Below are 57671 nucleotides of genomic sequence, written 5' to 3'. Positions count from 1 at the left end.
ACAAGGCGGCCCGCAGCGATTTCCTCGCGCGCGTACTCCTGAGGTACTAAAGCCAGCCCCTGGCCGGCCTCTGCGGCGCGAATCAGCAGGAAATCATCTTCAAAGGCGGTACCCCGTTCGGCGCGCGGGTCTTTTGCGACGCCGTGTGCGGTGAGCCACAAGGACCAGTCTGCGCGATCGGAATCGTGCAGCAATGGGAAGTTCAGGCAATCCTCGGGCTCCATGAGTTCGGGGCTTGCGGCCACAAAGGCGGAACTTGCGACCGGCACCAGTATGGGCGCCATCAAGCGTGTGACATCCAGGCCAGGGTAGCTTCCCAACCCATGCCGCAGTGCCACATCGACCCGGTCCCGACGCATATCCACCACGGCGGAAGTCGCCTCGACGCGTACCTCAATGTGCGGATGCCGCAGGTTGAAACGGCCCAGCCGCGGCACCAGCCATGAGGCTGCGAACGTCGCGACTGTACTAACGGTCAGGGTTTGCCGGGATTTGATCTCCTCCAGGGACTGCAAGGCCACTTGCATTTGCTCGAAAGCCTGGAACAGCGCGGGATGAACGCTGGCCCCTGCTTCCGTAAGGCGCAAACCGCTCCTCTCTCGCGTAAAAAGCGCCATTCCGATTCGATCTTCCAGCAGTCGAATCTGTTGGCTGACCGCGCCTGACGTGACGCTCAAGGCTTCAGCGGCAGCTTTCATACTTCCTCGTTGGCCAACCTCAACGAAGGTTCTTAGTGCAAGAAGAGGCAGTGACGTTGCCATCGGCTTTAGTTTTCCTAAATGTGGTACGCAAAAATGATCGTTTCCGCTTACGAAGCGCCAACGCGATGATACATCGTGTTTAGAGGTACTAAGTTAATTTAGCAAAACTAAATCAAATGGGATGCACAATGAATAACCCTCGCTGGCGCCTTTGCCTGATATTGCTATGCACGACTCAATTCGTCGCACTGCTCGACTTTTCCATCACTATGATTCCGCTGCCGCAAATTCAGGAAAGCCTGGGCTTCACGCCTGGCGCCTTGCAGTGGGTGATCAACGCGTATGGTGTCGCCATTGCAGGTTTCCTTCTGCTGGGCGGGCGTGCTGCCGACATGTTTGGCCGTCGCCGTGTGTTCCTGATTGGCCTGGTGATTTTCACCCTCGGTTCGTTGCTCGGTGGTTTCTCGCAAACTCCCGCCATGCTGATCGCCACCCGAGCCATGCAAGGCTTTGGCGCCGCTCTGTTTTCACCGGCAGCGTTTTCACTGCTGCTGGCACTGTTTCCCGACCAGGCATCGCGTAATCGAGCGCTGGGTGCCTGGACCGCGGTGGCGGCGAGTGGCTTTGTCGCGGGCCTGATTCTCGGGGGGGGGCATTACCGATGTCCTGGGCTGGCGCTGGGTCCTTTGGATTAATGTACCGGTCGGTGTGCTGGTGATCGCATTGTCAGGTTACCTGCCGACGGGCGAGCGTGACGTCGCCATGGCGGGCAGGCGCCTGGATATCGGCGGTGCCGTGTTGGTTGCCGGGGGCGCCGCGACGCTGGTGTTTGCGTTCGCCAACAGCGAGCACGTCGGGCTTGCGTCTCCAATCACCTTTGGGCTGGTTGCCCTGGCTTTGGGTTTGCTCGCCTTGTTCGTCTGGGTCGAAAGCAAGGTGGAATACCCGTTGATGCCTATCCCGATTTTCTGGCGACGCATGACGGGGGGCGCGAACCTGGTGTCGCTGCTCGCGAACACGGCACTGGGCCCGACGTTTGTCGTCGTGGCGTTGTACATGCAGGAAGTCCTCGGTTTTACCGCGACCCAGACGGGGTTGGGGCTGCTGCCGATGGCGATTGCCTTCACCCTCTCCAGTGCCTGGGTAGGCCCGAGCCTGATCGCCAAGGTTGATACCAAGCCGGTCATTCTGGGGGGCATGGCGTTGTTCGTCTGTGGTCTGGCCCTGCTCGGCCTGTGCCTGGCTGCAGATACCTCCTGGGCCGGCTCTATCCTTCCCGGCACGTTGCTGGCGGGCATTGGGTATGGCATCGCGTTTCCTGCCTGGACAGTGGCGGGTATTGAAGGCGTGGATGCCGTCGACCATGGCTTGGCGGGAGGCATGCTGACCACGACCCAGGAGGTGGGTTCGGCAGTTGGCTTGGCCGTGGGGGTGGCGGTGAGCATCGCTGTTTTGGCGGGCGGCGGCACTGAAGTACAAGGCTTCAGCTACGCCATCCTGGTTTCCGCCTGCATGGTGGTGGTCGGCGCTGTATGTGCCGCACTCATCTTGCCCGGCAAGGTCCAAAGCGTGGCTGTCGCAACGTAAGCTCACCCGTCAACCGCTGACCTGGCTCGCCCTCGTCTTCTGAACTGACGAGGGCGAGCTGCGGTAACGCGCCACAGCGACTGCCCAATCAGGCCGCCGGACCTTCCAGTTGTACTTTCCACGGCGGCACGAAGGCCAGATCGTCACGCGAAAACTCGGCTTCAAGCGCCAACAACCCTCGCTTCTTGTCCAGACCACCGCTGTAGCCGGTCAGGTGACCCGTGGCGGCGATTACGCGATGGCAGGGCACGATGATCGATATCGGATTGACCGCGTTGGCCATGCCGATAGCACGAGCGGAGGAGGGCTTGCCCATTGCCTTTGCCAACTCGCCATACGTGGTAGTGGTTCCGTAGGGGATCTCCCTGAGCAACGCCCAAGCTTCTTTGAGAAACGCACTGCCAGCGGGGGCGAGCGGTATGTCGAATGTTTGGCGGGTACCGCAGAGGTATTCACGCAATTGCAGGCAAACCGCAGCGGCAGCCTGCTGATCCAGGATGGCGTCTCGGTATTCAGGCCTTTCGCTGAAATCGAGCCTTATCAGTGCACCATTTTGGTCAAGCAGCATGTGGATCATGCCCAGGCGGCTATCGAGATAGCCTTGGAACAGGCGCGTTTGGGCAATAGACATGTTAGCGGTCTCCGGTTACGAGGCTGAGCAGGGGAGTGCCCGCCGGGCACTCCAGGTATCGAGCGCTTACCAGTGCTGAGGGAAGGGCAAAGGACCGCTACGTGAGGGGAACAGGGGCAGTACTTCTTCTGCCAGTTCCTGAAGAATCTCTTTTGCCGGGCGTTCCGCCATCTGGATGCCCAGTGCGGCGTGGTTAACGCCGGCATCGCGCCATTCGCCAAGCAGCTCGATCAGCCCGTTACGCCCGGTCTTGAGTACATACCCGCCCCGTAGCGGCGTGCGCGGGAAGTCCGGGTCCACCGCCAAATCGATCCATTCATTGGTCATGTGCGGACGGAAACCACCGCTCGGGATGTTGGCGCGCCAGGTGCGGATTTTTTCCGCCAGGCGGCGCGGCCCCATGATGTTCTGGGTGGAATCGGGAAAGGTCAGCCAACCATCGGCGTGTTCGCCCAGCCATTGCATGGATTGCCGAGAAGAGCCGGTAACGATCAGCGGAATACGGCCTGTAACGGGCTTTGGCAGCAGTTGTGCTTCGCTCAGGTGGCCAAGCGGCGAATGGATCATCGGCGCTTTTACTTGCAGCAATTGCCGAAAGTAATCCACCGAATGGGCAAAGCGTTCACCGCGCTCGCTATGCTCGAGCCCATAGGCGGGGAACTCCACTGGGCGATCGCCTGATGCGATGCCCATCACCAGCCTTCCTCCCGACAGTTGGTCTATGGTCGCAGCGGCTTTGGCCAAGTCTATGGGGTGGCGTAGCGAGAAAATCGCGCTACCGGTCACAAGGCTGACCTGCTTGGTGCGTGCGGCAAGATAGGCAAGGTAAGTGAACGGATCAAACAACTGCCCCGCATCACCAAATGAAGGGTCGTACAGGGGGACATCGCGGACCCAGGTGGCGGCAAAGCCCAGCCGATCGATTTCACTGACTAAATCCGCCTGGCCGGTGAGTACCGACATATCACCTTCGTAAAACCGCAGCGGCAAGAAGATCCCCAGCGTCAGTTGGTGTTGCTCGAACATGCGGCGGTAGCCAGGGTGCCCGGCGAAAGTCGCGGCATCCGCTCCCCGGATCGATGAAGGCGCAATGTGCGTTACGTTTTCGCTCATACCAGTTCCTTGGTGGGTGGGGTTATGGGCCAGTCGCCGGGTGCGGCAGCGAAATGCCACGTTGCACGGCTGGACGCAGGGCGACGCGCTCATACCAGCCCGTCAGATGGCGATGCTGGCTGAAGTCGAAATGGATGATGCGGGCGATGTGCATCCAGCCGAAGGTGGCTATATCGGCGATCGAATATTCGTCGCCCGCCAGCCATGTGTGCTCTGCCAAGCGCTGATCGAGTGTGCTGAATGTCGATTCAGTCAATTCCCGATAGCGCGCGATGGTTGCCGGGTTTGTTGAGCTTTCGAATAACTCGAAATGCACGCGTTGGCCCAACAAGGGTCCCATGCTTGAGGTATGGAACATCAGCCAGGTGATGGCCGACCAGTGTGCCTGCGGTTCCTCGGGCAACAGGCGAGCTGTTTTCTGCGCCAGGTAAAGCAGGATGGCGGCGGACTCGAACAGGGTTATGCCTGTCGCAGTGTCCATCAGTACGGGGATTCGTCCATGCGGGTTGAGTTGGAGAAAGTCAGGTTGACGGTTCTCTCCCTGCTCAATATGGACGTGCTTCAAGGTGTAGGGGAGCCCCAATTCCTCCAGGGCAATGGTGATTTTGAAACCGTTGGGTGAGCTGTCGGTATAGAGAATGAGGTCAGGCGTTTTCGTCATTGTTTTAACCTTGAGGAACCACGGACTAGTCGAGTTGCTAATAGTCATGGTAGTCAAGAAAAAACGGGTTTAGAAACGATGATTTTTATTTCGTGGCATTAGTATTTCTAAATCATGATCGGGTTTTCACATTCGTATAGAAAATAGTGCCTTTGGAAAACTGCAACGCACTAGAAACAAACAGTTACTATTTATTAGTGGCGTTGCCATGTGCGGCAGCAGCGTGCTGAAAAAAACAAATAGTCAATTTCCGTTAAGTCCCCATTCGCGGGAAAGAGTCTACAAGTAAGAAGATGCCGTTAGTACCAGCATGGTGTGGGTGATATTCGAGCTTGCGCGTAGTGTAGTCGCCGTATGTTGGTGGGGCTTAAGTTGAGGTTAGAAAAACTAAATCATGGAGTTAGGTAAAATGATTATACATTTATAAACGCCAATGATAATTTTTTGAAGTTGCCGAAACTGGCCTGAATCAGTGAAGTGCTTTGGCGGTTTGAAGTCGAGACAAATAATAGTAAGGCGTATGTATCGTGATGAGCTGGGTAATGGCGGTCGCGTAAAATGACGTCGTCTGCTGATCATCTTTTGAAAGGAGTCGGAATGAGTATGCATGCACATTATGAGGTGATTGGCGTGGGCTTTGGCCCTTCCAATATCGCCATGGCAATTGCGCTTGAAGAGGAGTCGCCCAGCACGCGATGTCTGTTTCTCGAGAAGGCTGCATCCAGCCAGTGGCAAACAGGGTTGTTGTTGGCAAATTCGGATATTCAGAACCACCCGTTGCGTGACCTTGCAACGCCGCGTAATCCCAAAAGCCATTATTCGTTCACCAACTATTTGTTTGAACAAGGGCGTTTGTTCGAGCACCTGAATATGGGCTTGTATTATCCCTATCGCTATGAATACCGCGATTACATCAAATGGGCGGCGGAACACTTCAATGCGAGTGTCGAGTATTCAACCGCCGTTACCGAAGTCATCCTGCTCCCCGCCGGTGACGGGCCTGCGCGTTTTAAGGTGACTACCGATTCCGGAAAGGTCTTCACCTGCAACAATCTTGTTATGGCAACTGGGCGAACTTCCTACTTTCCGTCGGTGCTCAATGCGATCGCGCCGACCAGCCTGGTACATGGCGCGCATTTCAACTCGATCATTGACCGTATCGTGTCTGGCGAGATTCGCAGCGTGGCGGTAGTTGGCGGCAGCCAATCGGCAATTGAGATCATGCTCTACCTGTCCAGTACATTCCCGCAGGTTAGCGTGCATGGGGTTTCGCGCAAATTCGGCTACCGCATGAAAGACAGTTCGCCTTTCACCGGCCAAGTGTACTTTCCAAGTTTTGTAGACCTCTTCTACAACAGTTCGGCCGCGCACAAACAACGCCTTAAGGATGATCTTCATCTGACTAACTATGCGGCATCGGACGCCGATGTGCTGGACGAGTTGTACCGCGCTGTTTATCGAGATAAACACTTTGGGAACAACAAACTGACGATCCACAACTCAGTGGAAGTCGCCAGCGCCGTCATGATTGATTCGAAAGTTTCACTGGAGTTGGTCACCGCACACAGCGATGAAGAGATTAAGTCGGTGGAAGTCGACCTGGTTGTGTCGGCAACCGGTTTTCGCGATTTCGGCCCCCTCGAACATCAGGAACTTCACCCCTCCTTGCTGAGTGCGCTCTACCCGCATATCGCCAAGCACGAACATAGGAATGGCTGCCAGTGCGTGACGCGATGCTCGAATCTAGAGCCGTCGGCGTAGCGCCAGTCGATGCCGTTCCAGTAGAGGAATCGGGATCCTTTCGCGAATATCTGCGCAGCCTTGGCAGGCGTGTAGGCGATGACGTGGTGCTTTCCGCCACGCTTTGGCAGATCGGGCAGCCGGTCGCTGCACTTGATCCAATCGCTCATGGCGACCTCCAGTGCTTGGGGTTAGGCGTTAACGACTGAAGCCAAATGCGCCCGGGATGCCCGAACACGATCAGCAGCTGTTTGAAGTTCGGCGCCGAGAGCCTTAAGCGCGCCGAGGTGAATCATTTCCCGCCCGCGAATCAGCGTTCCTTGATAGGTGCGGCTGTCGCAAGTGGAGACCGCCACGGTCACGCCGTTGACGGAGACCGAGTAGCCAGACTGGCCGCTATGTCCGCGAACAGTTGCGAGGCGTTCCGAAGCGATCTGGTAAGACTTTTCGGCTGACTCCAGAGCCTTTACCGCCTCCGTGACAGCCTCCGTGTAACTGCTCATGACTTGCTCCATCTGGTTGATCCAACAAAACTCGGCTGCACTCATCCGTTCCGCTGGTTGCCGTTGGGCGCGGAGGGGAGTGCATGCGGGTGGTGTCGGGGAAGAGGACGCTGCTGTTGGCGGATGAAGTGCAGCAATCTGCTAGCATTCAGCCCGCTGGGCGGAAGAAAGGCTGATCGCTTGTGCCCGCTTTGAATGACTACTTAGGGAAAAGATATGTCGGTCTACTCAGTTACCATCCCCTGTTTCGCACAGATGCTGCGATCCCTATCGTCTCTTTTGTCTAAGGGCGAGACTTGCGCTCGTGAACGCGGCTATGACTCGCAAATTCTGCTTGAAGCTCGGCTTGCACCGGATATGCACAATCTAGCCCGACAAGTTCAGTATGCTTGTACTCAGGCGCAGGAGGCGGTCCAGCGGCTTACACAACAGCCGTTGCAATCGCTCGCTCCCCCCGAAAACTTGGCTGCAGCGAAGGCACTGATCGAGCGTACTCTGGCGGTTCTTGGTTCGGTGGACCGTGCCCAGGTGGATGAAGGTGCAGAGCGACAAATCGCTATCGCGCTACCAAATGGCATAACTTTCGATATGACCGGCAGTGAATACGCGGTGAATTGGGTCACGCCACAGTTCTATTTTCATCTAGTCACGGCGTACAACATCCTTCGTCATAACGGTGTACCTCTCGGGAAAGCTGATTACGTACAGCACATATTCGCCTACCAGCGGCAGTATTAGGCCCTCGGCCGCGCCCCTAATAAGGGCGTCCGCTTTCATTGATGGTCGACACGGTGTTTTTTCCGTTCGAATATCAGTACAGCTGCAACCTTTGATCTGCTTGGATTTGTCCGTATCGGGGTGTGATCTAACCGCCACTGTGAAGCGATGCCGCGACTATGGCCGGGCAAAATGGGTCTGGGTTAGATCACACCCCGATGCGCTCTCATAGAGAGGATCGGGCAGTTAACGACAGGGGATCTGATCGAGAACTTCACGACTGAAGGCCTGGATATTCATGTGCGCCTTGACCGTCATCTGCTGGCGCTTTTTGATGTGGTCGCGAAGCGCGATGTCGGCGAGATCCGCCGGATCAGCTTCAAGCGATGCGATTGCTTCCTCGACGCCGCCGAACCACTTTGCGAGCCGCCGAGCGCAAGAGGCCGCCGCCTCGTTCACTACCTCTTCACTTGCTTCGAATACTGAATTGCTCATAGTTGTTTCTCCCACTGGCTTTCGAATGCCTCCCGGGGTGTGAGAGGCATTTGTAAAGCCAGATGGCCAGTGTTCGCGCGTAGTTGCGTCGGCGCAATGCAGTGCACTTTCTTCCGCTTATTTTTCCAGAGAATGACTCTGTGCAAAAAGAATTGCGGTCGAGATATCGAGCGATATGGAAGCAAACGACTTCATCAGCAAGGATTGCGGCAGTGCCCAATCCCACTTTTCGCGCAGCATGTTTTCCACCTCCGAAAGTATCGAGTCTAGATCAGCAGCATCCAGGCTTCCGACTTCCTTCAGTGCCATTTGGGTTCGACCGATGTCGGCGTCAACCTCAATGGTAAGGCCTGCGTTATCACAAGAAAGGCCGACATGATTGAGTAACAAGCGCAGTGCATCGTTGGCATGATCACCTAGCCAGCTCATCAGATAACACTTACCGCCCGACTCAACTATGTAGCGCTTACCAAGTCCCAGCGAAACAAATGTCTTTCGAGCCTCGTCGAGAAGCTCTTGAGCCCCTTGATCAATAAAGGGGCAGGGGATTGTGTCTGCCAAGACGGCTCGCATTTCTTGGCGTACGTTGTCATGCACCATCGCACCCAGACCATCGAACTGAGGAGGGGCACCACCGCGTGCTGCTGAAACGATGATGACTTTGGCCTGGAGATCAACATCACGAACCTGCCACCTCCGGCCTCCGAAAATAATGCGCTGATCCTTGGTCAGTGGACGGCTTACCGGCACAGATCCCAGTGCCCTACCATCGCATACAAGGCGAAATTCTTCGTCGCTGGTGAATGCGCTGTAGAACTCATAGTGGTTGATCAATCGCTCTCCAACTGTCCCAGGAAGAAGCAACCCTGAGCTGTCCTGAACAATGAGCTCGTGCTCGCCGAGCGCCTTGAGCAACTTCACAAAGTCTGGTTTCTCAACTTTTGGAAATGCTCCCTCAGCAATCAAACTTTTCCAGAGATCTGCAGCAGATGCACCGCCGCACTGGGCAATCACTGAAAGACATTGTTGAACGAGGGTGGACGCGTGAATGCCTTGAGCCCTGGGAGGTTCAAACCACCCCTTGGCCAGCAGTCGAACCATGGCAATGGTTTGAACCAAGCCTTGGCGCAGTTGATCCGAGAGGCTCGATCCATCTTTGAGTGGCGATTCCTTGCAGTAAACGCGCAGCGTTGCTTTTTCTCCTGGGCGCCTTCCCGATCGCCCTAGACGTTGTCGCAGACTCGCCACCGATGGTGGGGCACCAATCTGCACGACTGTTTTGATGCTGCCGATGTCTATGCCGAGCTCAAGCGTCGTGGTGCAAATCGCGGATGCTGCATGAGTCCCTGCCTTGAGAGCATGTTCTGCTTGCTCACGTAAGTCCTTCGAAAGGCTACCGTGATGAGGCCAGAATTCGTTAGGCACGCCGTCTTTCTCGCAGCGCCGTCGCAGTTGATCTGCGTACCATTCAACCTGAGACCGGCTGTTTGGGAAAATCAGGTTGTTACTGCCGCGTAACACCTTGTAAAGATGATCAGCGATCGCGAAGTCTGGGCTTGCCTCGTTCTCTGTCTCGTCTTCATTTTCCGCCTGGTCAGAGAGCTTTACGGGCTTCTTCTTGAGCTCGCTCATGGGTGGCTGAATGTAACCACGAACTTGCACCTGGAGAGTCTGGTTGGAGCTTTTTGATTCAATGACGGTAACGCCATCGGCATTTCCCGGGCGCAAAAACTCCGACGCCATCTTCATATCGCCGAGGGTGGCTGAGAGCCCGACTCTAGGGAGACGGTGGCCGGCAACAAGTTCTACCCGATGCATTAGCGACTGAAGTTGCTTGCCTCGTTCGCTACCGATGAACGCATGCAGCTCATCCACGACGATATAACGCAGGTGCTGGAACACCCCGCCAAGACTTGAACCGCGGTTGACGAACAGGGCTTCAAGGGATTCAGGAGTGATCAGAAGCACCCCCTCAGGGGACTTCAAAAAGCGATGTTTTTTGCTTGAGGAGATGTCCCCGTGCCAAGCCACTACGGGAATCTCAAGCTGCTCACAAAGACGGCTTAACCTGTCCCACTGGTCGTTGATCAGGGCCTTGAGCGGGCTGATATACAGCACCGAACCGGGTGGATCATCACGATTCAGCAAATTGGTGAGTATGGGAAGAAAAGCAGCCTCGGTTTTGCCTGCCGCTGTTGCTGCGGCGATGATGACATCCTGATCGGCATCCACCAGAACAGGTACCGCCCATTCCTGGGCGTCGCGCAAGGAAGTCCAGCCTTCCGCCCAAACCCATCTCTGGATTCGGGACTCAAGTTGATCGAAACCCGATGACTCAGAGTGTGAAGGTGGCAAGTTCATCGTCCGCATCGACTTTGGTATCGTCTTCGCCGCCTGAGTCCCTGGCGACCTCGACGGCTCCAAGCAGCATTCGCCAATCGGCGCCCGGGTTTTGCTCCAAGATGGCGAGCAGGTTGATGAACGCTGTGATCGTGGTACGTGGCGTGCGGAAGTAAGCTTCTCCCAGGCGCTGATTACAATGCGCCATAAACAGCGGGAGCGCCTCGTCAGGCAGTAAGTACTTTTCAGCATCTCCGCCAGCGTATACGTGACGAAGTTTCTGAAGCAGTACGTAGAAGTCTTCCGGGGTCAGGCTGGTCAGGCGAATGACCGGCCCCGACAGATCCACCAATCCTGATTTTGCAAACGAGTTCTCGGCCAATCGAGATTGCAGGGCAGGGTAGCTGAATAGCCCCCGACGAGTGTCCATCAAAAACTCAGGAGTGCCACCTAAAACGAAACCAAGCCCTTCGGACGATCCCTGCAGAGAGTCGTTGAGAATACGGAGGATCTGTTCGTAATTGGCATTACGAGCTTGGGTATTGGCCAGTTTGTAGAGGTTGACCAGTTCGTCGAGGCAGATCATCAGACCGCCAAAACCTGCAAGTCTGACGAATCTCGACAGGAGCTTGAGCTGATCGTAGACGGAGGCATCATCAATGATGGTTCGTACACCCAAGGCTGCTCGGGCATCAGTCTTAGTGGTGAACTCTCCACGCAACCAACGGATGGCGTCGGCCTTGAGCTGCTCGTTGCCTTCTTCGAAACCTCGGCAATAGGCGGCAATCACCTCCGCAAAATCATACCCGTTGACCATCTCGGTCAGCTCGGCCAAGTGAGCCCGAATAACAGTCTCGCTGTCCGTACCCGCCGCCTTGGCTTCGGTTTTGGCCTGAGAGATGAATTTCTCAACAATGCCTTGCATAGCCCCTCCGTCGGGCTTCGTACGAGTCGACATGTTTTTAGCCAACTCGGAGTAAAGCGAACGTGCTTGTCCACCCGTGGCATGTAATCTGCGATCTGGGTTCAAGTCGGCATGCATGGTGACAAGCTTGCGCTCCATGGCAATGGCTCGTACCAGGTTCAGAAAGAACGTCTTGCCCGCACCGTACTCGCCAATGACGACTCGAAATGCCGATCCACTTTCAACCAGGCGATTGACGTCCTTAATCAGTGCATCTAGTTCGCCTACCCGGCCAACCTGAATCAGGTGTTGGCCCACGCGAGGAACGACGCCTGCGCGTAGCGACTGGATGACCGCATCGCGATCCTTGGCTCTGATAGTGCTCATAGGGCTAACTCTTCCAGAATGTCTGTATTGATCTCGACAGGGTCATCACCCTCAGTGACGGGCATGTCGAAACGTTCAAAAGCCATGTCGTTAATTTGTTCCAGGGCACCATCGAGCATCAGCTCCATGTCGCTGGCGGCAGCTTCAAGTTCGGAGCGGCTCCACTCAGGGCGTGAGATCAGCAACCGAAGGAATGCAGAGTGTTCCAAATCGAGACCATCAATGTCTGCACTCGATTCTTGTACTGATTCTGCCACATCGACCAACTGTTCCGGTTCGTCAACCTGGTCATCAGTGAAGACTTTGGCAAGGAGGGCGGAGACCTCTGCGGTTTCTCGTTGCAGTTCTGCAATGCGCTCGTGATCAAGCACGAACCCTTGATTCGCAGTGGCGGTGATCGGGGTACCAGGCTCGGAACGAGGAATGCCGGCTTTTGGTTTTACGGAGGCAATACTTGCTCCAGATACAGCACCGTGGAGATCGCTGTACAGCAACTGACTGTCCAGCTGCAGGGCCTTGTAAACGCGCTCAAGAAGTTTCACTTCCAATGGGCTGACGATGCCATCAGCTTGCGCCAGATGGGCCAGGAAGCTGGCAATCGTGCGTTTGGCTTCGACCGTTAGTGGGTCGAGTTTTTTCTTCAGGCTGGCCAGCGTTGGTGGTTGCTGGATCTGGATTCGCAGGTGTGCTTTAAGGCGTTTTCGATGGGCCACACTCAGGTGATTCCAGGAGTCGATGTGTTGAGCAAGCAGCGTAACTTCCTCAGTGGAGGTATCACCATCGGCAGAAGCCACAGCACTAGCAAGGTCGAGCGTCACCGAAGCAGCATTGTAGGCTGCAGAAGCTCGCAGTGACCCGTCTTCTGGTTGAGTCACGAACAGCGCGATTTGATCCTCTGCCTTCGGTGTCTTACTGCCAGCCAGTACGTCGGGTTCAATACCGATGTGAAGCGATTCCAGTGCGCGGGCAAGTGCAAGTACTTTGTCGCGGGACAGGGCGCCGGCGCTCTTGAACCGGCCTGCGAGTTCGCCAAAGCTCATGACAATCAGGTCGTCGCCAATTCTGAATTGAAGCTCGTCCAATTCTGTACGGGCGGCCGTCGGCCAGAGAGCGACGGGAAGCTGCAAAAGACCTTCGAGAGCTTCTGCGCTATCAGGGTTGCGGCCCAAATATCGGCTGTAGGGTTCAAGCTCGGTAGTGCATAGCTCAACCAGCAACTGCAGGCTTTTTCGTGTGCCTGACGTGGCCAGGATATCAGGAAGGTCACCCAAGCTAAGCGTGGGCGCCATTAAGACCGCGGAGGCCGGCCGATAGCTGGTTTTAAGCTTGGTCTTGTTCTGCGCCAGGATAAGACCCTTAGGATGGGCGCTTGTGTACTTAAGCTTGAACAGTCTCGAAAAGACATCCTTACAGCGGGTCACGGGCGTGCGTTTGCTGATGTTGGGGTCAGCTAGCGCCCAGGCTAATGCCCAATCGGCATCAAGGGGGCGCTTGTTGGAGGCGAATTGCCCCAGACCTACGCGCAGTGGCAGTGGCATCTCGTAGCTATAAGCGACAACGTTGGGAGGTGGGCCAAGGTAAAGGTCTGGATCGATCTTGGTGTTGCTCAGGTAATCTAGAAAACCTTCCGCATATCCCCTGAACGACCTATTTTCCCCGTAGATACTCAATAGGCGCTGGACTTCTTCGACGATCAAAGGAAGCTCAGCCTTGACGCCTGGGTCACTCACTGCGTCAACGAGTGCTCGACGTTCTAGACCATAGAAATACAAAAAGACGTAGCCGGTGTCTGCCAGAGGGTAACGACGACCACCCTCCAGCCATTGAAGATATCCACGGCGAGCCTCTGACGTGATGGAGTGAAAACTGGGCCAATAGGACATCAGCCGTTCTTCTAGATCGACGTGTGTCTTTGCGATACGGAGCTTGGGGTTTATCAGTGAGGGTTCTTCGGCATCGTGCCGGCCACCTAGCACGGTGCCCATATAGAACATGCCACCGGGAATTGAAAAACCGGAAACGGTGACAGATTCACCTGCTGGCACCCAGCGAACATCAGGTTTTTGCGTGCTCGCATTTGGAATTTTGAAGGACTTTGAAGATGCTGATCCGAGTTGGACAGTGTAAAAATCAGAGGCTTCCTCAGTGCCCATATGGCTCCCTGAAACCTCACGCATAGAGAAAGCGAGGCCTGATCGTTGATGCTCTCGCAGATGTTCCGTCTCCGAAATGGCCACTGACAATTGCTCGGCATGTCGCCTTGAGCGACGAACCAGCAGCCAAAAAACCGCGGCAATGCAAGCAATAACACCAATGGCGATCCAAGCATTTTTCGGGATCGATGCGACTGCGCCGAAGGCCAGAGCGAAAATGATCAGGATGCCGTTACTTGTGGAGTTTTTTGCCTTCTTCCTTGCCATGAGTCGTTTCAACCTTGAAAGATGGGTGCTGGCGCAATGGCAGTATCCGATAATTGCCCTACGAGAACCATGGGCTGAGGAACGCTATTGATCGGAAAATTTTGCTTGCGCACGGATAGCTACAATCATCAAAGTAGCTTTTCAGCAGAAGCGCGCAGATCATCCCCCTCCATTGCTGATAGCTGCGATTCATTGTGGGCAGCTATCGGCCAGAAGTGGAAGCTCACTAGTCGATGATGCTAGCCCCGTTCGCAGAAGCTAGGATTGTTGCGTTGGCCATCTCTTCTCGACTAGCCGTGGCTTGCGCCTATGCCTTGGCGGTTTTCTTGTGCTCGTTGGGATTGATCTGCTCATCGGTGAGCGCTCGGGCTTGGTTGCGTGCCTTGCGGATGTCCGTCAGGGATTTGCGCGGCCAAGACCCGCAGGCGTACTCTTTGTTCTGCTCGCCCCACCGATAGCGATAGAAAAAGCTGACCAACACGCCGTCCTTGTGCACTGAAATTCGACCGGCTAGATTGCCATCCTCCCGGAGGATTCGGCCGGCATCGTTGGCAGTCAGTGCCTCGAGTTCTTTGATGGTAATTTTGGCCATGAAATGGATTCCCCCTACTTTTACCCCCACAAAAACGTCGGCTCTTGATGGACGTTCCTGGACTCTCGTAGAGCAGAACACGGCTTTAGCTCAAGTAAATACTCGCTTAGAAAATCCAGAGTAAAATTTTGGAGTCTTCCAAGAAGTATGAAAAAGGAGATGGGGTGCTAGGGGTCGAGTGTTCGAATCACTCCGTCCCGACCATATAATTCAATGACCTAGGCCAATGTTCACAGCATTGGCCTTTTTCATGGGCGTGACATTTGCGTGACTTGTCGATTTCTCACGCCTGTCTCCTCAAAATTTTCAGGACCGGTCCACGCGAATCGGTTGCGGATACCTTGTTCGCAGCTTCAATCAGATGCCCGAGCTCAGCGCCCGAGTTCAGGACGGCCCTTGGGAAGGCCAGGACGTCGATAGCCGGATAGTGCGACGTACGGAATCAACACCAGCGGCCTGCTCGCACACCTACCATTTTGCAGAAAGCCAGTACCTGGCGAGCTTCACTTGGTTTCTAAGGCCTATCTGACCTTTGATGCATAAATCCTCTAGTTCCTCGGCTGACCTCGGAGGATCCTTTTTCGGGCTAGGTTTTAGGCCGTCTTGATAGGTTGGGCCAAACTCCGGAGTGGCCTCCGAAAGGAGTCGGATCGCTTTCGCGTAGTCATCCTCAAGGTCTTGGGGTAGGGTGCCGCACGCTGCTTTTGCGTGCTGATAGACCTGCCCCCACATGAAGCCCGATTTGTCGGGGGTGTTTAGATCCGAATAGGTATCGGCTGCTGCAGATGCGTAGTAAAAAGTCAGCGACATTGCAGCTATTAAAAGTTGCTTATGCATCGTTAGTTGACCCTTCCATGGCTATGAAGGCCGTTTTATACATTGCGCGCTGCCGTTGCGCATCTTTTTCAAGGCCTCGTTTCTGCGGGGCTTTGTTTTCGGCCCTACTGCACCTCAGCAGTTTGACTGCTCACACGGGCCTCTTTTCCTCCAGCATGCACAATCGGAGGCGTTAGTGCAGGTCCTGCCTGCCGATGGAAAAGAAGTTAAAGTGCCCATCTACTGTCTAGAAGGGAATGACGCGTGGATAAGAACTCTGTTGAAGAGAAGAAAAACTTTCTAATAAATGGTTTTTCCGCAAGCTCCATCTCCATATTTATCGCAACAATTACCGCTGTAGGTGCATTGCTTGGTGCAGCAATAGGCGCGTACGCAACGGTATCGTCAGCTCAAAAAACCAGGGAGGAGAGCTGTATAAAACGGGTTGACGAGAGAGAAATGCTGACTCGAAAAAAAGCAGAGGTGCTCTTGGGCAGCATGGGAGGTTTTCTAGGCTCCATTGGCACGTCCAAGGAAATACCTACCGAGCCAGGAAGGGTCGTCATGCAGTCTGCTTTCAAGTTAACCGCGTACGCCCCGCTGGAGCTGAATGTTGTTGCGCTCAAGATAAGTGCAGCGATTTATTTAGGGCTCACCGCTCGTACCCCTGAGCAGCAGGAGAATGCAGTCCTCGCTGCGAGCGAATCATTTAAAGGATGGAACGAGAATTACATCAAGCTCATGAAGTCATTCGACGCTGAACGCAAGCAGTGCGCACAAAGGTGACGTCGTTCATGACTTGCTTCAGCTGGTTGATCCAACAAAACTCGGCTGCGCTTATCCGTTCCGCTGGTTGTCGTTGAGCGCGGAGGTAAGGGCATGCGGGTGGTGTCGGTGGGAAAGGGGAGTCGCTTAAGCGCTCGGCCTCAGTGCGTCCTGCTGACTGCTGCCCAGGAACTGCTGGGCTCGGAGGGGCTGCCAGGACGCTGTACGTTCGAATCGTGTCCATCCCCGCGCCCATTGCAGAGCCCGGCCATCGCGCCGAGTTTTATTTTGTTCAATCTTGATGTATAGCTGACTCTCCATAAGATGGCATGGAGCCAGGAAATGTCGGATGAAAGCAACGTATCAACCGTACAAGAGTTGTTGAACCAGCTTAGCGATCCGGTCGTTGAGCGAACTGAATGGTCTGGAAGGCAGACAGATTGGCTTCTACAATGGTTGGTGCAATTTGTTGCCAAGTCGAAAATTGAAATGGGGATCACTCTTTCAGTCGGCGGCAGTATGATTTCCGGCGACCTCGTTGGTCCTCAAGCGTATTTCGAACAGTTGGCTGAAGATCTTTCGGCACCCTTCAGCGCGTTCGAAGATCAGACCGCAGAGAAGATTAAAGAAGTCATCCTTGGCTTTAAACCTGCAGATCCTGAAAACGACGATCCTGCATTCCAGTTCCTTCATTTGAAGGACTGCAAAACCTACTCTGACATGAATGGCTCAATCGTTTCAGGCGGCGTCTTATGGAGAGGAAAGATTGCCTCCGTTGACGGATTTACGTTGGGCAGCGTGCGAAAGAATTAAATGCCCTCTAAACAGCCTCGGTTTTCCGGGGCTTTTTTATGCTCCCTGTCTTTTTTTGAGTGTCTAAGGCGGTTCTCTTGCTTATTGAGAGTTACGGGCAGGTCAACCATCAGCTTACATGTTTCAGGTCGCTCGGGTCTTCCTGCACACCCGGTAGTTAGGCTTGGGCGGTATTGGGGTCGCATAGCAGTTGGGGGACTAGACTGCCGTAGCCCATCATGAACAATCTGGCTTCGAAGGCGTGGCAGCGGTCTACCAGGCGTCTCGCTTGGCGAACAGCTCGGACCCTTCGAATACCGCGCGCATGATCCATCCCAATTGGAGTTGGCGCCTCGCCCAAAGGTGGTGGCTGGTGATAGAGAGTTGTGGGGATGCCGTTGTAGCCCAGCTTCAGGTGCTTTGGGGCTCGGATTTGGTCGCCGACGACGATGCCCGGCCCCCAAGCAAAGTCTAGTGTCATTGGCGCTGTGGTTCCGGTGTCTTGGCGGTACAGACGATATAGCAACGCGATGGCGGCACCTACCCGGCCGTCATAGATGGGGAGCCCGTGGTGTCGAGCAGGACATGGATCTTGGTCATGCTCGAGTCGAATCATAGGATGTTCTGCTTGGTAAGGTGGTTGAGCTACTGGTTACGGTCCAGCGCGAGCCGCGCCTGGCACTGCTTTAGGTAGTTCACTAAGCACGCCACATGCGTGGCGAACTCATTGCGTGCGCGAACCGCCAGGCGCAAGCGAATGCGCAGCCGGCGCAACTCCACTTTAACCGTCTCCCAATCCCCGCCCCACTGGTATTCCGCCTGAACCGCTTCGATACCTTGCAACTTGTTGTCGATCGCTTTGTGCACAAACCTGCTACGTGCGACGTTCAGATGCACTGGCAGAGTGGGGGTTTTCGATTAGCCACTCGATGAAGCCGAGCACGTCCGGTTGACCAGTATCTGGTGGGAAGGGGTCATAAGTGATTTCCAGTCAGGCGTCGCCCTCCGTGAGCGGATGCGACGTAGGTGTGGTGGCAATTTGATTTGGTATGAGGTATTTAATTGTCCTTTGTCGCACTGACTTAGCGATTTTGGTGATTGCGCGTCTCAGAACCGAATACGAGGAAGTTGAATTTGGCTATGCAAGGATTAGACGAAATATCGGTAGAGCTCCGGTATTCAGCACCAATGTTGGATTCGTATAATAAAAAAGAAGGTGTCTTGCAGCAGATTTTAACACCTGAGCCCATTCAGGTTAAATTAGATTCGGGAACTGACCCTTGGGTGGTGGCGATAGGGATTGGCAGTATGCTTTCATCTATGGTTATTGCTGTTTTTACTTATAAGGTTCAGCGAAATCAAACCAAGGCAAGTATGAGTGCTCTGCGTCACCATTGGATGAATGAAGTGAGAGAGGCTTCATCAGAATTTATACAGATTGTGGCCGGTCTAATTAATGAAATATCTCAAGTTACGGGTTTTAAAAATTCACCGAGCTATAATGATCAGAAAGCTAAAGCGTTGAGGCTTCAGATAAAGCTCAATCTGCTACTGAGCAAAGATTCGCCATTGGCGAGAGGCATAGTGGACAGTAGTGATAAGCTGCTAGTTGATTTGAAAAAAATGAAGCATGGCGAAAGAGTTTATCCGTATTTTCAGCAGGTCTCTAAGCTGGAAGATATGGTTAAAGATCAGTTGGAAAATGCTTGGAGAGACATACAAAGAGACTATGGTATGACTTCGAGAAGAAAATGGTGGTGTTTTTAATTTTCTCTTACAGGCGCATTAAAGTCTGGGCTATCTGGGTGGAGGATGGAGGATGGGTTATCGAACTAATCCTTGATATGGGGTGAGTTTGATTGAAACGTGTTCTGCCATTTCGTCGCCAGGGTCTCTTTGTAATTTTCGAAGGCTTTCATTCCAAAATGCCCGCACCACGTTCGTCCAGCGGTAGGAAAAATCGAAAAGAGCCTTGGCAATGGTCATGCTCTGAATCTGTCCACCGCTCGCCATGAGTGGGGAGCGGTCGAATGCCAAAAGCTGATCCCATACTTTTCGACATGGTCATTGTTTTAGCTTCAGCGGTTGCCAGGCTAACCTCCTAGGTCTTTAATCCGCGCCGAATTTGGCTCAATCCCAGTCCTTGGGCTTGGGAAAAGCTCACTACTGGTTGTTGAGAAAGAGCCCAGCCAACCGCTGGGCTTTTTCGTTCTTACTGCCAGCGAGGGCACAGTCAGGGTCCTAATTCACGGAGAAGTCTTTCGAGTCGCAGCTATTGTCGAGCTGACATTTATTGACTGGAACCAAGGGGCCGCCTGGCTCTATGGCGTCCAGTCGATACATAGTCAGGACGCCAGCGTGATAGCTACCAGGCACGCCTGGAAAACCGGCTTTTTCACCGTCCTCGAAGCGCCCATCATAGATCTGCACAATCTCACCGCTCTGCGGCGCGAGGCCTACAGAGACTCGTCCAGATGGACTGCAATGAATCATCATCACTGCATTGGTGCGGTGTGCGTCTGGCGACTCGTTAAATACCCGAACAATGTCGTGACCGTCGGGCTTGCGGCAGCTCTCCCCAGGGATTGATGCTGATACTCCTTCGGCCCAAGGCTGATCGGGAGAGGCAGTTGGAATGTAGAACATCAGATTGATACCGATGAGGGCATCAGATGGAAGCGGAGAGATCCAGTCTTCGAAGGTGTTCCTGGTGCCAACTAATGCAGATTCGAAGTTCTTTTTGATAAGGTCGGTTGTCGCTTCCAAGCAGGCTCCGCCAACAGTGGCGGCGATCACTATCACGCCTTTAGAGAGTTGCTTCTTGAATCTAATCATCGTTCGCAATCCTTGCGGGTATATTCAGAAACCCGGCGGACCGGGTTGAAGGGCTTTTTCTTTACTGGGATTCGTACGGGAAAGGGCGTGTCTGCGAGAGCAGATTAACCTGAAATGAGACGTACCATTTCGCACGTCTGCGCTGGGTTGGTTGACTGATGCGGTCAGGAACTAGGAGGCCTCATGAGCTGGTCAAGTAATCTTGGACACCCGTTAAGGTTTACGCGGCCAGTCGTATCCGCAGGGCTTCGCAGGTCAGCGTGGTATCGGAGATCATCGAAAACGACCCACCCACGATCCGGCGGGCGTACAAATCCAGAACCGCTGTGAAATAAGCCACCGTTTGCCGACCCTCAGACCGAGTGCATGCCCAAGAGCCACTGCGAACACGCCGAATGGACGACGAAGCGGCTGATTCGCTGGGCAGAACAGGCCGGGCCGAACACGGCTGGCGTCATCGCTCACATCCTTGAATGCCGAATCCATCTTCAGCACGGTTTGTGCGCCTGGCTGGAAGGGGGGCTGGATCAACAGCCAGAGCAGAGCTGCTGCATCCTCTCGGGAAATGCGTGAAGAACCAAATTTTTCGGGCCCACGTTCGTCCTCTCTGATAACGCCCGATATTTTTTCATGGGCGGCTCAATTCCGAGGACCCGTTCATGAACACCAGCATGACCGCGCACGCACCCTTCGTGCAGCTTGAAGAAGGCCTGCCCATGCGGGTATCGCCGACGCAACCCGGTGCTTCGCTGGCCAGTTGCGCCCACCCGTTGCGCGAGGTGGTCCAGACGTTCCTGGAGCGCAATGGCGGCATTCTCTTCAGTGGTTTCGACCCGTGCGGGGTTGAGGGTTTCCAGCAGTTCGCCAGCTCCTTCGGCCACCCCTTGCTCAGTTACGAATTCGGCTCCACGCCGCGCAGCCAGGTGGCCGGCGGGGTGTACACCTCCACCGAGTACCCGGCGCACCGTTCGATCCCGCTGCACAACGAGCAGGCCTACACCACCGAGTGGCCAATGCGCATCTGGTTCTATTGCGCCCAGGCGGCCGAGACCGGTGGCCAGACCCCGATCGCTGACAGTCGCGAGATTTACCAGCGCATCGACCCGGCCCTGCGTGAGCGCTTCGCCCGCAAGCGCCTGACGTATGTGCGCAACTACGGCAATGGCCTGGATGTGGCCTGGCAACAGGTGTTCAACACCCAAGACCCGGCCCAGGTGCAGGCCTACTGCCGCCAGCGCGGCATTGAGTGGGAATGGAAGAGTGACGGCGAACTGCGCACCCGCCAGCAATGCCAGGGTGTGGCCCAGCACCCGCGCACTGGCGACTGGGTGTGGTTCAACCAGGCGCACCTGTTCCACCTGAGCGCGCTGGACCCAGACATGCAGGAAGTGTTGCTCGACACCGTCGGCGAGGAAGACTTGCCACGCAATGTCTACTACGGCGACGGCAGCCCGCTGGAAAGTTCGGCGCTGGATGAGGTGCGCGGTGTGCTGGCCGATTGCGAGATTGTCTTCCCCTGGGCCAGTGGCGATGTGCTGATGCTCGACAACATGCTCACCGCGCATTCCCGTGCACCCTTTACCGGCCCCCGAAAAGTCGTGGTGGCGATGACCGAAGGCTACGGCGACAACCGCCCGCGCCCCGTCCCCGACGTCTGAACTCCGGGGCGCGACCATGCCCCGCGATTTCCCCCGTTTCAAGCCTTGCCCCTGAAGCGGATGACTAATTATCTGCAGTTGCGATCCGTTATATCTGACAAACCCGCACATCTTTTTCTACAGGAGAAACGTTCATGGCATTTGATCGCGAAGACGCTCAATACAAGGTGTTGGTCAACGAAGAAGAACAGTATTCGTTGTGGCCACACTGGAAGGATGTACCGGCCGGCTGGCGTGATACCGGCCAAGCCGGGCTCAAGCAGGAATGCCTGGACTACGTCGAGCGCGTATGGGTGGACATGCGTCCGTTGAGCCTGCGCCAGGCCATGCAAGCCCAGGCTGGCGAGTAATCGCGATGCGCCTGTACTGCCTGCCGTATTCGGGCGCCAGCGCCATGGTCTACGCCAAGTGGCAACGCCTGTTGCCCGCCTGGCTGCAACTGTGCCCGCTGGAGCTGCCGGGGCGCGGTCAGCGCTATGCCGACCCGCTGTACACCGACATTCGTCTGTTAGGCCAGCGCCTGGCGGGCGAGTTGGCCGTCCAGGCCGGCGACGACGTACCGTATGCGCTGTACGGCCACAGCCTGGGGGCGTTGCTGAGCTGGCACGTGGCCCAGGCGCTGGTCGAGCGGGGCTGCCGCTTGCCGTCGGCGTTGATTGTCTCCGGCACGGCCGCGCCCTCACTGCGTGATGACAGCGAACTGGCCCAGCCGCTGAGCGACGAGCGCCTGGTGGCGCGCTTGCAAGAGCTGGGCGGTACCCCCGCCTCGGTGTTTGACAACCCGCAATTGCTGGAGCTGGTGCTGCCGGTGCTGCGCGCCGATTTCCAGCTGTGCGGCAGCCACTGCTACACCGCTCATGCGCCCCTCGACCTGCCACTGCTGGTGATGGCTGGTCAGGACGACACTGCGACCCCCGAGCAACTACAGGCCTGGCGCCAGGAAACCCGCGGGCCCTTTGCCGTGCAGATGTTCGAAGGCGCTCATTTCTTTATTGGCAGCGCGCAGGACGCCGTGCTCACTGCCCTGCAGCAGTTTCTCGAGCCCCTGCGCGCGGCCTTGCCCGACAGCCCGCGCGCCCGCGCCGAGAAACACTCCTTTGTGCCGGTCAACCCGGCCTGAACCCCAGTCGGCCTGCTGGCTGAGCCGGCGCCGTTATCCGCAGACAGGTGAGTCATGAACCCTTCCTATGCAATGGGCCGCAATCTGGTCGAAATCCTCCGCGAGCACGCGCAGCGCCAACCCGAGCGGATTGCCTTGCGTTTCATCGACAAGCAGACCGAAACCGTCCTCACCTATCAACAGCTCGATGGCCGCGTGCGTGTACTGGCCGCGCGCCTGAGTGCCAGTACGGGCAAGGGGCAGCGGGTACTGCTGCTCTATCCGAGCGGTGTCGAGTACGTGGTGGGTTTCCTGGCCTGCCTGTACGCCGGGGTGATCGCCGTGCCGGCCTACCCGCCGCAGACCGTGCGCCCCCAGCACCTGCAACGGCTGTTGGGCATCCTGGCCGATGCCGAACCGTGCCTGGCGCTGTGCGAGGCGGCGCTGTGCCAGCCGCTGAGCGAGGCACTGCGTGGCGCCGGGGCCCAGGTGCCGCCGATCGAGGCACAGGCAGCCGGGCCGGCAGGGGAGAGCGACTGGTACCCGAGCGTGCCGGGTGCCGAGCAGATCGCCTTCTTGCAGTACACCTCCGGTTCTACCTCTGCGCCCAAGGGGGTAGAGGTCAGCCACGGCAACCTGGCGGCCAACGAACTGGCCATCCAGCAGGGCTTCGGTATCGGCCCGGACGATGTGATGGTCAGCTGGTTGCCGCTTTACCATGACATGGGCCTGATCGGCGGCCTCCTGCAAGCGCTGTACACCGGCATCCCCTGCGTGTTGATGGCCCCGGACTATTTCCTTGAGCGCCCGCGTCGTTGGCTGGAAGCCATTGCGCAGTACCGCGGCACCGTCAGTGGCGGCCCCGATTTCGCCTATCGTCTGTGCCTGGAGCGCATCCGCGACAGCAGCCTGCAAGGCCTCGACCTGAGTAGTTGGCGCGTGGCATTTACCGGTGCCGAACCCATCCGAATCGACACCCTGGAGGGCTTCGCCCAGCGCTTTGCCGCTCATGGCTTTGACCCGCGAGCCTTGATGGCCAGCTATGGCCTGGCCGAGGCAACCCTGTTTGTCGCCGGCAGCGTACGTGGTGGCGGCATCGGCCGGGTGCAGGTGGATGCCCAGGCATTGCGTGAAGGCCGTGGCGAACCGGGCACCGACCATGCAGCTGTCAGTTGCGGTCGAGTGGCCCCGGGGCATGCAATGCGCGTGGCGCACGTGCACAGCGGTGCAGAGCTTGCGCCTGGGTTGGTGGGGGAAATTCTGTTCAGCGGGCCAAGCGTGGCCCGTGGTTACTGGCGTAACCCCGAAGCCACCGCCAACAGCCGCCGCGTCCTGGACGGGCAGACCTGGCTGCGTACAGGTGACCTGGGTTTCGTCAAGGACGGCGAACTGATCGTGACCGGTCGCCTGAAAGACCTGATTATCCTGCGCGGGCAAAATCATTATCCGCAGGACATCGAGTACGCCGTGGAAGCCGCCGTCGATGCCGTGCGCGGAGGACGGGTCGCGGTGTTTGCCGTGGACACCGAGGATGGCTTGGAAGGCATTGGCCTGGCGGCGGAAATCGGCCGCTCCAGCGAGCACCGCGCGGACCTCGCCGGCCTGGTGCGCCAGATCCAGCGAGCGGTGAGCGCGGCCTGTGGTGAAGCGCCCTATCAGGTCACCCTGCTCGAACCTGGTTCCCTGCCCAAGACCTCCAGCGGCAAGGTGCAGCGCAATGCCTGCCGGGCTGCCGTCGGGGCCGGCACGATCGAGGCTTTCCACCAGCACACCGGCCCCATGATCGGCGACGCCGGCGCGCTGCCCGCCACCGCGCTGCAACAACAGGTCGCGCTGATCTGGCAGCAGCTGCTTGGCGGCGATCTGCCGGGGGTGGACGAGCATTTCTTCGACCGCGGCGGGGATTCACTCACGGCCGTGCAAATTATCGGCCGGGTGCGCGAACAACTGGGCCTGCAGGCCACCCTGGCGGACTTCTTTGAGGCGCCACAGTTGGGCGCCTTCGTGGATCTGGTGAGCACCCGGCCTGCCGACGCCAGCGCCTGGGCGCCGATCAGCCGCTGTGACACCGAACCTGCACTCTCGCCGGTCCAGCGGCGTTTGTGGTTCCTCTGGAAACTCGATCCGGCAAGCCCGGCCTACAACATCACTGGCCGCCTGCGCCTGCAGGGCATGCTCGATGAACCGGCGCTGCAAAGCGCCTTCGACAGCTTGCTGGCACGCCACGCGACATTGCGCACGCAGTTCGTCGAACAGGCTGGCACGGCGCGCGTGCTGATCCACGACCAGCGCGTGCTGCAGATTGCCCGCGAAGACTTGCGCGCCCAGCCGGACCAGGCCATGGCCCGCGCCGATGCCGAAGCCAACACCCCGTTCGACCTGGAGCGCGACCCATTGCTGCGGGTCCGCCTGCTGGCGCTGGGCGAGGCCGACCATTACCTGTTGGTCACCCTGCATCACATCGTCGGCGATGGCTGGTCGATGAATTGCCTGATCGATGAATTCTCCCGACTCTACGAGGCCGCCGTGCTTGGCCGCGTGGCGCAACTGCCGGTACTGACGGTGCAGTATCAGGATTTCGCCGCCGCGCAACATCAGTGGCTGGCCAGTGGCGAAGGCGAGCGGCAACTGGCGTACTGGAAGCAACACCTGGCCGACGAACCGCCGGCCCTGACGTTGCCGTTCGACCATCCACGGCCGGTGCGCTCCGCTGGCGCCGGGGGCAATGTCAGCGTGACCTTGCCCTCGGACCTGCTCAAGGCCTTGCGCCTGCTCGCACGTGATCACCAGGCCAGCCTGCCGATGGTGCTGCTGGGCGCATTCCAGACCTTGCTGATGCGCTATAGCGGCCAGCAACGGTTGCGCGTGGGCTCCACGGTAGCCGGGCGCGATCGCCTGGAAACCGAAGCGCTGATCGGGTTTTTCGTCAACATGCTGGTGCTGGAAGCCGACTTTTCCGACGACCCGAGTTTCAGCGACTTTCTGCGCCAGGTCCGTGACCATGCGCTGCAAGCCCAGGCCCACCAGCACGTGCCGTTCGAGCGACTGGTGGAAGCCTTGCACCCCGAGCGACACCTGAGCGGCAACCCGTTGTTCCAGGTGGCCTTCGACCACCAGTGGCAGCGCCTGGCCCCCTTGCAGCGCCTGCCAGGCCTGCAGGTGCTGGAACTGGCCCACGATCAGCGGCACACCCAGTTCGACCTGATCCTGCATTGCCTGGAGCGTGACGGCAGCCTGGCCGCGACCCTGACCTACAGCAGCGAACTGTTTGAACCTGCCACTGTGCAGCGCATGCTCGGGCACTGGGTTAACCTGTTGCACGCCATCGTCGCGGCGCCTGATCTGCCGGTCAGCCGTCTGAACATGCTCGATACTGGCGAGCAGTCGCAATTGCTCGGCCAGTGGAACGCCAGCGCCGCGCCGGCAGCGGCCTGCGCCGCCAGCCTGCACCAGGCATTCGAGACCCAGGCCGTGTGCCGGCCGTCGGCCATCGCCGTCAGCTACGCCGGCCAGACCCTCACCTATGCCGCGCTCAACGAACAGGCCAACCGCCTGGCCCATGCCTTGCGCGAGCAAGGGGTGCGGGCGGATGTGCGCGTGGGCCTGTCCCTGCAGCGTTCGCCGCAGCTGTTGGTCGGCCTGCTAGCGATTCTCAAGGCCGGCGGGGCCTATGTGCCACTGGACCCGGCCTACCCGGCAGAGCGCCTGGCGATGATGCTGCAAGACAGCGGCATTCAGCTGCTGGTCAGCCACTCGGAACTGGCCGAACGCCTGCCCCAGGGCGCTGTGCGCCCGGTGTTCCTCGACCAATACCCGGCGGCGCAGTACAGCGCCGCCAACCTCGACTTGCCGGTGAACCCGCAGCAACTGGCCTACGTGATCTACACCTCCGGGTCCAGCGGGCGCCCCAAGGGCGTGATGATCGGCCACCAGCAGGTGTTGCGTCTGTTCGCCGTCAGCCAGCCGTGGTTGCAGGCCAGCGAGGCGGATGTCTGGAGCCTGTTCCATTCCTATGCCTTCGACTTCTCGGTGTGGGAAATCTTCGGTGCTTTGCTGTATGGCGGCCGGGTAGCGGTGGTGCCGAGTGAAACCACCCGTTCTCCGGCCGACTTGCGTCGGCTGCTGCAGGAGGAGGGCGTCAGCGTCCTCAACCAGACCCCGTCGGCGTTTCGCGCCTTGATGCCCGAAGTGCTGGCCAGCGGCGTGTTACCACGGGCCTTGCGCCTGGTGATCTTTGGTGGCGAAGCACTCGACACGGGCAGCTTGGCGCCATGGTTCAATGCCTTCGGTGACCGCGGGCCGCAGTTGCTAAACATGTATGGCATCACCGAGACCACCGTTCATGTGACCCTGCATCGCCTGAGTGCGGCGGATGTGGCGGGCACCGCCAGCCCCATCGGCCTGCCTCTGGGCGACCTGCGCTGGTACTTTCTGGACGATGGCCTGAACCCTGTACCGGCCGGCGTGCCCGCCGAACTCTATGTCGGCGGCCCGGGCCTGGCCCGCGGTTACCTGAACCGTCCCGGCCTGAGCGCCGAGCGCTTTGTCGCCCATCCGTTCGCGGCCGGCGAGCGGCTTTATCGCACCGGTGACCTGGCCATCTGGCGCGCCGATGGTTCGGTGCACTACCTGGGTCGGCGTGACCAGCAGGTGCAACTGCGTGGCTTCCGAATCGAACTGGGCGAGATCCAGGCCTGCCTGCGCGCCCAGCCCAACGTGAGCGACGCATTGGTGCGGGTGGTGGGCAGCGACCAAGCCCAGCGCCTGGCCGCCTATGTGCTGGCCGATGCCGGCACCGTCAGCCAGGCGCGCGAAGGCGAATTGGTGGAGCAGTGGCGTGAAGTATTCGACGGCACCTACGACCCCAAGGCCCAGGCGCCGACCTTCACTGGCTGGAACGACAGCTACGACGACACGCCGATCCCCGAAGTGCAGATGCAGGAGTGGCTCGACGGCACCGTGGCGCGGCTCCTTGCGCTGGGAGCTCGGCGGGTGTTGGAAATCGGCTGCGGCACCGGTTTGTTGACCCAGTACCTGGCGCCGGCCTGCGCTGTGTACCGAGGTGCCGACCTGTCGGCTACCGCGGTGGCCGGCCTGTCCCGCTGGGTGCAGACCCAACCGGCCCTGCGGCACGTGCACCTGGATTGCCGCGAGGCCAGCGATTTCGACGGCCTGGCTCTGGAAAGCTTCGACCTGGTGGTGATCAACTCGGTGGCCCAGTACTTCCCCGACGTGGCGTACTTGGAGCGAGTGCTGGAGGGCGCTCTGGCCCGCCTGAGCCCCGGTGGCCGGATCTTCCTTGGCGACTTGCGCGCCTGGCCGCTGCAGCCGATGTTGCACAGCGCCGTCGCCTTGCACCGGGCGCCGGACGAACTGCCCTTGGCGCACCTGCGCGAGCGCATTCTCAAGGCCATGGGCGAGGACCAGGAGCTGCAATTGTCAACCGCCTGGTTCGACGGCCTGCAACGGCGCCTGGGCCTGGCGCGAGTGGAGTGTCAGTTGCGTCGCGGTTTTGCTGACAACGAGCTGACCCGCTACCGCTATGACGCCATTTTGCAACGCGGACCAGCCCAGGTAGTGACTGCTGCGGCCACCCCGGCGCCGGCCGAGCCCGCCGCGCTGGCTCGGCTGTTGACTGAGCAACGGCCGGCACGGGTGCTGGTCACCGGGCTTGCCAACCGCCGTCTCAGTGCTGACTTGGCGCTACGCGGGCTGCTGGCCGACTCGACGCTGGCCACCGCGGGCGAATTGCGCCAGCGCCTGGCTGCAACCCCAGCCAGCGGTATCGACCCCGAAGTGTACTGGGCCCTGGCCCGGGAGCATGGGTACAGCGCGCGAATCAGCTGGAGCCCGGGCGAGGAAGGCCGGTTCAACGTCGAGCTGCTGGCCGAGGGGGTCGCTTGCGAGCCCTTGGTCGGCGCCGCGCCGGACCCTGCGGCCATGGCCGACCCGGCCGATTGCAGCGATCCGTTGATCGCCCGGGTACGCCGCCAGTTGCCCACGCGCTTGCGCCAGGCCCTGGCCCACAGCCTGCCGGCGCACATGGTGCCGGCGCAGATCCAGGTGTTGCCGCGCTGGCCGCTGACGGCCAACGGCAAGCTGGACCTGGAGCGCCTGTCCGCCCATGACCCGCTGGCGGTGTCCGGGCAGGCCTTTGAGGCGCCGCGCAACCCCGTGGAGCTGGACCTGGCCGAGATCTGGCGCGAAGCCCTGGGTGTGGAGCGCATCGGCGTGCACGCCAACTTCTTCGAGCTGGGCGGGCACTCCCTGCTGGCCACCCAGGTGGTGGGGCGGATCAATGCCCAACTGGACCCTACCCTGACCCTGCGCGAATTCTTCGAAGCCCGCAGCCTGGCCGCCCTGGCCGAGCGCATCGGCGAAAGTGGCGGTCTGGCGGGGCTCGATGACGAGCTGGCGGCAGCCCTGCGCGAACTGGAAGGGCTCGACGACGCAGCCCTCGAACTCTTGGCCAAGGAACAAGCCTGATGAACGATATGTTGGCCTCCGTACAAAACCTGTCCCCGACCCAGCGCAAGGCGCTGCATGCCTTGATGGCGCGCAAGGGCATCGACCTGCATGCGCGCTTGCCGATGCAGGCCGTGTCCCGCGAGCAGCCGTTGCCGCTGTCGTTCGCCCAGCAGCGGCTGTGGTTCCTCTGGCAACTCGATCCCCAGGGCAATGCCTACAACGTGCCCGGCGCGATCCGCGTCAGCGGCCCGCTCGACCGCCCGCGTCTGGAGCAGGCCTTCGAGGGCCTGTACCAGCGCCACGAGGCGTTGCGCACCGTGTTCCGCCACGGCGACAACGGCGATACCCAGGTGATTCTGCCGGCGCAGCCGCTGGCCTGGACCAGGCACGATCTCGAACACCTGCCCCCGGAGCTGCGCCTGGCCCAAGCCCACACGCTGGCCGAGGCGGAAGCCCTGGCGCCGTTCGATCTGCAGCAGGGGCCGCTGTTGCGGCTGTCGCTGATCCGCCTGGCCAGCGACGATCATGTGCTGTTGGTCACCCTGCACCACATCGTCGCCGATGGCTGGTCGGTGGATATCCTGTTGCGTGAACTGGCCCAGCTCTACGGGCAACCGGACGCGGCCTTGCCCGACCTGCCGGTGCAGTACCCAGACTATGCACAATGGCAGCGTGAGTGGTTGGCGGCGGGTGAAAGCGACCGACAACTGGCCTGGTGGCGCGAGCAATTGGGCGACAGCCACCCGCTGCTGGCCCTGCCACATGACCGGCCACGCCCGGCGGTGCTCAGCGCTCAGGGTGGAAGCCATGCCTGGACTTTGAGCAAGGCGAACAGCGAGCGCGTCAAGGCCCTGGCCCGCAGCGAAGAGGTCACGCCCTTCGTGCTGTTGCTCGCCGTGTTCAAGGTGCTGTTGCACCGCTTCAGCGGCGAGACCGACCTGCGGGTCGGCGTGCCCTACGCCAACCGTCGTCGCCAGGAAGTGGAAGGGGTCATCGGTTTCTTCGTCAACACCTTGGTGTTGCGCACCCGCCTCGACAGCCACGGCAGTTTCCGCCACTGGTTGCGTGCGGTACAGGCCACCTCCATGGACGCCCAGGCCCACCAGGACCTGCCGTTCGAGCGGCTGGTGGAAGCCCTCAGGCCCGAGCGCAGCCTCAGCCACAACCCGCTGTTCCAGGTGAAGTTCAACTACGGCTTCGACACCTCGGTACTGCCCAGCCCGGCGGGGCTGGCGTTCACGCCAATGGACAACGCCTACCTGGGTGCACACTTCGACCTGGCTCTGGACATTACCGACAGCGCCGAAGGCTTCCAATGCGTGTTCACTTTCGCCCGCGACCTGTTCGATGGGCCCACCGTGGAACACTTCGCCACGGCCTTCAACGGCTTGCTCGAGCAGGTGCTGGCCCACCCCGATCAGCCGGTGCATGCCTTGGCCCGCGACGGGCAGGGGGCGCGACTCGACGGTGAGCTCGCCGCGTTCCCCCACGCCACCGTGCTTGAGGCTTGGCAGGCCCGCGTGGCCCGGCAGCCGCAGGCCCTGGCGGCTGGCGACGGGCACCGCAGCCTGAGCGTGGCGCAACTGGACGGCCGCGCCAACCACTTGGCGGCGCAATTGCTCGGCGCCGACCCCGGCGCCGTGATCGGCTTGAACCTGACGCGTGGGCTGGACTGGCTGGTGGGCCTGCTGGCCGTGCTCAAGACCGGCGCCGCCTGCGTGCCCGTGGACCCTGAGCAACCGGCCGATTACCGTGCCCGCGTACTGCGCAAGGCCGGCGTGCGGCTGGTGGTGTCCGGGCAGGCGCTGGACGGCCTGCAGACCTTGGCCCCACAGGCGCTCGAAGCGCCCCTGGCGCCCGCCGTGACGGTGCTGCCCGGGCAGCTTGCCTATGTGATTCACACCTCAGGCTCTACTGGCACCCCCAAGGGTGTCGCGATCAGCCACGGGGCCCTGGCCAACTACGTGCAGGCCCTGCTGGCGCGCCTGCAACTGGCGCCCGAAGCGAGCGCGGCGATGGTCTCCTCGGTGGCCGCGGACCTGGGCCACACCGCGCTGTTCGGTGCGTTGTGTTCTGACCGCGCGCTGTACCTGCCCGATGCCGATTGTGTGCGTGACCCGGATGCCTTCGCCCAGTTCATCGGCCAGCAGCGGGTTGGCGTGCTGAAAATCGTCCCCGGCCACCTTGCCGCGTTGCTCGAGGCCGGCCCTGGCGTGCTGCCCTGGCATGCCTTGGTGCTGGGCGGCGAAGCCTGCCCAGCCGGGTTGTTGCAGCGCATCCGCACGCTGGCGCCAGACCTGCGAATCATCAATCACTACGGCCCCAGCGAAACCACGGTCGGCGTGCTGACCCACGAATGGCATGCCGGCGACAGCCACTTGCCGTTGGGCCAGCCCCTGGCCAACCTGCAGGTGCGCATCCTCGACGAACATTTGCAAGCGGTGCCGCCGGCGGTGGCGGGCGAGTTGTACCTGGGTGGCGCAGGGCTGGCGCAGGGTTATCTGGGCCAGCCGGCGCTGACCGCCGAGCGTTTTGTCGCTGACCCCGACGGCCAGGGTCAACGGCTCTATCGCACCGGTGACCGCGCGCGGCTGGGGCGCGACGGCCAGGTGGAGTTCCTCGGCCGGATTGACGCGCAGTTGAAAATCCGTGGCTACCGGGTCGAACCGGAGGAGGTGGCGCAGGTGCTGCGTGGCCTGACCGGGGTCAAGGAGGCGGCGGTGACCTTTGACGAGGGCCTGATCGCTGCATGCGTGGTCACACCGTCCACTCAACTGTCGGCGTTGCAGGCCGCCCTGGCCGAGCAGTTGCCGGATTACCTGCAGCCCGGCCGCTGGCTGTTGCTGGAGGCGTTACCGCGCACGGCCAATGGCAAGCTCGACCACAAGGCCCTGGTGGCTCTGCTGCAGGTCGGCGAACACGCCGGCCCGGTGGATGAGCCGGTGCTGGAATTGCCTGCCAACGCCGAAGAGGCGACCCTGGCGCTGATCTGGTGCGAGGTGCTCAAGCGTGACCAGGTGGGCGTCACCGAAAACTTCTTCGCCCTGGGTGGCGACTCGATCCTGAGCCTGAAAATCATCGCCCGGGCACGCAAGCAAGGCATCAAGATCAGCCCGCAGCAGGTGTTCACCCATCAAACCATCCGCGAGCTGGTGGCCAGCCTACCGGCCGCCAAGCCAGCATCTGCACCGCTCGCCGAGAATCTGGCGCACGATCCGACGCTGCGCCAGGCACCGCTATCCGCCGGCCAGCAACGCTTGTGGTTCCTCTGGAAACTGCTGCCGAGCAGCAGCGCCTATCACATCCAGGCCGCGGTGCGCCTGCAGGGCAACCTGGACGCCGGCGTGCTGCGTGAAGCCTTCGAGCGCCTGACCCGTCGTCACGCCAGCCTGCGCACGGCTTTCATCGAAGAGCGCGGTGAGCCACGCCAACAGATCCTCGAGCAGCGCGCGCCGCAGTGGCACGAACAGGACTTGCGCGGTGCCGCGCAAACCTGGCGTTCACTGGTCACCTGCGCCGGTGAGCAGGTGTTCGACCTGGGCTGTGACAGCCTGCTGCGCGTGGGTCTGTACCGGCTTGAAGACAACACGTGGGTGGTGCACCTGACCCTGCACCACATTGTCGCTGATGGCTGGTCCATGGACCTCTTGGTCAACGAGCTGGTGCAGCACTATCGTCAGGTCATCGGTGGTGATCACACGCCACCCGCGCCGCTTGCCTTGCAATACATCGACTACGCCCGTTGGCAGAACGAGCGCCTGGGCGGTGCAATGGGCAAGGCCTTGCTCGACAGCTGGTGCCAACGCCTGCAGGACGTGCCGCGCACCCTCGACCTGCCGCTGGATTTCGCCCGCCCCTCGACCCCGGTCGCGGAAGGTTCGAGCCTGACCCGGCGTCTGTCGCAACCGTTGTGCCAGGCCCTGCAAGCGCTCGCCCAGGGCCATGGCACCTCGCTGTTCAGCCTGCTGCTGAGCGCGTTTGCCACTTTGTTGCAGCGCCACAGCGGCCAATCGGCCTTTGCCTTGGGCATCCCGGTGGCCAACCGTGAGCGCGTGGAACTCGAAGGGTTGATTGGCTTCTTCGTCAACACGCTGGCCTTGCCGATTCGCCTCGACCCCCAGGCGTCGTTCAGCGACACCCTCAAGCAACTTGGTGGCCAATTGCTCGACGCCCAGGCCCAGCAGGCCTTGCCGTTCGAACGGTTGGTGGAAGCCCTGCAACCGGAGCGCAGCCTCAGCCGCACGCCGCTGTTCCAGGTGATGTTCAGCCATACGCGGCTGCGCAGCGACGCCCTGAGCCAGTTGCCAGGGTTGACCGTGCAGCGGTTGCCAATGGTCAGCCACAGCACCCAGTTCGAATTGATGCTCAACAGCGAAGAACTGCCCGGCGGCGAACTGGAACTGACCTTCCACTACGCCAGCCAATTGTTTGCCGAGGTGCGCATACAGCGCCTGGCCGAAGCTTTCGAGCGGTTGTTACAGGGCATCGTCGCCGCGCCGGGTCGCGCGCTGGCCCACTATGAACTGATGTCCACCGAGCAGCGCCAGGCCGCCGTGGGCCTGGGCCAACCGCAGGCCCGGCACGGGGTGGACGAATGCCTGCACCAGGCCATCGCGCGCCAGGCCACCCGCCGCCCGCAGGCAATTGCCTTGTGGCAGTGGCCGCAACGGGCAGACCAGCTTGACTACGCGACCTTGGAGCAGCGGGCCAACCGCCTGGCTCATCGCCTGCAGCAACTGGGCGCCGGGCCGGAAATCTGCGTCGGCATTGCCATGGCGCGGGGGCTGGATTTGCTAGTGGCCGTACTCGCGGTACTCAAGGCCGGCGCCGCCTACCTGCCCATTGACCCGCAAGCGCCAGCCGAACGTCGTGATTGGCAGTTGGCTGACAGCGGTGCACCGCTGTTACTGGCCGACCAGCCACTGAGCCATGACAGCGCCCAGGTCCATGTTTTCGCCGCGCTCGAACAGTCGGCACGCGAGGCATCCGACCAGGCCCCGCACACCGACGTTGGCCCGGACAACCTGGCCTACGTTATCTACACCTCCGGTTCCACCGGCCGGCCCAAGGGCGTGCAGATTACCCATCGGCATGCCCTGCGCCTGCTGCACAGCGCCAATGCCGCCGGGATTGGACAGGGGGAGGATGAGGTCTGGACGCTGTTCCATTCCATCGCGTTCGACTTCTCGGTGTGGGAACTGTTCGCGCCGCTGGTGCAGGGCGCGCAGGTGGTCATCGTGCCCCAGGCCGTCACGCGCAACCCCGAGGTCTTCCTGGAACTGTTGCGTGATGCCCGGGTGACCGTGCTGAACCAGACCCCCAGCGCCTTCCTGGCCTTGCAGCAGGTGGTGATGGCGGCAAAGGTGCGGCCGGGCGAGCTGGCGTTGCGCCAGGTGGTGTTCGGCGGCGAAGCGCTGGAAGTGGCCAGCCTGCGTCCTTGGCTGCAGCACTTCGGTGCGCAGGCACCGGAGCTGATCAACATGTACGGGATCACCGAGACCACCGTGCATGTCAGCCACCGGCGCCTGCTGCTGGGTGACTTGACACGCATCCAAAGCCCCATCGGCCAACCTCTCGATGACCTTGACTGGTACGTGCTGGACGACTGCCTGGAGCCCACGCCCGTGGGGGTGGAAGGGGAGTTGTACGTCGGCGGTGCCGGGTTGGCCCGCGGCTACCTGGGTCGGCCCGGTTTGAGCGCCGAACGCTTCATTGCCCACCCCTTCAGCCCGCAACCGGGTGCTCGCCTGTACCGCAGCGGCGACCGTGCGCGGCGCAACGAAGACGGTCAGCTGGTGTATGCCGGCCGCGGCGATCAGCAGGTCAAGCTGCGTGGCTTTCGCATCGAGACCGGTGAAATCGAGGCGACGCTGTGCACCTGCCCGGGCATCGACGGTGCCGTGGTGCGGGTGTTCGATTCCCCCAGCGGCCCGCAACTGGTGGCCTGGCTGACCGGGCAGCCGCCCGCGCTAGGGGTGTTGCGCGAACACTTGGCCGAGCGCCTGCCGGACTACATGCTGCCGGCCTTCTATGTGCCCCTGGAGCACTGGCCGCTGACCGGCAACGGCAAGCTCGACGTGAAGGCGCTGCCCGCGCCCGACTGGCAGGGCCGCCAGGGCTACCGTGCGCCCCAAAGTGCGCTGGAACAGGCCTTGGCCGCGATCTGGTGCGAAGTACTGGGCCTGGCCCGAGTGGGCCTGGACGATCACTTCTTCGAACTGGGCGGCCATTCGTTGTTGGCCACCCAGGTGGTGGCGCGGGTGCGCGAGCGCTTGCAACTGGAACTGCCACTGGCCGAGGTGTTTGCCGTGCCGACGCTGCAGGCCCTGGCCGAGCGCCTGGCATCGCAAGCACCGCTGGCGCCGATTGACGGGCGTCCGGTGTTGCGTGCCTTGCAGCAAACCAGCTATCCGCTGTCCCCGGCCCAGCGCCGTTTGTGGCTGGTGGACCGTCTGGGCGACCGCGCCACTCGCAGTGCCTATAACCTGTGTGGCCGGCTGGCCTTTGACGGCCCGCTGGACGCCGCTCTGTTGCAGCAGGCATTGAGCGCCGTGGTCAGCCGTCACGACGTACTGCGCAGCTGTTACCCCGACGATGCTGCCGGCGAGCCTCTGGCGCAGATTCTGCCGCCGTTCAGTCTGGCGCTGCCGGTCGACGACCTCGCCGGCTTGAGCGCCGCCGAGCGCGAGCAAGCGTGCGCCCAGGCCAGCCGTGAAGAGGCGCAGACCCCCTTCGACCTGCAACGTGGGCCGCTGCTGCGGGCGCGTTTGCAACGTCTGGGCAGGGACCGTCACCTGCTGCACCTGAGCCTGCACCATATCGTCGCCGACGGTTGGTCGGTGGGCCTGTTGATCAGCGATTTCTGCGCCGCCTACTCGGCCTTGCTGGCTGGCCGCAGCGCTACCTTGCCGGCCCTGGCTGTGCAGTACGGCGACTACGCGGTGTGGCAGCAGCGATTGTGGAACGAAGGCTACCAGCAGGCCGAGCTCGACTACTGGCGCCAGGCGCTGGACGGCGCCCCGCGCAGCTTCGACCTGCCCGGCGCGCGGCCACGGCCGGCGGTGGCGACGGCCAGCGGGCAGGCCCATGAGTTTGAGCTGGACGCTACCTTGGTGGCTCAAGTGACGGCACTGGCCAACGCCCGGCAGGCCACGCCGTTCATGGTGCTGCTGGCCAGTTTCCAGTGGTGGCTGCATGAGCTGACCGGCAGCCAGGACCTGCTACTGGGTACCGACCTGGCCGGGCGCGAAGAGTCGGTGCTGGAAGCGCTGGTAGGCTTTTTCGTCAACGTGGTGCCGGTGCGTTCGGTGCACACGCCGGGCATGACCTTCGTCGACCTGCTGCAGGCGACCCGCCAGCAATCGCTGCAAGCCTTCGCCCATGCCAGCGTGCCTTTCGACCGCCTGGTGGACGCCGTCGGCGTACCGCGCGACCGCAGTCGCAACCCGCTGGTGCAAGCGCTGTTCGTGATGCACAACCAGCCCCGCGAGGACTTCCAGGTGCCCGGCCTGCAGATCCAGATGCAAGCGCCTGGCCAGGCGTCCTCCAAGTTCGACATGGCGCTGTTCCTGCAGCCCCGCGACGCTGCCTTGGCGGTGCGCTGGGTGTATGCCGATGCGCTGTTCGACGCTGAAACGATCCAGACCCTTGCCCGGCAGTGGTTGCTGTGTTTGCAAAGGGTATTGAACGCCCCTCATACGGTAATGGAAGAACCCACCATGCCTCAATCATCCTCGCCTCAAGCACAGCCTGTGGAACCGGTTGCCCGCAGCGGTGGCCGTCGTGACCGCCTCAAGCGTTTCCTGGAAGCCGCCGATGCACCCGTGCCCATCGTGGCCCCAGACACCCTGAAAACCCGTCCCCTGCGTGCCGGCCAGCGCTTCGTGCTGGTCATCGAGCCTCACGAACCGGGGCTGGACCCGGTGGCTTGGGCCATCGCCCACCGTTCGCGCATCGATGCACTGCTGGTCGAGCACGCGGGGCTGTTGTTCCGTGGTTTCGAGCTGCGCAGCTCGACCGATTTCGAGGCCTTCGCCGAAGCCCTGCACCCGGGCCTTTACGGGGCCTATGGTGACCTGCCGAAGAAGGAAGGCGGGCGTAACACTTACCGCTCCACGCCGTACCCCGAACAGCAGATGATCCTCTTTCACAACGAAAGCGCCCACACTGGCCGCTGGCCGCGCAAGCAGTGGTTCTTCTGCGAACTGCCGTCCACCGTCGGCGGCGCCACTCCCATCGTCGACTGCCGCGAGATGCTCGAGCACCTGCCGGCCGACCTGGTGGAGCGCTTCGAGCGGCGTGGCCTGTGCTACTTGCGCACCTTCACCCGGCGCCTGGACGTCAGTTGGCAGGACTTCTATGGCACCGACCAGCGCGAGGAAGTGGAGCGCCGTTGCCGTGAGGCCGGCATCACCTGGCAATGGCTGTCCGATGACGAGCTGCAGACCCGCACGCCGGGGCCTGCGGTGATTCGCCATCCGCTGTCCGGGGCGCGCTCGTTCTTCAACCAGGTGCAGTTGCACCACCCTTCGTGCCTGGATGCACAGGTGCGCCGCGACCTGATCGCCATGGTCGGCATCGAGCGCCTGCCGCGCAACGTCCTGTATGGCGACGGCGAACCCATCGATGACGCCACCATGCAACGTATCGGTGAAGCCTATGAAGCCTGCGCCGTGCGCTTTGACTGGCTGCAGGGCGACGTGGTGATGCTCGACAACATGCTCGCCGCCCATGCTCGCGACCCTTACTCGGGCCCGCGCAAGATCGTCGTGGCCATGGGTGAGCTGACTGACCGTACCGCCCTTGAACCTGGAGCACGACCATGACCGAACACAGCACCCCGCTGCGCACCCTGGCCCTGAGCAGCGGCCAGCGTGCCGCCCAGGTTTTCGACCAGGCCGGCAACGGCAACGACAACCAGCTCAGTCTGATCTGCAATGGCCCGCTGAACCCCGAGCAGGTCCGCCAGGCCTTGCAGCGGGTGTTCGACAGCCAGTGGGGGCTGCGCTGCGACTTTGCCAGCGTCGCCGGTTACCGGGAGTTGCGGGTTCGCCCGAACGCCCTGGCCGAGTGGCAATGGCACAGCGAAGACCTGCGCGCCCTGGGCGACCCCGTGGTGCAGTTTGCCCGGCGCTTGCAAGCGCCAGCGCCGGGGCAAGGCCTGCGTGCCAGCCTCTATCGCATGGGCGAGCAAACCTTCGGGCTGCGCCTGAACCTGAGCCGCCTGCATGGCGACACCACCAGTCTGGAACAGTTGATTAACCTGCTGGGCGAAGCCCTGCAGGCGCCGCTGGTGGACAATGTGCTGTATGCGCGCTGGCTGGAGTGGCAAAGCAGCGCGGCCAATGCCGAGGATGCCGAGGAGGGCCGGGCATACTGGCAAGCGCGCTTGCAAACGCCGTTTGTCGAGGCGCGCCTGGCCGTGCGCGGCGAGGTCGATACCGCCAGCGCCATGGCCAGCGATTGCCAGACCGTGTACTTGAGCTCGGACCAGGGCTGCGCTTGGCAGAGGCTGTGCGAGGCCCGTGGCTGGCTGCTGGAAGATGCCCTGCAGACGGCCTGGTGGGCGCTGCTGGCGCACTTGGGCGACGGTACCTGTGGCGGCGGCTGGCTGTATGACCCGCGGGCCGATTACCCTGAGTTCTCCAGTGCGTTGGGGGCGTTTACCCACGTGCTGCCGGTGTCGCTGGAGCGAATCGATCAACCGTTCAGTGCCCTGGTCAGCACCTTCAGCGCCCAGTGCGAAGGGCACCGCGATTGGCAGGATCACTGGCCGCTGGCCGGCGTGCAACCGCCGTCCATGGCCTGCGGCTTTGCCTTTGTCGCCAGCAGTGCCACGTTACCGGCCGGCTGGCAGATCACGGCGCGGCCGAGCGTGCTGCCGGGCGCCGAACTGTGCCTGGTGGTGCGTCAGGATGCGCTCAACGGCATCGAACTGAGCCTGGAGCACAGGTCTGCATTTTACCCGGCTGTCGAGGCGGCGGGCCTGCTGGAACAATACCGTCATCTGCTGCTGGGGTTGTTGGCGCAACCCGATGCCCGGCCGGCCGACATCGACCTGAGCGCCGCGCCCCTGGCCGACGCCAGCCTGGCCTCGATTGAAAACGTGCTGCCGGCGATCGGTCCCAGCCAGTCGGTCGCCAATTGGGCGCGCATGCGCCCCGACGCCGAGGCCCTGGCGGGCAGTGATGAGCAAGGCCGGCCAGTCGTGCTGACCTATAGCGAACTGGATGCTCAGGTCGAGCACCTGGCCCAGGTGTTGCGTCAGCGCGGCGCCGGGCCGGGTACCTGCATCGGCCTGAACTTGCCGCGCTCGCCGCAGTTGGTCATCGCTGTGCTGGCGGTGTTGCGCAGTGGTGCCGCCTATGTGCCCCTGGACCCTGGCTGGCCGGCGCAACGGCGCGAGGCCATTCAAGCGCAGGCGCATGCGCTGTTGATTATCGACGAGCTAACGACTCTGCTGGCAACACCCTGTGCGACCCGTGCGGCGTTGCCACTGCCGGCCCCCGACAGTGCTGCCTACCTGTTGTTCACCTCCGGCTCCACCGGGGTGCCCAAGGGAGTGGTCATCGAGCACCGCCAACTCAATACCTACCTCGGCGCCTCTGCCCAGGCGCTGGGGCTCAAGGCGTGCCGCAGCTTCGGCCTGACCTCCAGCGTGGCCGCCGACTTGGGCAACACCACTCTGTTCGGTGCCTTCGAACAGGGTGCCCGCCTGGCGGTGGCCAGCGAGGCCGAAACCCTCGATGGCGCGGCGTTCCAGGCGTTCGTGCGGCGCCACGGGATCGACTGTCTGAAAATGACCCCGTCGCACGTACGGGCGTTGATAGGTGACGGGCCCGCGGACTTGCCAGCCACCCTGGTCCTGGGCGGAGAAGCCGTGCCGGCGGTGACTTTGCGTCGGCTGTTCGAGGCGCGTCCGGACCTGCGTCTGTTTAACCACTATGGCCCCACCGAAACCACCGTGGGTGTGCTGACCCAGGCACTGTCGCGCAGCCAGGCCAACACTGCCGCGACCCTGGAGCAGGTGCTGGCCGGTAGCCGGGTCCGTGTGCTTGACGCCCAGGGCCGTCCCGTGGCGAGGGGCGCGCGTGGTCAGTTGTACATCGGCGGCGCGCAGTTGGCGCGCGGTTACCTGCAGGCCGAGGCGGGCGGGGCCTTCGGCGAGGATCCGTGGCTGGCTGGCGAACGCCTGTACGCCAGCGGCGACTCGGCGTGCCTGCGGCATGACGGGCGCCTGCAGTTGCTCGGGCGTCAGGACCTGCAGATCAAGGTGCGGGGCTACCGCGTGGAACCGGCAGAAATCGAGGCGGCACTGTTCGAGCAGGTCGCAATCACCCAGGCTGTGGTGGTGGCCGTGGCGGGACCCGATGGCGACGCTGTATTGCACGGGCACGTGGTGGTGCAACCGGCGCCCAACGACCCGGCGCAGTACCTGGAGTCACTGCGCGAAGCACTGGCCCGGCGTTTGCCGAGCGCATTCGTGCCGGGGCGTTGGCACCTGCACCGTGAACTGCCGCGCCTGGCCAATGGCAAGCCGGACCGCCAGGCCCTGCTGGCCGTGTCGACCCGCCCCGAGGAGGCTGCCCCGGCGCTCGCCCGCCGGCAGCCGGCCAGCGCCCTGGAGCACCTGCTGCTGCAGCGCATGGCGGCCTTGCTGGAGCTGCCGAGCCTTGGCGTGGAGGATGATTTCTTCAACGCCGGAGGGCACTCGCTGCTGGTGATAAAACTGATGGGTGGCCTGCGCGACACCCTGGGCATCGAGCCGCCACCGGGAGTGGTGTTCGATTTCCCCAGTGCGCTGGAATTGTCCGCCGCCCTGCTGCCCTATGAAAGTGTCCCCGGCCAGCTTGAGCGCAATGCCGAGCAGGCGTTGAACCTGTCACTCGTCGAACCGGCCTGACCATACCCTGCCCACCTGAACCGCGACCGCCCCACCGGGGCGGTTCGCGGCTGCCTGGGCGTCGCTCGCCGGGCCCTGGCGGATTAAATTAACGCCGCGCAAGTTCGTTTACAGAAGACTTCAGCTTGCCGAGACAGTCTGCCATGAATGGATACCGCCCGACCCCCGTCACGCCTTCGACACCTGCTTCGCCCAGCCCGCAAATCCCGGCCCTGGAGCGGATCGCAGCGAGTGGCAGCGATCGGCCGGCCCCCTTGTCGTTCGCCCAGCAGCGCCTGTGGGTGCTGCACCAGCTGGAACCAGACGCCGTCGCCTACAATTTGCTGCATGCGCTGCGCCTGCACGGTGAGGTCAATCGGCCGGCACTGGTACAAGCCCTGAACGATCTGGTACAGCGCCACGCCATTTTGCGCACGCGCTTTTTCGAAGCCGATGGCCAGGCCTGGCAGCAGCCACTGGCCCAGCTCCAGGTGCCCTTGCACGAGCGTGCCCTGACTGACGGCGCGACCCTCGAACAACTGCTGCTGGATGAAGCGCGCCGGCCGTTCGACCTAGGGCAGGCCCCGTTGTTGCGGGCGACCTTGATCGAAGGCCAATCACCGGTGCTGGCGATCACCTTGCATCACATCGTGTCCGACGCCTGGTCCAACGGCGTGCTACTGCGCGACCTGGGCCGCGCCTATGCCCGGGCGGCGGGCCTGGACACCCGCGAGTGGGCCGAACTGCCGCTGCAGTACGCCGACTACGCCCGCTGGCAGCGTGAGCGTCACGCCCTGGCCGAAGGGCCGGCCACCGACTACTGGCGCGGCTACCTGGGCAGTGGTGCCCCGGCCCTGGACCTGCCGACCCGCGGACCGCGCCCGGCGATCCTCGGCAGCCGTGGTGCGGCCTTGCGCCGTGCCGTGCCAGCGGCATTGGCGCAGCGCCTGCAAGCCTTCTGTCGCGAGCGCCGGCTGACTCCGTTCGTGGTCTGCCTGGCGGCCTGGCAGGCATTGCTGGTGCGCTACAGCGGCCAGCAGGCGTTTCTGATCGGCGTACCCCAGGCGGCGCGCAACCGCGCGGAAACCCAGGACCTGGTGGGTTTTTTTGTCAACACGCAACTGTACCGGGTGGCGTTTGCCGACGACCTTACCGGCGCCGAGCTGTGCCAACGCCTGCGCAGCGAGTTCCTCAAGGCATTGGAATATGCCGATTACCCTTTCGAGCTGCTGCAAGCGGAGCTTGAAACCACCCGCGACCTGAGTCGCGCACCGCTGTTCCAGGCCCTGTTCAATCTGCGCACCCAGGCCTCAGGCGAGCTGCCGGAGCTGGGCGGCCTGCGCCTGGAGCCGGTGCGCATCGACACCGGGATCGCCAAGTTCGACGTGTCCCTGGATATCGACGTGTCCGCCAGTGGGGTCAGCGCGCGGCTGGAGTACAACCTGGAGCTGTTCGACGCGACTGCCATGCAAACCCTGCTGGCCCATTACGAGCAGTTGCTTGACGCCTTGATCCAGGCACCGGACCTGGCGCTGGAGCGACTGCCCCTGCTGCTGGCCGAGGAACAACAGGCCATTCTCGAGACCAGTCGCGGCGCCTCGGCCGCTGCCTTCGAGCAGCCGCTGCACCAGAGCATCGCCGACCAGGCTCGCCGTACCCCGCACGCTGTGGCGCTGGTGGTGGGCGAGCGTTCATGGACTTATGGTCAACTGGAAAGTCAGGCCAACCGCCTGGCCCATGCCTTGCGCGAGCAGGGCGTGGGGCCGGATGCCGTCGTCGGCCTGTGCGCCGAGCGTTCCTTCGAGCAAGTGCTGGGGATCCTGGCCATTCTCAAGGCCGGCGGTGCGTGGCTGCCGCTGGACCCGGAGCTACCCGACGAACGTCTGGCCGGCATGCTCGCCGACAGCGCGGCACATGCCGTGGTGGCGCAGAGCGCTGCCTACAGTGCGCGGCTGCTGGCGCTGACCGAACGCCCGGTGCTGACCCTGGCGACCCTGGCCCTGGACGATTACTCGGACAAGGCACCTCAGGTGCCGGTGCTGGGCGAACACCTGGCTTATGTGATCTTCACCTCCGGTTCCACCGGCCGGCCCAAAGGGGTCGGCAACCGGCATTCGGCACTGGCCAACCGGCTGCACTGGATGCAGGCGGCCTATGGACTGAGCAGCGCCGATGCGGTGCTGCAGAAAACCCCGTTTGGTTTCGACGTGTCGGTGTGGGAATACCTCTGGCCATTGGCCCAGGGCGCGCGCCTGGTGATGGCGCCGCCGGGGGCACACCGCGACCCCGAGGCGCTGGCCGAGCTGATCGAGGGCCAGGCCATCAGTGTGATCCACTTTGTGCCGTCCATGCTCCAGGCCTTCCTCGCCGACGGCCAAGTCGCGGCCCGCGCGGGCAGCCTGCGTCTGCTGGTGTGCAGCGGTGAGGCCTTGCCGGCGGCGCTGGCGCGACGCTGCCTGGCCAGCCTGCCGCAAGCTAGCTTGGTCAACCTCTATGGGCCGACCGAAGCGGCCATCGACGTGACCCACTGGACCTGCCGCGCCGACGACCGCCCGCACGTGCCAATTGGCCAACCCATCGACGGCCTGAGCACCTACGTGCTGGATGCGGCGCTGCAACCTGTGCCTAACGGTGTGTCCGGCGAGTTGTATCTGGGCGGTGTCGGCCTGGCGCGTGGCTATTGCAACCGACCGGGGCTGACCGCCGAACGCTTCGTGGCCGATCCCTTCGAGGCCGGCCAGCGGTTGTACCGCACCGGCGACCGGGTGCGACGCGCGGCCGATGGCACCCTGGATTACCTGGGCCGCCTCGATCATCAGGTCAAGCTGCGTGGGCAACGGATCGAACTGGGCGAGATCGAGGCGGCGTTGCTGGCCAGTGGCTGGCTGCACGAAGCAGCCGTGATGGTCTGCGACAGCCCGGGCGGGCAGGCGCTGGTGGCCTATGTCACGCCGCGCGACGATGCCCCGGCGGCCTTGGCCGAACGCCTGCGCGAGTGGGCTGCCCAACAGTTGCCCGACTACATGCTACCGGCTCAGACCGTGTCGCTGGCCAGCATGCCACTGAGTGCCAACGGCAAGCTCGACCGTCGGCAACTGCCGGCAGCGCAATGGCAGGGCGCAGCCTTCGAAGCCCCGCAAGGTCCGCGAGAAATAGCCCTGGCGGCCATCTGGCACAGTTTGCTGGGCGGTGAGGCCATCGGCAGCCAGGACAACTTCTTTGCCCGCGGCGGCGATTCCATCGTTGCTTTGCAGGTGGTCAGCCGCGCGCGGGAAAAGGGCCTGCACCTCAAGCCTCGCGACCTCTTCCAGCACCAGAGCCTGCGTGCCCTGGCGGCGGCGTGCGAGGAGCGCAGCGCGACGCTCATTGATCAGGGGCTCGTGCAGGGCTCATTGCCGCTGACCCCGTTGCAACAGCAGTTTTTTACCCGGGCCATCGAACAACGCTCCCACTGGAACCAGGCGGTGATGCTGCAACCGCGCCAGCCGCTGCGGGCCGATGTGCTGGATCGCACCTTGAGCCTGCTGGTCGCCCACCACGATGCCTTGCGCCTGCGCTTCGACGAGAACGGGCAGGGCCACTACGGGCAGGACACCACACCTGCGGGGTTGTGGGTACGGGCGGGCGCCGACGCCGATGAGCTGGCCGCCATCGCCGAGCAAGCCCAGCGCAGCCTGGACCTGCAACACGGGCCGATCTGGCGCGCGGCGCTGGTGAACCTGGCCGAGGGCGGGCAGCGATTGCTGCTGGTGATTCACCACCTGGCCACCGATGGTGTGTCCTGGCGCATCCTGCTCGAAGACCTGCAGCGGGTTTATCGCAGCCTGGCGGCCGACCCGCAGGCGACCCCGAGCTTGCCGCCCAAGACCACGTCGGGGCAGGCCTGGGGCCAGGCCCTGCGCGAATATGCCGGCAGCGCCCGGTTGATCGAGGAGGGCAACACGTGGCTGGCCGCATTGCGCGGGCCGAGCCTGCAGTGGCCGCTGCTGGAGGCCGACGCGGTACCGCGTGCAGGCGATGCCATCCGCCTGACCCTGCGCTTGAGCACCGAGCGCACCCGGCAGCTGTTGACCGACGCGCCCGCCGCCTACCGTTGCCGGGTCGACGATCTGTTGCTGACGGCCCTGGCCCGCGCCGCCTGTGCCTGGGGCAATGCCGAGGCCTTGCTGGTGGAACTGGAAGGCCATGGCCGTGAAACGTTCGACGAACAGCAGGACCTGAGTCGTACTCTGGGCTGGTTCACCAGCACCTGGCCAGTGCGTCTGACCCCGCGCCAGGACCTGGCCGGCTCACTGAAAACCATCAAGGAACAACTGCGCGTGCCCGGCAACGGCCTGGGCTATGGCGTGCTGCGCGAGTTCGGTCCGCAGCCGTTGCGCGAAGCGCTGGCTGCACTGCCGCCGGCGCGGATCACCTTCAACTATCTGGGCCAGTTCGACCAACAGTTCTCGGCCAACGACTTGTTCGGCTTGGCAGCGGAGCCGGCCGGCGCGAATGTCGATGCCCAGGCGCCGCTGAACAACTGGCTGACCCTGAACGCCGCGGTCCATGACCACTGCCTGGCCGTGGGCTGGAGCTTCAGTGCACGGCAATTGGACCCGGTCGCCATCGAGGCGCTGCGTGACGGTTTTGCCCGCGAACTGGAAGCCCTGATCGAGCATTGCCTGCATACGGAGCCGGGGCAGTTGACCCCCTCGGACGTGCCGCTGGCGGCCCTCGATCAACAGCAGTTGCAGGCCTTGCCGTTTACGGCAGGCCGCATCGAGACGCTATACCCGCTGACCCCGTTGCAGCAGGGGCTGGTGTTCCACAGCCTGTACGACAGCCGCCCCGGGGATTACATCAACCAGGTGCGCGTCGATGCCTGGGGCCTGGACAGCGTGCGCTTCACTCGCGCTTGGCAGGCGGTGCTGGAGCGCCACGCCTGCCTGCGCAGCGCCTTCCACTGGCAGGATGACAAGAGCGTGCGCGTGGTATTGCGCAACGTCGAGCTGCCACTGATCGAGCTTGAGCTGCGTACCGATGCCGAGCGCGATGCCCTGGCCCGGCACCAGTTGCAGCAAGGCTTCGACCTGCACACCGGGCCCTTGTGGCGTCTGCACCTGGTGCGCACCGGCAGCGACAGCCATCAGCTGATTTTCACCTGTCATCACCTGCTGCTCGATGGCTGGAGCCTGTCGCGCCTGCTGGCCGAGGTATTGCAGTTGTATCGTGGCGAGAGCCTGGGCGCGCCACTGTCGCGCTATGACGATTACCTGCACTGGCTGGCCGACCGCGATACCGCAGCCGACGAAGCCTTCTGGCGGGCGCGCCTGGCCGACCTCAACGAGCCGACCTTGCTGCATCAGGCACTGGCAGGCCAGGCCCTGGGCGGCGAGGGTGGTTATCACGGCCACCGCTTCAGCGCCCCTGCGAGCCAGTCGCTGGAGGCCTTTGCCCGTGATCGCCGGGTCACCCTCAACAGCCTGTTGCAGGCCGCCTGGGGGCTGTTGTTACAGCGCTTGAGCGGTCAGGCCCAGGTGGTGTTCGGTGCCACTTGGTCGGGTCGCCCGGCCGAGGTGGCGGGCATCGAAGAACAACTGGGGCTGTTCATCAACACCTTGCCGGTCAATGCCGCGCCGCGGCCGGAGCACACGGTGACGGCCTACCTGGAGGCCTGGCAGGAAGACAGCCTGGCCCTGCGCGACCACCAGCACACGCCCCTGCAATCGATTCAGCGCTGGTTGGGCCGTAGCGGGCAGACCCTGTTCGACACCCTGCTGGTGTTCGAGAACTACCCGGTGTCGGCTGCCTTCGACAGTGCCGGCGATGCCTTGGGGCCGCGTTTCGGCCCGGCCCAGGTGCGCGAGCAAAGCCATTACCCGCTGATGCTGACCATCAGCCCCGGAGCACAGCTGTCGGTCAAGTGCCACTACGACCCGGCCTGTTTTGATCTGGTCACCGTGAGCGCCCTGATGCAGTACTGGGAGCGCCTGCTGTTGGCCATGTGCAATGCGCCCCAGGCATGCCTGGGGCAGTTGCGTGGCCTGGAAATGTCCCAGCGCCGCGCTTTGCTGGCGGTCGGTGAAGTGGGCCGCAGTGCAGTGCCGGCGCTGACCCTGGCCGAGCAGTTCCAGCGCCAGGCGCAGCGCACGCCCCAGGCGTTGGCGGTGTGCTCGGGCAACGAACGCTTGGACTACGCCACCTTGAACCGCCAGGCCAACCACCTGGCCTGGCGCCTGCGCCGGGCCGGTATCGGCCGCGACGCGCTGGTGGGCCTGTGCGTGGAACGCGGCGCCGGCATGCTGGTGGCGTTGCTGGCGATCCACAAGGCCGGTGGCGCCTATGTGCCGCTGGATCCGGCCTTTCCGCCGGCGCGCCTGGCCCACATGCTCAGCGACAGCGGCATGGCCTTGCTGCTGACCCAGCACAGCCTGCAAGCCGAACTGCATGACGCCGCCGGGGACATCCCTGTGTGGTTGCTGGACACTCCTTGTGCACAAGAGTCACAGGACGACATCGATCCGGATACGATCAATGCCGCGGGCGATTTGGCCTACGTGATCTACACCTCCGGCTCCACCGGCAAGCCCAAGGGCGTGGCCATCCACCATGACGCCTTGAGCAACTTCCTCGCCAGCATGGCCCAGGCCCCGGGCCTGGCCCCGGGGCGAGCGATGCTGGCATTGACCTCGCTGTCGTTCGACATCGCCGGGCTTGAGCTTTACCTGCCGTTGCTGCACGGCGCGCCGGTGATCATCGCCGACCGTGACGACGCCCGTGATCCGGCACGCCTGTGGGCCCTGGTGCAGCGCGAGCAGGTCGGTACGATCCAGGCCACGCCGTCCACCTGGCGCATGCTGTTGGAACAGGACGCCGGGCTCGACTTGTCGGCTTGCCGCTTGCTGTGCGGCGGCGAGGCGCTGCCCAAGGCGCTGGCCGCGCAACTGGCCGGGCGCGGGGAGCTGTGGAACGTCTATGGCCCCACCGAAACCACCATCTGGTCGGCGCGCCAGCGCATCGGCGGCGAGAATCCACAGCCGCTGCTGGGCGAGCCACTGGCCAACACTTGCCTGTATGTCCTCGACGAGCAGCTGGAACCGGTGCCCCTGGGCGTGGCCGGCGAACTGTACATCGGTGGCGTTGGTCTGGCGCGCGGCTATCACCGCCAGCCGGCACTGACGGCCGAGCGTTTCGTCGCCGACCCGTTCAACGCTGGCGAGCGCCTGTACCGCACTGGCGACCGCGTGCGCCGGCGCACCGATGGCCAGCTTGAGTACCTGGAGCGTATCGACCAGCAAGTGAAGATTCGCGGCTTCCGCATCGAGTTGGGCGACATCGAGGCGTGCCTGGAACGTCACCCCGGCGTGCGCCAGGCGGCGGTCACGGTGCAGGCCCGTGGCGTTGGCCAACAGTTGGCTGCCTATGTGGTACCGAACGGCGCCTCGCTGGCCGGCGAGGTGTTGCAACAGTACGTGCGCGAGCACCTGCCCGACTACATGGTGCCCACCTGGGTCGTCGAGCTGCCCAGCTTGCCGCTGACCCCTAATGGCAAGCTGGACCGCAAGGCGCTGCCCGAGCCTGGGCCCGATACCCGGCACTATGTGGCGCCGCGCACCGTGGCCGAGACCCTGTTGTGTGAGATCTGGCAGAGCGTACTGGGGCTGGAACAGGTCGGTATCCACGACGACTTCTTTGCCCTGGGCGGCGACTCGATCGTGTCCATCCAGGTGGTCACCCGAGCTCACCAGCAAGGCTTGTCGATCACCCCCAAGGCGTTGTTCGAGCAGCCCACCGTCGAAGCCCTGGCCCAGAGTGCGGTGGCGGTGCAGGCCGAGGCACCACGGCAGGCCGATAACCGCGAACTGGTCAGCCTGAGCGAAGCGCAATGGGCTGCCTTGCCGGTGCCGCGCGCGGAGATCGAAGACATCTACCCCTTGGCGCCGATGCAGGAAGGCCTGCTGATGCACTGCCTGCTGGAACCGAATTCGGGTATCTACCTGATGCAGAACCAGTACCGCCTGGAAGGCCACTTCGAGCCCGACACCTTCGATGCTGCCTGGGCCATGGTGGTGCGCCGGCATGAAGCGCTGCGCACCGGCTTCGTGTGGAACGTCACCGAGCGGCCGCTACAAATCGTGCGGCGCGAGGTGGCGCCATGGGTCGCCCATTTCGACTGGCGAGGCCGGCCTGAGCTGGAACAGCGCCGGTTGATGAACGACCAATTGCAGGCCGAGCTCGACCAGGGCATGGACCTGGCGCGGGCGCCGTTGCTGCGCATTCGCTTGGCGCGTCTGGACGAGGCCCATGTGCACTTGGTGGTCAGCTACCACCACAGCATCATGGACGCCTGGTGCGTACACTTGCTGTTGGCCGACTTCCTGGCCTGCTACCGGTCGTTGCAGGGCAGCGACGCCGCCTTGCCGCCGGTGGCGGCGCGTTACCGCGAATTCATCGCCTGGCTTGGCGAGCGCGATCTGCAGTTGACCCGTGGCTACTGGAAACAGGCGCTGGCCGGTTTTGACAGCGTCACCCCGTTGCCCGCGGAAAAGTCCAGCGGGCGCGGCGACGGCCACTCGCGCATTATCGACCGCCTGGTGTCCCTGGACGAAACCCAGACCGAGCGCCTGCGCGTCACCGTGCGCGAACAGCAGACCACCATAAACACGGTGGTCCAGGCTGCCTGGACCCTGACCCTGCGAGCCTACAGTGGTCGTGACGACGTGTTGTTCGGCATCACCGTGGCCGGGCGACCACTGGAGCGGGTGGACATGCACGCCACCCTGGGCCTATTCATCAATACCATCCCGCTGCGCGTGCAGGTGCCCGAACCCGGCTCGTCGACCACCGCAGGCCAGTGGCTGCGCGCGTTGCTGGCGCAGAACCTGGCGATGCGCGAGCACGAGCACCTGCCGTTGGTGGAGATCCAGCAGGCCAGTGCCATCCCCCACGGGCAATCGATGTTCGACAGCCTGCTGGTGTTCGAGAACGCACCGCTGGATGCGGCGGTGGTGGAAGGCGGCAAACAGCTGCGTGCCGAGATGCTGCAAAGCCGGACCCACACCAACTACCCAATCACCGTGGTGGCGTACCCCCGTGGAGCGCTGACACTGCACCTGTCCTGCGACGAGCGGCTGTTCGCCAGCGCGACCGTGGAGGCCCTGCTGGCCAATTTCCGCCAGCAGCTGATCAACCTGCTGGACGGGTTGCAGACGCCGGTCGCCCGCTTGCCACGCCTGGATGCGGTTGCACGTGAACACCTGCTGGGTTGGCACAACGCCACTCAGCGCGACTACCCGCTGCACAGCAGTTATGCCCAGTTGTTTGCCGCCAGTGCCGCGCGCCATCCCCAGCGCATCGCCGCCGCCTGCCTGGACCAGTCGCTGACCTACGCTCAGCTCGACGCCCGCGCCAACCGCCTGGCCCAGTGCCTGCGCGCCCAGGGGGTGGGGCCCGAGCGGCAGGTGGCACTGCTCGATGAGCGCGGCCTGGACCTGCTGGTGATGATGCTGGCCACCCTCAAGGCGGGGGCTGCCTGGCTGCCTCTGGACCCGGCCCATCCGCCACAGCGCATTGCCGAAATCCTTGCGGCAGGCTCGGTGGCCTGTGTAGTCAGCCGTCGTGCCCGCAGCGAAGTGCTGGAGCAGAGTTTTGACCTGCTGGGCCGGGATTCGGTCGCAGGGCGTTGCCCGGTATTGCTGATGGACGACTGGCAGGAGCAGGCGTGGCCCGCCGTCGACCCGGCGGTGCCAAGTGGGCCGCGCAGTCTGGCCTACGTACTGTTTACTTCCGGCTCCACCGGCAAGCCCAAGGGCGTCATGGTGGAGCAGGCGGGCATGCTCAACAACCAACTGAGCAAGGTGCCATACCTGGGCCTGGACGAGCACAGCGTGATTGCCCAGACCGCCAACCAGTGTTTCGACATTTCCGTGTGGCAGTTCCTCACCGCGCTGCTGTGCGGTGGCCGGGTGGAGATCTTCCCCGAGGACATCGCCCGTCACCCTTCGGCTCTGCTGGCCCATGTCCGCCGCTGCGGCGTGACGGTGCTGGAGTCGGTACCGGCATTGATCCAGGGCCTGCTCGACGAACCCGAGCAGGCTCTGGACAGCCTGAACTGGATGCTGCCGACCGGTGAAGCCTTGCCGCCGGCACTGGCCCGGGACTGGCAGCGCCGCTACCCGGCGATCCCCTTGATCAACGCCTACGGCCCAGCAGAGTGCTCGGACGACGTGGCGTTCTACCAGGTCGAGGCGATCAGCGACACGGCCGCCTACCTGCCCATCGGCACGCCCACCGACAACAACCGCCTGCACATCCTCGATGGCAGCCTGGAACCGTTGCCGGCGGGCGTGGTGGGTGAGCTGTATGTGGCTGGGGTGGGGGTCGGGCGCGGCTATCTGGGCGATCCGATGCGTACGACCCAGGCGTTTGTCGCCGATCCGTTCAGCGCGCAGCCGGGGTCGCGGCTGTACCGCACCGGTGACTTGGCGCGGCGTCGCCAGGACGGCCTGATCGAGTACGTCGGGCGCGCCGACCATCAGGTCAAGATTCGTGGCCTGCGCATCGAACTGGGTGAGATCGAAGCGCGCCTGCGGGCCCAGCCCCAGGTCGCAGAGGCTATCGTGGTGGACCACGATGCCCCGCTGGGTCGGCAACTGGTCGGCTATGTCACCCTGGCGTGCGAGCTGGACAACGTCGAAAGCGTGCTCAAGTCCGCACTGCGCGAGAGCTTGCCCGACTACATGGTGCCGGCGCGCCTGATGGTGTTGGCGCAGTTCCCGCTGACGCCCAACGGCAAGCTCGACCGCAAGGCCCTGCCCGCGCCGCAATGGGCCGCGCGTGCGCCGCAGGCCCCGCGCAACGAACTGGAAGCGCAGTTGCTGGAGATCTGGCGCGAAGTGCTGCAGCAGCAGGACATTGGTGTGACCGATGACTTCTTCGAGCTGGGTGGCCACTCGCTGCTGGCGACCCAGGTGTACACCCGTCTGCAGCGCCAGTTGCAGATTGCCTTGCCGCTGCGTGAGGTGTTCGAGGCCAATACGGTGGCGGCCCTGGCCCTGTGTGTGGAGGCGGCGCGCAGCAGCCAGAGCCTGTCGCGCCAGGCCAGCAAGCTCAGCGCATTGATGGCGGAACTGGAGGAGGAGTAATGAACGAATACGACAGTGCTCAGCCGCCAGGCGCGCCATGAGCCCAATGCCCGCCGCTACCACGGCGTCTGCCCCTGGCGCTCAAGAGCGCCAAGGGCCGTCACGTGCAGGCCATGGACGGGCGGCGCAACATCGATTGCCTGGTCGGTGCCGGGATCCTGGCTCTTGGGCACAATCGCCTGCGTGTGATCGCCGCGCCTTGCAGGAGAGCCTGTTGCTTTCGGGGTGCTGAAGGGGTTAACGATTCTGGGCCGAGCTTCGTCTAGTAAGGACATTTGCTGAATAAGAGGCTCTGTTCTGCCCATGACTCCCGAAGAATCCCTGGCACTGGCTCAGCGTTTCATGTCGTTATCCGCCGCCAAGCGGACGCTGTTCTGGCAGGCCCTGAACAGCGACGGCCTGAACTACAACCTGCTGCCGATTCCGGCGCTGGCCGAGGCGCCGGCCGTGCGTCCGGCCAGCCATGCGCAACAACGCATGTGGCTGTTGTGGCGCCTGGACCCGCACGGCACCGCCTACCATCTGGGTTGTCGTTACCGGCTGCAGGGCGAGCTGAATGTCGGCGCCCTGCAAGCCGCTTGTGACGATCTGGTGGGGCGCCAACAGAGTCTGCGCACCACTTTCGTCGAGGTAGACGGGCAACTGTGCCAGCAGATTCATGAACGCGCCTTGTCGGCTCTGGTGGTCGAAGACACGGCCGAGCACATCGATGCCCTGGCCCGGCAACCCTTCGACCTGCGCCACGGACCGCTGTTTCGCGCCCACCTTTTTCCCGAGGCCGCCGGCACCTGGTGCCTGAGCCTGGTCTTGCACCACAGCATCGCCGACGGTTGGTCGCTCGATATCCTGGTGGGCGAACTGTTGCGCGCCTATGCCGCCCGTTGCGAGGGCCAAGCGGACGGGTTGCCGGCACTGGCGTTGCACTACGCCGACTTTGCGCGCTGGCAGCGCTACTGGCTGGAGGCCGGAGAGGAGGCGCGCCAACTGACCTATTGGCGCGCACAATTGGGCCCCACCGACACGGTGCTGGAACTGCCCGAGGACCAGCCGCGCCCGCCGAGCCCCAGCTACCGGGGTGCCGCCGTCGAGCGCCGGCTGTCGGCGGCCAGCCTGCACAGCCTGCAAGCCTTGGCGCAAGCGCGTCGCACCACCGTGTTCGTGACCTTGCTGGCGGCGTTCCAGGCCGTGCTGCAGCGTTACAGCCAGCAGTCGCTGATTCGCATCGGTGTGCCCATTGCCAACCGTCCGAACCAGGAGTTGGAGAACCTGATCGGCTTCTTTGCCAACACTCAGGTGATGGTGGCGAATTTCACCGACGGCATGACCTTCGACGCCTTACTCGACAGCCAGCGCGAAGCCTCGCTGGGCGCTCAGGCGCATCAGGACCTGCCGTTCGAGCGTCTGGTCGAAGCCCTGCAGCCGGCTCGCGACGCCAGTCGCAACCCCTTGTTCCAGGCGATGTTTAGCCATGCTCCGCGTGCCCTGGGCGAACGTCAGGTGCAGCGCGTGGCAGGCCTGGAGTGCCAGGCCGTGGCGCAGCCGGTGAGTGCCGCGCAGTTCGACCTGAGCCTGAACACCTTTGAAACCGCCGACGGCGAACTGCTGCTGCGCCTGGGCTACGCCACCGACCTGTTCAAGCAGGCCACGGCCCAGCGCCTGCTGGACCATCTGGTGACGTTCCTTGGGCAGCTGGAACAGCAGCACGCCACGCCCTTGGCCGACATTGCACTGCTCTCGCCGGCCGAACGCACTGACCTGCTGCTCACCCGCAATGCCACCGCCCGCCAATGGCCGGCCAACGATTTGCTGGGGCTGATCGCCGCACAATTGGAAAGCGATCCCCAGGCCATCGCCGTGGTTGCTGCGGGCGAACAACTGACCCGCGCCGAACTGGCCGAGCGCAGCGACCGCCTGGCCGCCTGGCTGCGCGGGCGCGGGGTGGGCCTGGACAGCCGCGTAGGGATTGCCGCCGAGCGCTCGGTGGAACTGGTGGTGGGCCTGCTGGGGATCCTCAAGGCCGGCGCCGCCTACGTGCCGCTGGACAGCGACTACCCGGCGCAGCGCCTGCAATGGATGCTCGAGGACAGCGGCATGCAGTTGCTGCTGACCCAGGAGCGCCTGCTGGACAAACTGCCGGCCAGCGCCGTGCCGAGCTTCTGCCTGGACCGTGACTGGGCCCAGGTGCAGGCCTGTGTGCCGTTGCCGGTTATGGATGTGCCACCGTTGGCGGCGGCTTATTGCATCTACACCTCTGGTTCCACCGGCAAGCCCAAGGGCGTGATCAACAGTCACGAGGGCTTGTACAACCGGGTGCTGTGGATGCAGGACGCCTACGGCCTGACGGAGCAGGACCGGGTGCTGCAAAAGACGCCGATCAGTTTTGACGTGTCGGTGTGGGAATTCTTCTGGCCGCTGTTTACCGGCGCACGCCTGGTGATGGCGCCGCCGGGTGCCCACCGCGACCCGCGCCAATTGCGCGCCTGCATCGTCGAGCAGGGCGTGACCACGCTGCACTTCGTGCCTTCCATGCTGCAGGCCTTCGTCGGCAGCGGCGAGCTGGCGCACTGCCCGAGCCTGACCCGCATCCTTTGCAGCGGCGAAGCCTTGCCCGCGGACCTGCAACAGCGTACCCGCGCCGAGCACCCGGCGGCGCTGTACAACCTGTACGGCCCCACCGAGGCCGCCATCGACGTGACCGCCTGGACCTGCGGCGACTGGCCACGGCCGTGCACGCCCATCGGCCAGCCCATCGCCAACACCCAGATCCACGTGCTTGACGAGCAGTTGCAACCGGTGCCCCTGGGCGTGGCTGGCGAGCTGTACATCGGCGGCATCAACCTGGCCCGCGGTTACCTGAACCGCCGGGGCCTGACGGCCGAGCGTTTTGTCGCCGACCCGTTCGGCAGCGGCGGGCGACTGTACCGCAGCGGCGATCGTGCGCGCTGGACCGCCGAGGGCGAAATCGAATACATGGGGCGCCTGGACCACCAGGTGAAGCTGCGCGGCCAGCGCCTGGAACTGGGTGAGATCGAGGCACGGCTGCGCGAATACCCCGGCATCGCAGCAGCGGCGGTGATTCTGCGCGATGGCCCGGCGGGCCAGCAATTGATTGGCTATGTCTGCGGCCCTGCGGCGCAGGAGGAAGACGCCCTGCGCGCACACCTGGCCCAGACCCTGCCGGAGGCCTTGTTGCCAACCCGGCTGCTGGCCCTGGACAGCCTGCCGCTGACCCCCAATGGCAAACTCGACCGCAACGCCTTGCCCGAGGTCGAGTTGTCCGAGCGCGTCTTTGAACCACCGCACACCAGCCTTGAACAGGCCCTGGCCGAGATGTGGATCAAGGTGCTCGGAGTGGAAAGGGTGGGGCGCCAGGACAACTTCTTTGCCTTGGGTGGCCATTCGCTGACGTTGGTGCAACTGGCCACCGACATCGATCGACGCTGGTCGGTCGAACTGCCGTTCCGGCGTCTGTTCGAGCACCCGACTCTCGCCGCCCTGGCGGTCGAAGTGGAGGCGGCCCTGGCCGTTGCAACGCCGCTGGATGCGGACCTGGATGAGCTGGATGCCTGGCTTGAGGATCTTGAGGAAATGACCCATGAATAAGCCGCTGACCACCGCCGTGCCCCAGGCACGCCTGGAAACCATCGCCCAGCGGCTGATGGCCTTGCCCGCAGAGCAACAACAACGGTTCGTGGAACAACTGGACGAACGCGGCATCACCCTGGATCGCCTGCCATTGACCGCGGCCGGTGCCCGGCGCGGCGCCTTGTCGTCGGCCCAGCGCCGGTTGTGGTTCCTCTGGTGCCTGGAACCTGCCAGCACCGCCTACCACATCCCGGCGGTGGTGCGTCTGGAGGGCGTGGTGAATGTGCCGCGCCTGCAACAGGCGCTGCAGCAGGTGTGCCAGCGCCACCAGGTGTTGATCAGCACCTACGACGATGCGCAGCACGAACCGATGCAGGTGGTGGGCGACGTGGCGGCGCTCACGCTGGACTATATCGACCTGCGCGCCGACACCACGGGCACCCTCGCCGAACGCATCGAGCGCGAGGCCGCTGCGCACCTGCGCCAGCCGTTCGACCTGCGCCGCGAGCCGCCGCTGCGGGTGCGCCTGGTGCAATTGGCCGACGAGCAATCGGTGCTGTTGCTGTGCGTGCACCATATCGCCAGTGACGGCCAGTCCATGGGCCTGCTGGTGAGCGAGCTGGGCCAGGCCTATGCCCAGGGGCAGCCGGACGTGGCTGCAACACTGCCTCAATACTTGGACTACGCGGGGCGTCAGCAGGTATGGCGTTTGTCGGCGGATTATCGACGCCAGCTCGAAGGCTGGCGCGAGCGCCTGCAGGGCGCGGCCGTGCTGGAGTTGCAGCAGGACCGCGCGCGGCCGACGCAGCCCACGCAACGGGGTGCCCAGCATCTGCTGCGCCTGCCCGCCGAACAGGTCCGGCGCCTCGGGCAGATCGCCCAGCAGGCCAACGCCAGCTTGTTCATGCTGTTACTGGCCAGCTTCGCCCTGGTGCTGCGCCGTCACAGCGGGCAGAACGACCTGAGCATTGGCGTGCCAGTGAGCCAGCGACGCCTGGCCGGTAGCGAGTCGTTACTCGGCCTGTTGGTGAACACCTGCGTGGTGCGCCTGCAACTGGCGGACGAGCAACCGTTCAGCGTGTTGCTGGCCCACACCCGCGATGCTGTGTTGGACATGCAGGCCGGCCAGGACGTGCCGTTCGAGGCCGTGGTCGAGGCCCTGGGCGCAGCCCATGACCTGGAGCGCAACCCGCTGTTCCAGGTGCTGTTCAACCATGTGCGCCACGCCGCACTGCCGCCGCAGGGGCCAGACGGCCTGCGCCTGAGCGTGTTGAGCCGGCCGGCCGAAAGCGCTCAGGTGGACCTGGCCCTGAACACCAACGAGCAACCCGACGGCGGCCTGCACGCCAGTTTTGTCTACGCCACCGATCTGTTCGACGCCGCCACCATCGCGCGCCTGGCCGGCCATTACCAGCGCTTGCTCGAAGCCCTGTGCGATACGGCGGATCGTTCGCTGCACGAATACACGCTGCTGTCACCGGCCGAACGCACTGACCTGCTGTTCACCCGCAATGCCACCGCCCGCCAATGGCCGGCCAACGATTTGCTGGGGCTGATCGCCGCACAATTGGAAAGCGATCCCCAGGCCATCGCCGTGGTCGCTGCGGGTGAACAACTGACCCGCGCCGAACTGGCCGAGCGCAGCGACCGCCTGGCCGCCTGGCTGCGCGGGCGCGGGGTGGGCCTGGACAGCCGCGTAGGGATTGCCGCCGAGCGCTCGGTGGAACTGGTGGTGGGCCTGCTGGGGATCCTCAAGGCCGGCGCCGCCTACGTGCCGCTGGACAGCGACTACCCGGCGCAGCGCCTGCAATGGATGCTCGAGGACAGCGGCATGCAGTTGCTGCTGACCCAGGAG

30 protein-coding genes and 5 pseudogenes (2 of these 35 cut by a window edge) are annotated in these 57671 nt (G+C 62.8%); 19 read left to right on the top strand and 16 right to left on the bottom strand.

Translation table 11 applies throughout. The annotated features are described in order from the left end of the window. Positions 1-761 carry the 5' portion of a LysR substrate-binding domain-containing protein gene (locus tag ACA047_RS19220; protein WP_052965355.1) on the bottom strand. It extends 130 nt beyond the left edge of the window, so 761 of the gene's 891 nt are visible here — the first part of the coding sequence; the start codon lies at positions 759-761; its stop codon lies off the left edge, out of view. A gap of 128 nt (positions 762-889) precedes the next feature. On the opposite strand from ACA047_RS19220, the gene ACA047_RS19215 reads away from it, so the two are divergent. Together ACA047_RS19215 and ACA047_RS19210 are read left to right on the top strand one after the other, a co-directional pair. Beyond that, positions 890-1396, top strand: coding sequence for an MFS transporter (locus tag ACA047_RS19215; RefSeq protein ID WP_497351970.1), 507 nt, complete (start codon positions 890-892; stop codon positions 1394-1396). A gap of 19 nt (positions 1397-1415) precedes the next feature. Then, a complete protein-coding gene (locus ACA047_RS19210; RefSeq protein WP_497351968.1) occupies positions 1416-2288 on the top strand; it encodes an MFS transporter in 873 nt (290 codons plus the stop codon). An 88-nt stretch (positions 2289-2376) separates the two neighbouring features. Here ACA047_RS19210 and ACA047_RS19205 read toward each other — a convergent pair whose 3' ends face one another. The 3 genes from ACA047_RS19205 to ACA047_RS19195 form a co-directional block, all read right to left on the bottom strand. After that, the gene (locus tag ACA047_RS19205) at positions 2377-2919 is read right to left on the bottom strand and encodes a methylated-DNA--[protein]-cysteine S-methyltransferase (RefSeq protein ID WP_497351966.1); all 543 of its coding nucleotides are present in this window, start codon (positions 2917-2919) and stop codon (positions 2377-2379) included. Between the two features lie 66 nt (positions 2920-2985). Next, on the bottom strand, positions 2986-4032 hold the full coding sequence (locus ACA047_RS19200) for an LLM class oxidoreductase (RefSeq protein ID WP_030131238.1): 1047 nt from the start codon (positions 4030-4032) through the stop codon (positions 2986-2988). A gap of 22 nt (positions 4033-4054) precedes the next feature. Beyond that, entirely contained in the window at positions 4055-4693 is a 639-nt protein-coding gene (locus tag ACA047_RS19195) for a glutathione S-transferase family protein (protein ID WP_052965351.1), read from the bottom strand. Between the two features lie 597 nt (positions 4694-5290). Here ACA047_RS19195 and ACA047_RS19190 point away from each other — a divergent pair. After that, positions 5291-6454: a SidA/IucD/PvdA family monooxygenase gene (locus tag ACA047_RS19190; protein ID WP_497351963.1), complete on the top strand. Its 1164-nt coding sequence runs from the start codon at positions 5291-5293 to the stop codon at positions 6452-6454. Here ACA047_RS19190 and ACA047_RS19185 read toward each other — a convergent pair. Together ACA047_RS19185 and ACA047_RS19180 are read right to left on the bottom strand one after the other, a co-directional pair. Continuing rightward, on the bottom strand, positions 6373-6603 hold the full coding sequence (locus ACA047_RS19185) for a DUF551 domain-containing protein (RefSeq protein WP_497351961.1): 231 nt from the start codon (positions 6601-6603) through the stop codon (positions 6373-6375). The two genes, ACA047_RS19190 and ACA047_RS19185, sit on opposite strands and share 82 nt — an antisense overlap. A 21-nt stretch (positions 6604-6624) precedes the next feature. Beyond that, on the bottom strand, positions 6625-6936 hold the full coding sequence (locus ACA047_RS19180) for a hypothetical protein (RefSeq protein WP_497351959.1): 312 nt from the start codon (positions 6934-6936) through the stop codon (positions 6625-6627). A 216-nt stretch (positions 6937-7152) separates the two neighbouring features. Between ACA047_RS19180 and ACA047_RS19175 the strand changes: the two genes are divergently transcribed. Further along, on the top strand, positions 7153-7674 hold the full coding sequence (locus ACA047_RS19175; RefSeq protein WP_497351957.1) for a DUF1993 domain-containing protein: 522 nt from the start codon (positions 7153-7155) through the stop codon (positions 7672-7674). Between the two features lie 225 nt (positions 7675-7899). On the opposite strand, the gene ACA047_RS19170 is transcribed toward ACA047_RS19175, so the two are convergent. From ACA047_RS19170 to ACA047_RS19140, 7 genes and pseudogenes are all read right to left on the bottom strand, one after another. After that, entirely contained in the window at positions 7900-8148 is a 249-nt protein-coding gene (locus ACA047_RS19170; RefSeq protein ID WP_497351955.1) for a hypothetical protein, read from the bottom strand. A 117-nt stretch (positions 8149-8265) separates the two neighbouring features. Beyond that, a complete protein-coding gene (locus ACA047_RS19165) occupies positions 8266-10509 on the bottom strand; it encodes a DEAD/DEAH box helicase (protein ID WP_497351953.1) in 2244 nt (747 codons plus the stop codon). Beyond that, complete coding sequence (locus ACA047_RS19160) at positions 10484-11779, bottom strand: ATP-binding protein (protein ID WP_099549924.1); 1296 nt, start codon at positions 11777-11779, stop codon at positions 10484-10486. Before ACA047_RS19160 ends, ACA047_RS19165 begins: the two co-directional genes overlap by 26 nt. Continuing rightward, complete coding sequence (locus ACA047_RS19155; protein WP_497351950.1) at positions 11776-14199, bottom strand: tellurite resistance TerB family protein; 2424 nt, start codon at positions 14197-14199, stop codon at positions 11776-11778. Before ACA047_RS19155 ends, ACA047_RS19160 begins: the two co-directional genes overlap by 4 nt. A 310-nt stretch (positions 14200-14509) precedes the next feature. Further along, positions 14510-14791, bottom strand: a pseudogene (locus ACA047_RS19150) (Arm DNA-binding domain-containing protein); the annotation flags it as partial. A 283-nt stretch (positions 14792-15074) separates the two neighbouring features. Then, positions 15075-15173 (bottom strand): annotated as a pseudogene (locus tag ACA047_RS19145) (integrase); the annotation flags it as partial. An 86-nt stretch (positions 15174-15259) separates the two neighbouring features. Next, positions 15260-15628, bottom strand: a complete 369-nt coding sequence (locus tag ACA047_RS19140; RefSeq protein ID WP_497351948.1) for a hypothetical protein — start codon at positions 15626-15628, stop codon at positions 15260-15262. Between the two features lie 243 nt (positions 15629-15871). Between ACA047_RS19140 and ACA047_RS19135 the strand changes: the two genes are divergently transcribed. Together ACA047_RS19135 and gvpU are read left to right on the top strand one after the other, a co-directional pair. Beyond that, positions 15872-16393, top strand: a complete 522-nt coding sequence (locus ACA047_RS19135) for a hypothetical protein (protein WP_497351946.1) — start codon at positions 15872-15874, stop codon at positions 16391-16393. Between the two features lie 321 nt (positions 16394-16714). Beyond that, a complete protein-coding gene (gene gvpU / locus ACA047_RS19130; RefSeq protein ID WP_497351944.1) occupies positions 16715-17185 on the top strand; it encodes a gas vesicle accessory protein GvpU in 471 nt (156 codons plus the stop codon). 624 nt (positions 17186-17809) lie between these two features. On the opposite strand, the gene ACA047_RS19125 is transcribed toward gvpU, so the two are convergent. Continuing rightward, entirely contained in the window at positions 17810-18031 is a 222-nt protein-coding gene (locus ACA047_RS19125) for a hypothetical protein (RefSeq protein ID WP_497351942.1), read from the bottom strand. Between the two features lie 267 nt (positions 18032-18298). Here ACA047_RS19125 and ACA047_RS19120 point away from each other — a divergent pair, with 267 nt between their 5' ends. Further along, positions 18299-18931, top strand: a complete 633-nt coding sequence (locus ACA047_RS19120) for a hypothetical protein (protein ID WP_497351940.1) — start codon at positions 18299-18301, stop codon at positions 18929-18931. 57 nt (positions 18932-18988) lie between these two features. Here ACA047_RS19120 and ACA047_RS19115 read toward each other — a convergent pair whose 3' ends face one another. Then, entirely contained in the window at positions 18989-19150 is a 162-nt protein-coding gene (locus tag ACA047_RS19115) for a hypothetical protein (protein WP_497351938.1), read from the bottom strand. Positions 19151-19405: 255 nt separating this feature from the next. Beyond that, complete coding sequence (locus ACA047_RS19110; protein WP_497351936.1) at positions 19406-19999, bottom strand: hypothetical protein; 594 nt, start codon at positions 19997-19999, stop codon at positions 19406-19408. Between the two features lie 354 nt (positions 20000-20353). Between ACA047_RS19110 and ACA047_RS19105 the strand changes: the two are divergent. The 12 genes and pseudogenes from ACA047_RS19105 to ACA047_RS19050 all read left to right on the top strand — a co-directional run. Further along, a pseudogene (locus ACA047_RS19105) lies at positions 20354-20512 on the top strand (IS21 family transposase); the annotation flags it as partial. Positions 20513-20658: 146 nt separating this feature from the next. After that, the gene (locus ACA047_RS19100; RefSeq protein WP_497351934.1) at positions 20659-21657 is read left to right on the top strand and encodes a TauD/TfdA family dioxygenase; all 999 of its coding nucleotides are present in this window, start codon (positions 20659-20661) and stop codon (positions 21655-21657) included. Positions 21658-21791: 134 nt separating this feature from the next. After that, positions 21792-22007: an MbtH family protein gene (locus tag ACA047_RS19095; RefSeq protein WP_497351932.1), complete on the top strand. Its 216-nt coding sequence runs from the start codon at positions 21792-21794 to the stop codon at positions 22005-22007. Positions 22008-22012: 5 nt separating this feature from the next. Continuing rightward, positions 22013-22777 (top strand): thioesterase II family protein, encoded by a 765-nt coding sequence (locus ACA047_RS19090; RefSeq protein ID WP_497351930.1) that lies wholly within the window; start codon positions 22013-22015, stop codon positions 22775-22777. Positions 22778-22831: 54 nt separating this feature from the next. After that, positions 22832-29242 carry an amino acid adenylation domain-containing protein gene (locus ACA047_RS19085; protein WP_497351928.1) on the top strand — a complete coding sequence of 2137 codons (6411 nt, stop codon included), beginning with the start codon at positions 22832-22834 and terminating at the stop codon, positions 29240-29242. Then, positions 29242-38049 carry an amino acid adenylation domain-containing protein gene (locus ACA047_RS19080; protein WP_497351926.1) on the top strand — a complete coding sequence of 2936 codons (8808 nt, stop codon included), beginning with the start codon at positions 29242-29244 and terminating at the stop codon, positions 38047-38049. The genes ACA047_RS19085 and ACA047_RS19080 overlap by 1 nt, the downstream gene beginning before the upstream one ends. Continuing rightward, positions 38046-41126 carry a non-ribosomal peptide synthetase gene (locus tag ACA047_RS19075; RefSeq protein WP_497351924.1) on the top strand — a complete coding sequence of 1027 codons (3081 nt, stop codon included), beginning with the start codon at positions 38046-38048 and terminating at the stop codon, positions 41124-41126. The genes ACA047_RS19080 and ACA047_RS19075 overlap by 4 nt, the downstream gene beginning before the upstream one ends. Positions 41127-41269: 143 nt before the next feature. After that, a pseudogene (locus tag ACA047_RS19070) lies at positions 41270-42673 on the top strand (condensation domain-containing protein); the annotation flags it as partial. Then, positions 42647-48886: pseudogene (locus tag ACA047_RS19065) on the top strand (amino acid adenylation domain-containing protein); the annotation flags it as partial. The pseudogenes ACA047_RS19070 and ACA047_RS19065, both read left to right, overlap by 27 nt. Before the next feature lie 18 nt (positions 48887-48904). Further along, positions 48905-52231: an amino acid adenylation domain-containing protein gene (locus tag ACA047_RS19060; RefSeq protein WP_497360444.1), complete on the top strand. Its 3327-nt coding sequence runs from the start codon at positions 48905-48907 to the stop codon at positions 52229-52231. A gap of 303 nt (positions 52232-52534) precedes the next feature. After that, on the top strand, positions 52535-55834 hold the full coding sequence (locus tag ACA047_RS19055) for an amino acid adenylation domain-containing protein (protein WP_497351922.1): 3300 nt from the start codon (positions 52535-52537) through the stop codon (positions 55832-55834). Next, positions 55827-57671 carry the 5' portion of an amino acid adenylation domain-containing protein gene (locus ACA047_RS19050; protein ID WP_497351920.1) on the top strand. Its footprint extends 5919 nt past the window's final position, so 1845 of the gene's 7764 nt are visible here — the first part of the coding sequence; its start codon is at positions 55827-55829; its stop codon lies beyond the right edge, outside the window. Before ACA047_RS19055 ends, ACA047_RS19050 begins: the two co-directional genes overlap by 8 nt.

The sequence above is a fragment of the Pseudomonas sp. LBUM1664 genome (genome assembly GCF_059695895.1).
This window is presented reverse-complemented; position numbering and strand designations above follow the sequence as displayed.

What these genes read in the sequence shown, in the direction of transcription:
- ACA047_RS19215 (WP_497351970.1), top strand. Translation starts at nt 890, where the DNA reads ATGAATAACCCTCGCTGGCGCCTTTGCCTGATATTGCTATGCACGACT.
- ACA047_RS19205 (WP_497351966.1), bottom strand. Translation starts at nt 2,919, where the DNA reads ATGTCTATTGCCCAAACGCGCCTGTTCCAAGGCTATCTCGATAGCCGC.
- ACA047_RS19200 (WP_030131238.1), bottom strand. Translation starts at nt 4,032, where the DNA reads ATGAGCGAAAACGTAACGCACATTGCGCCTTCATCGATCCGGGGAGCG.
- ACA047_RS19195 (WP_052965351.1), bottom strand. Translation starts at nt 4,693, where the DNA reads ATGACGAAAACGCCTGACCTCATTCTCTATACCGACAGCTCACCCAAC.
- ACA047_RS19190 (WP_497351963.1), top strand. Translation starts at nt 5,291, where the DNA reads ATGAGTATGCATGCACATTATGAGGTGATTGGCGTGGGCTTTGGCCCT.
- ACA047_RS19185 (WP_497351961.1), bottom strand. Translation starts at nt 6,603, where the DNA reads ATGAGCGATTGGATCAAGTGCAGCGACCGGCTGCCCGATCTGCCAAAG.
- ACA047_RS19180 (WP_497351959.1), bottom strand. Translation starts at nt 6,936, where the DNA reads ATGAGCAGTTACACGGAGGCTGTCACGGAGGCGGTAAAGGCTCTGGAG.
- ACA047_RS19175 (WP_497351957.1), top strand. Translation starts at nt 7,153, where the DNA reads ATGTCGGTCTACTCAGTTACCATCCCCTGTTTCGCACAGATGCTGCGA.
- ACA047_RS19170 (WP_497351955.1), bottom strand. Translation starts at nt 8,148, where the DNA reads ATGAGCAATTCAGTATTCGAAGCAAGTGAAGAGGTAGTGAACGAGGCG.
- ACA047_RS19165 (WP_497351953.1), bottom strand. Translation starts at nt 10,509, where the DNA reads ATGAACTTGCCACCTTCACACTCTGAGTCATCGGGTTTCGATCAACTT.
- ACA047_RS19160 (WP_099549924.1), bottom strand. Translation starts at nt 11,779, where the DNA reads ATGAGCACTATCAGAGCCAAGGATCGCGATGCGGTCATCCAGTCGCTA.
- ACA047_RS19155 (WP_497351950.1), bottom strand. Translation starts at nt 14,199, where the DNA reads ATGGCAAGGAAGAAGGCAAAAAACTCCACAAGTAACGGCATCCTGATC.
- ACA047_RS19140 (WP_497351948.1), bottom strand. Translation starts at nt 15,628, where the DNA reads ATGCATAAGCAACTTTTAATAGCTGCAATGTCGCTGACTTTTTACTAC.
- gvpU (WP_497351944.1), top strand. Translation starts at nt 16,715, where the DNA reads ATGTCGGATGAAAGCAACGTATCAACCGTACAAGAGTTGTTGAACCAG.
- ACA047_RS19115 (WP_497351938.1), bottom strand. Translation starts at nt 19,150, where the DNA reads ATGACCATTGCCAAGGCTCTTTTCGATTTTTCCTACCGCTGGACGAAC.
- ACA047_RS19110 (WP_497351936.1), bottom strand. Translation starts at nt 19,999, where the DNA reads ATGATTAGATTCAAGAAGCAACTCTCTAAAGGCGTGATAGTGATCGCC.
- ACA047_RS19100 (WP_497351934.1), top strand. Translation starts at nt 20,659, where the DNA reads ATGAACACCAGCATGACCGCGCACGCACCCTTCGTGCAGCTTGAAGAA.
- ACA047_RS19095 (WP_497351932.1), top strand. Translation starts at nt 21,792, where the DNA reads ATGGCATTTGATCGCGAAGACGCTCAATACAAGGTGTTGGTCAACGAA.
- ACA047_RS19090 (WP_497351930.1), top strand. Translation starts at nt 22,013, where the DNA reads ATGCGCCTGTACTGCCTGCCGTATTCGGGCGCCAGCGCCATGGTCTAC.
- ACA047_RS19085 (WP_497351928.1), top strand. Translation starts at nt 22,832, where the DNA reads ATGAACCCTTCCTATGCAATGGGCCGCAATCTGGTCGAAATCCTCCGC.
- ACA047_RS19080 (WP_497351926.1), top strand. Translation starts at nt 29,242, where the DNA reads ATGAACGATATGTTGGCCTCCGTACAAAACCTGTCCCCGACCCAGCGC.
- ACA047_RS19075 (WP_497351924.1), top strand. Translation starts at nt 38,046, where the DNA reads ATGACCGAACACAGCACCCCGCTGCGCACCCTGGCCCTGAGCAGCGGC.
- ACA047_RS19055 (WP_497351922.1), top strand. Translation starts at nt 52,535, where the DNA reads ATGACTCCCGAAGAATCCCTGGCACTGGCTCAGCGTTTCATGTCGTTA.